This window comes from Bacillus sp. ISO11 (genome assembly GCF_003458115.1).
Lineage (GTDB): Bacteria > Bacillota > Bacilli > Bacillales > Bacillaceae_G > Bacillus_A > Bacillus_A cereus.
The window spans coordinates 1-56,143 of sequence record NZ_QXCO01000017.1 but is presented as its reverse complement, the minus strand read 5'-3'; the positions used below and the strand labels follow the sequence as shown (position 1 = coordinate 56,143).

Sequence of the window (56,143 nt, the reverse complement as noted above, 5' to 3'; positions counted from 1 at the left end):
AATCAAAACGTTTTAACATTTGCCCACCTATTAATGCAAAATAAAAGGTAGTACCCCACATCCAGAGTGAGTTGTATTTTGGAAAAAGGAAAATTTTCTTATTATGTTCATTAGGTGATCGTGCATAAAGAAACATACCAATTAGTAAGCTGGAAATAGTATAGAAGATAGGAACAAGTATTACTTTTGCAGAGTAGTAACTATGAAAAGTGGGTCCCCTTTGTATTACTTTTCCATGATCTTCATCTGATTGGACAGTAGGGTGGTAATTATAACTAATTGAAAAGTCTAATATAGCGCTTGAAATGTTGGTCTTTTTATTGAATTTATAAATGTTTTCGAAATTCGTATAACTTTTATTCCCCTGTATTGCCTCAGCGTGAGCTGTAAAGAAAAGGAGTAAGAGTGAAAAGATTCCCATTCCCATTATGCAAAAAGTAATGCTGAAGATGCTTTGTGAAATAATACTGCCAGTAAATGTACCTATACATAAAGAGACAGTATAGATAGCGATATATGTGAAAATTGCGTACAGGAAATATCGGTGAAATGGTTCGAAAGATTGATATTCAAAGTGAATCGTAGATTTATAAATAAAATACATAAGACCCCAATTGATTAGAAATGATAGTACAATGAAAAATCCACCGAAAACCCATTTCGATAAGAACATATCACGTCTTTTAAATGGAAATGTCATAAGTGAATCTCCATTTTGATTACTTCGCTCCCAGCCAATTAATATACAGGATAGGATAATTGTAATAATACCTAACCAAAAGCTATTAGAAGAATAAAAAGAATAATGATAGTAGAACTTTTCTTCACCTATTTTTTCTGGATGGAGAAAGAGAGACTGTTGAGTTTCTGCTTCTTGATAGTATTCGAAAGATAAAAAATAAAGTGAACTGAAGAGAAAAAGTAACGCAGCATATTTCCCACGCTTCCAATTCCACATCCACAACGCTTTATGAAACATACCCATCCTCCTCCAGTGTCGTAACGAAGACATCTTCAAGTGACATTGTTAATTCTTCAATAAGTATAGGTTGCTCTTTGTAAAACTTCTCCAGTGTTGTAGCCACATTTCCTTCAATTAAGATTGTATATACTTTTCCTGTTTGATTTAATATTTTAATATTGCTTAAGTTTTCTAGCTTTTGAGGTAATGAACGTTCGTAAGCTACTTGTATTTTTGCAAATCGTGATTTTGCATCGTCTAGTGATGTAATAGACGAGATAGTATGGCCTTTTAATATAATAATTGTATCTGCAATTTGTTCTACTTCATCTAAATGGTGAGTGGAGATGAAAATGGTAATCTCTTTTTCTGCAACTTCTCCAACGAGAAACTGTAAAATTTTCCTTTTCACGATAGGATCAAGTCCATTTGTCGGTTCATCTAAAATGATATATTCTGCCTTTGTAGAAACGGCTAAAATGATGGCGAGCAGTGCTTTCATTCCTTTTGAATAACTACGAATTCGTTTATTTGGTAAGTTAAAACGTTCTAACAGTTCATAGAAATGTGTTTCATCAAATGCGGTATAAACTTCTTTATAAAACTTTACGATTTCTTTTATCGTATAGCCGTTCAGTATATTAGTAGAATCAGGAACATATACAATTTTTTGCTTTATTTCAGGAAACTGATGAATGTTTGTATCTTCATATGTAACAGTTCCCTCGTCTGGGTCTAAAATACCGACCATCGTTCGCAATAAAGTTGTTTTCCCCGCACCGTTTCTTCCGAGTAATCCGATGATACTCCCTCTTTGCAATGTGAAAGAAACATCGTCTAAAATTGTTTGATTATCAATTGTTTTCTTCAAGTTTGTCACTTTCAACATCCGTATTCCCTCCAATCTCTTTATAGTATGAATCTATCCAATCATGAATTTTATCTTTCGTAATACCAAGATAAGAGGCTTCTAATAGTAATTGATGAAATTGCTTTTCAACCATAGCGATTTTCCTTTCGTCTAATGTTGGGGTAATCGATTGGGATACAAATGTTCCTTTTCCTCGTAACGTTTCAATAATTCCTTGTCGCTCTAACTCTTGATACGCTTTACTCACTGTATTTGGATTTATAACGAGTAAAGAAGCGAGTTCGCGTACAGAAGGAAGTTTATCACTTGGAGCCAACATGTTTTTCAATACGAGTTCTTTTATATTTTGAACAATTTGTTCCCATATCGGAGTGTTGCTTCTTGGGTCAAGTTGAATATGCAAGAGCAATGTCTCCTTCCTCATATGTATTAAGTGTACTACTGTGTGTAATACAATTAATACAATATAGGGGACGAATGTATTTGTCAACTGAAAATGTTAGAAAAATTTGGTATTAAAAAAGGGTAAATTGGAAAAAATAGGTCTGATATAGAATGGAGGGTTAGTCATGAAGCGAGTTTTTGGAATACTTGTTTGTTTCATGTTATTGCTTTCTGGAACTTCAGTGAGTTTCGCACAATCTGAGAAAACGAAGCAGGAGAAAACAGAAGAAACAACACCGAAGTTAGCGGAACAAGCGTCGTCAGCAATCGTAATTGAGCAAGATACAGGTAAAGTTTTATTTGATAAAAACCCAAATGAAAAATTACCACCTGCTAGTATGACAAAGATTATGACAATGCTTTTAATTATGGAACAAGTTGAAAAAGGAAAACTAAAACTGACCGATAAAGTTAGAGCGAGCGAACATGCAGCTTCAATGGGTGGATCGCAAATCTTTTTAGAACCTGGGGAAGAGATGACTGTAAACGAGATGTTAAAGGGTATTGCAATTGCATCTGGAAATGACGCATCTGTTGCAGTAGCCGAGCATATCGCAGGTTCAGAAGAAGGATTTGTAAATATGCTGAACAAAAAGGCGAAAGATCTAGGGCTGAAAAATACACATTTTCAAAACCCAACAGGTCTTCCGGCCAAAGACCATTATTCGACAGCAAATGATATGGCTATAATGGCGAGAGAATTGATGAAGTATCCACTTATTCGTAAATACACAGGTAAGTACGAAGATTATTTACGTGAAGATACGGATAAAAAGTTTTGGCTCGTTAATACGAATAAGCTAGTACGTTTTTATCCTGGCGTAGATGGAGTAAAAACAGGTTTTACGACAGAAGCGAAATATTGTTTAACAGCATCGGCTGAAAAAAATGGCATGCGTGTCATTTCAGTTGTCATGGGAGCACCAACATCAAAAGAACGGAACAACCAAGTGACGAAGCTTCTTGACTACGCATTTGGTCAATATATGACAAAGAAATTGTATACGCGCGGCGAAAAAATTAAGACAGTTCAAGTAGGGAAAGGGAAAAAAGAAAAAGTAGATTTAGTTGCATCAGATAATGTTTCTCTTCTTATGAAGAAGGGCGAGAATATGGACAAGGTAAAACAAGAAGTAATTGCTGAAAAGAAAGTAAAAGCACCGATTAAAAAAGGTGACGCGCTTGGTACACTTGTTATTAAAAAAGATAAAGATGTTTTATTAAAACAAACAATTGTAGCAAAAGAAGATGTTGCTGCAGCGAGCTGGTGGGAGTTATTTAAAAGAAGTTTTGGGATGTTTTCAACATCAAAATAGCGGCAAATATTTTGCCGCTTTTCTATTCGTATGTAAGTGAATAATGCTGAAAGGTTTCACTTTATGACGAAATAGTTCTTCTTTTGTCAGCAGGAAGGATTCTTATTTTGTATCACGAAAATCTTTATGTATGTGAATAAGTAAAGTTTGAGCATAAGGAGGAAATCGTGTGAGTCTTTCCATGCAATTAGAAGTAAAACGTGACGTCCTATGTGTGAGACTAGAGGGTGAATTAGATCATCATACGGCTGAAGAGTTGCGAACGAAAGTAACAGATATGATTGAGACACATGGTGTTCATCATATTGTTTTGAGCCTAGAGAACTTATCTTTTATGGATAGTTCTGGTCTAGGTGTTATATTAGGCCGATATAAACACGTAAAGGGATTAGGTGGAGAAATGGTTGTTTGTGCAATTTCACCGCCTGTTAAGCGTTTATTTGAAATGTCGGGCTTATTCAAAATCGTTCGCTTAGAAGAAAGTGAAGCGCACGCGCTCGCGACGTTGGGGGTGGCATAGATGAGAAATGAAATGAACCTTCAATTTTCAGCATTAAGTCAAAATGAATCGTTCGCTCGCGTTACAGTAGCGGCTTTCATTGCACAACTAGATCCAACGATGGAAGAATTAACGGAGATTAAAACAGTTGTGTCAGAAGCGGTTACAAATGCAATTATTCATGGATACGAAGGAAATGCAGAAGGTATTGTTTATATTTCTGTAATTTTGGAAGAAGCAATGGTGAAACTCACGATTCGAGATGAAGGGATTGGAATCTTTAACTTAGATGAAGCGAGACAACCCCTTTTTACTACTAAACCTGAATTAGAGCGTTCCGGAATGGGATTTACTATCATGGAAAATTTTATGGATGAAGTAGAAGTTATTTCAAACGAATCTTTCGGGACAACAATCCATTTGACAAAATACTTATCAAATAGTAACGCTCTATGCAATTAAGGAGAATAGCCTATGGACATAGAGGTCAAAAATGAGAAGAAGAAACCTCAGTTAAAGGACCACGAGCTAAAAGCGTTAATTCAAAAAAGTCAAGATGGAGATCAACAAGCGAGAGATACAATCGTTCAAAGTAATATGCGCCTCGTTTGGTCGGTTGTACAGCGGTTTCTTAATCGAGGATACGAACCAGACGACCTATTTCAAATTGGATGTATTGGGCTCTTGAAATCGGTAGATAAATTTGATTTATCTTTCGACGTGAAATTTTCAACATATGCAGTTCCAATGATTATTGGTGAAATACAACGTTTCTTACGTGATGATGGATCAGTGAAAGTTAGTAGGTCTTTAAAAGAAACAGGAAACAAAATTCGAAAGATGAGAGATGAGCTTTCGAAAGAATTCGGAAGGGCTCCAACGATTAATGAAGTGGCAGAGGCACTAGAACTAACGCCAGAGGAAGTTGTTCTAGCACAAGAAGCGAGCCGGGCCCCTTCGTCTATACATGAAACTGTATATGAAAACGATGGAGATCCAATCACTATTTTAGATCAAATTGCAGATCAATCTGAAACGAAATGGTTCGATAAAATTGCTTTAAAAGAAGCGATTAGAGAACTAGATGAACGAGAGCGCTTAATTGTATACTTGCGTTACTATAAAGATCAAACACAGTCAGAAGTAGCAGAGCGCATAGGCATTTCGCAAGTACAAGTTTCAAGACTTGAAAAGAAAATATTAAAACAGATGAAAGATCGAATAGACGAATAATTGTCTATTCGATTTTTTTATGCCGTTAATAGGAGAGAGATGTTAATTTTCGTAAAAAATAACAGAATTTATTTATAATTTAGTCAATTTAAAATATAATCCAAGTATGAACTTGTCATAAAGGGGGAAGGAAACATGGAAACGAGGCAACAATGGGGAACGAGAGCTGGATTTATTTTTGCAGCGGTCGGATCTGCCGTTGGATTAGGAAACATATGGCGTTTTCCTTATACAGCGTATGAAAATGGAGGAGGAGCATTCTTTTTACCGTACTTATTTGCATTATTAACGACTGGTATTTCATTGTTAGCGTTTGAGTTTGCCCTTGGTCATCGTCATCGTGGTTCAGCACCACTTACATTTTTCCGTATTAGCCCGCGTGCCGAATTTATTGGATGGTGGCAAATGTGCGTAACATTTATCGTTTCAACATATTATGCAGTGATTATTGCTTGGTCTATATCGTATACATACTTTGCAATTACTGGAGCATGGGGAAAAGACACGCAATCATTTTTATTTAAAGAGTACTTACATGTTGCAGATAAGCCAGGGCAATTTGGAGGACTTGTACCGGAAGTATTAATTCCATTAGCTCTCGTTTGGATTATTGTACTTGGCGTTGCATTTAAAGGAGTTAAAAAAGGAATAGAAGTTGTTAACCGTATATTTATTCCTTTATTAGTTGTTATGTTCCTTATTATCGTCGTTCGTGCAGTGACGATGGAAGGTGCTATGCAAGGACTAGATGCATTCTTTAAACCAGATTGGAGTCGTATTTTTGATGGGAAAGTATGGCTTGCTGCTTATGGTCAAATATTCTTTAGTTTATCTTTAGCATTTGGAATTATGATTACGTATTCTAGTTATTTACCGAAAAACTCGGATACAACAAATAATGCCTTTATTACTGGATTTGCAAACTCAGGATTTGAATTATTAGCAGGTATTGGGGTCTTTGCAGCTCTTGGATTTATGGCGAATAATATGGGAGTACCGGTTGATAAAGTAGCAAGTGCTGGCGTTGGGCTTGCGTTCGTAGTATTTCCGCAAATTATTAATGAATTGCCGATGTCACCGTTGTTTGGTGTATTATTTTTCTTATCGTTAACGGTTGCTGGAATCACATCACTTATTTCACTCGCGGAAGTATGTTTTGCCGCTGTATCTGAAAAATTCAGTTTAAGTCGGGAAAAAACCATTGGAATTATGGGAACCCTTCTCGTGTTAGTTTCTCTTGTATTTGCAACACGTGGTGGGCTTATGTTCTTAGATGTTGTCGACTATTTCGCTAATAATTTCGGATTAATTACAATTGCACTTGCGGAAGTAGTGACGATAGGGCTCATTTTACGTCGTTTACCAGTTTATCAAAATCATGCAAACTTTGTATCTGATATTAAATTAGGAACGTTTTGGAGAGTGAGTTTACTCGTTATTACTCCGCTTATGTTAGGGTATATGCTAATTGATGGTACAATCCAAAATATTAAAAAGAATTATGGAGATTATCCGACTGAGTTTGTTATAACGTATGGTTGGTCGATAGCAGCAGCCTTCCTTATCGTTGCGCTAATTATTAGTCTAAAGAAATGGAATGCACAAATACATTCGGATTCTGCCAAGCTTGAAAAAGAATGGAAAGATCGAGGTGTTTCATAATGAGTGGATCAGCAATTATGATGATGGTTATTGGAATAGTAGTCATTTGGGGAGGGCTTGCATTAAGTATTGCAAACTTATTTAAGAAAAAGGCATAAGTAAAAAACATCTGTACCGAAATGGTGCAGATGTTTTTTTATGAAAAAATTGTATTAGAAAAAAATTCAATAACCATACTACAACTACGAGGAAGAGTGAAGGGGTGAATGAAAGTTGGAACAAACGATTTATATTAAAATGCGCAATCGTTTAAAAGTTTCTCCTACTTATGAAGTAAAGCTGGGCGATGTTGCTCAACTTGCCGGAGATTCTTCCGTAGTTGAGTTGTTACAAAATGAGATAGTTTACAAAATAACAGCGCATGATAAGACGCATGTTGTAATTGATGTTATGAAAGTAATTGAGATTATTCAACAGAAAGCATCTCATCTACAAATTAATTTACTCGGTTCTGGACAAACTCTTGTTGAAATTATATACGAAAAAAAGAAGACACACCCAATTTTTTTCGGGCTTGTATGGCTGTTACTTTTCATTGGAGCGGCCCTTGCGATCATTTATTTCCATGAAGATGTAAGTATGCAACAAGTACATCAACGGTTATATTACATGATTACTGGAGAATTTAATGCGCAACCACTTTTATTTCAAATTCCTTATTCTTTAGGTCTTGGCTTAGGGATGGTTTTATTCTTTAATCATGTATTTCAAAAGCGAATTAATGAAGAGCCGAGTCCGCTAGAAGTTGAGATGTTTCAATACCAACAGTCACTTGATCAGTATGTAATCGTTAATGAAAACAAGGATAATATGAAACAACTTACCGATGATTGAGTCTGGATTTGTTATTTTAATTGGTTTAGCTGGAGGGATTGCGGTAGGTAGCGGATATGTCGCATTTTTAGCTGTACTTGGTATAATCCCCCGTTTAGCCCAATTAACGAGAAGTGGAAAGCATATTCAATATTTTGAGTGGGCAGTTATTGCAGGTACTTTAACAGGGGCTTGGTGCAGTTTGAAAAACATTACATTTCAAACGTCGCAATATTGGCTCGTTATATTAGGGATATTTTGTGGCACGTTCATTGGAATGCTTGCTGCGGCATTAACAGAGGTGTTAAATGTTCTGCCTATTTTAGCGAAACGAGTAGGGGTAGAGGGGAAGATTATTGTTTTGCTCGTTGCTCTTGTACTTGGGAAAGTAATAGGATCGTTGTTTCACTGGATTTATTTCGTAAAGTAGGAGGCAGTATATAAATGACAAGTCAGAAATTGAAGGATGATTACATAAATAAAGTGAAGGAGTATCATCCAAAGCCAAACTATTTACTAAATTGTATCAAAGCATTTCTTGTAGGTGGACTCATTTGCACAGTTGGAGAAGTATTGATGAAATTTTATATACATTATTTTCACTTCAGTGAACAAGAGGCAGGAAACCCAACTGTTGCAACCCTTGTTTTATTATCCGCGATTTTAACAGGGTGTGGTGTATATGATAAAATCGGTCAATTTGCTGGAGCAGGATCAGCGGTACCGGTAACAGGATTTGCAAATTCTATGGCGAGCGCTGCCTTAGAACATAAGAGCGAAGGGGTTGTTCTAGGGATTGCTACAAATATGTTTAAACTGGCAGGAAGTGTGATTGTATTTGGGGTTGTTGGTGCATATATCATTGGGTTAATAAGGTATACCTTTAAAATTTTTATGTCTTAAAGGAGGGGCTAGTATGAGGTTGACCGGAAAACAAACGTGGGTATTTCAAAATGATATATATGTGAATGCAACGGGTACTGCTGTCGGTCCGAAAGAAGCTGAGGGCCCTCTTGGGAAAAAATTTGATATTTCATATGATGACTTGCATTGTGGAGAAGAAAATTGGGAGCTCGCCGAACGAAGATTAATGTCAGACTCAATTCAACAAGCAGTGCAAAAAGGGAATATAAAAACATCGCAAATTGATTTCTTTTTAGCGGGAGATTTATTAAATCAAACAGTGACAGCAAATTATGTTGCGCGTAAGTGGGGCATTCCTTTTTTAGGAATGTTTAGCGCTTGTGCAACGTCTATGGAGACTTTAGCAGTTGGCTCAGCTTTTATAGACGGTGGATTTGCAAATCGTGTCTTAGCTACAGTAAGCAGTCATAATGCAACGGCTGAAAGACAATTTCGCTATCCAACAGAGTACGGTGGGCAAAAACCAGGGACAGCAAATTCAACTGTGACTGGTGCAGGATCTATATTAATTAGCAATGAAAAAAGTGCAATTAAAATTACGTCAGCTACAATCGGAAAAGTGCAAGATTTAGGAATTACAAATCCTTTGGATATGGGGGCAGCGATGGCTCCAGCAGCAGCTCATACAATTCAACAACATTTTGAAGATTTAAGAAGAAGTGCCGATGATTATGATTTGATTGTTACGGGTGATTTATCAGCTGTTGGGACGCCGATTGCGAAACAACTTTTACTTGAGGAAGGTTATGATCTTGGGCATATATACAATGATTGTGGATTGATGATTTATGAATCAAGTCAAGAAGAAGTGTTTGCAGGTGGTAGTGGTTGCGCTTGTTCAGCAGTTGTTACGTATGGCCATTTATTACACGAGATGCAAAAAGGGAATTTACAACGAATTTTTGTCGTTGCGACTGGTGCATTATTAAGCCCGATGATGATGCAACAGAAGGAAACGATTCCAACAATTGCACATGGTGTCGTATTTGAGAGAGTTAAAGGAGAGTGAATTGTGGATTTTATATATGCATTTCTTGTAGGTGGAGCTATTTGTTTAATTGGGCAACTATTGTTAGATTTCGTAAAGTTAACACCAGCTCATTTAATGGCAACTTTTGTAGTCATCGGAGCAATTTTAGATGGATTTGGATTGTACGATAAACTAATAAAATTTGCAGGTGCTGGAGCGACAGTCCCTATTACAAGTTTTGGACATTCACTATTGCACGGAGCAATGCATGCAGCAGAAAAACATGGATATTTAGGAATTGGTATTGGCATGTTTAGTTTAACGTCTGCGGGCATTTCCGCAGCGATATTGTTTTCATTTTTTATAGCACTTATATGTAAACCGAAAGGATAAATCAAATGAGACGAAGGGTTGTTTTGGTCACAGATGGAGATGAATATGCAAAGCGGACAATTGAGCTTTTAACGAAGGAATTTGGGGGAAGGTGTATTTCAGCATCACAAAGTAATCCAACCAAATTGACAGGGAAAAAAGTTGTTGAGCTTATTATGCAAACGCCATATGACCCTGTATTTGTCATGTTTGATGACAGTGGATTTATTGGAGAAGGATCTGGTGAAAAGGCATTAAAATATGTGGCTACCCATAAACAAATTGATGTGCTCGGTATTTTAGCAGTAGCGTCTAATACGCATCATTGGGAATGGGCACGTGTAGATGTAAGTGTAGATCGGAACGGGAATTTAACCGAATACGGTGTTGATAAATTTGGACTTCCAGATGGTGAAATTGGCAGGATTAGCGGAGATACAATATATTGTTTAGACGATTTAAATGTTCCTGTCATTGTTGGAGTCGGTGACATTGGTAAGATGTGTGGAAATGATGAATGGGAGAGGGGATCACCTATTACGAAGAAAGCAATTCAATTAATTTTGGAAAGGAGTGGTTTTTATGACGAAGCCTAAAAAAGTGGATATCCCTATATCAACTTTCATAAGTGACAATGAAAATTATTTAAAGCAGACAGTTGGACTAGGCGTTACATACGATGTCGGCATTCGTAAATTTCAAATTTTGAATAAAGAAATTGGTGTGTTATTTGTAAACGGACTTTGTGATACAAATTATATTATCCCTATTTTAGAAGAAGCGGTGGATACAAATGAGATAAGGGATGTAGAAGAAGATACAGTGAAGCTTTTAGAGAATCGCTTAATCCATCAACAAGTAAGTAAAGTGAAAACGATGGATGAGGTAATGCTCCAAGTATTATCAGGACTGATCGTGATATTTGTGGAAGGTGAAACGGAAGCGTTCGCGATCGATGTTCGTAGTTATCCAGGGCGAACACCGACAGAACCGGATACCGAAAAGGTAGTACGAGGTGCGAGGGATGGATTTGTTGAAAATATCGTTGTAAATACAGCGTTAATTCGTAGGAGAATTCGAGATCCACGTCTTCGAAATGAAATGGTTCGAGTAGGAGATAGATCGCAAACGGATATTTGTATTACATACGTTCAAGATGTTGCAAATCCAGATTTAGTAAAGATTATAAAACAAGAATTAAATAACATCGATGTAGATGGAATTACGATGGCGGATAAAACAGTAGAAGAATTTGTTGTAAAGCAAAGCTATAACCCATTCCCACTTATTCGATATACAGAAAGGCCAGATGTAGCAGCAAATCATCTACTAGAAGGACATGTGTTAGTACTTGTTGACACATCGCCAAGTGCTATGATTACACCGACAACATATTTTCATCATTTACAGCACGCGGAAGAGTTTAGACAAAATCCAGCTGTCGGTACATTTTTACGCTGGGTGCGCTTTTTAGGTGTTATATTCTCGTTATTTTTATTACCATTTTGGTTAGTGTTTGTATTTGATCCAACTCTTTTGCCAGCAAATCTTGCTTTTATTGGACCGACTAAGATGACGCATTTACCAATTTTATTACAGGTGTTAATGGCAGAGGTCGGACTTGAGTTTTTAAGGATGGCAGCCATTCATACTCCAACGCCGTTATCGTCTGCAGCAGGGTTGATTTCCGCTATATTAATTGGTCAAATTGCAATTGATGTAGGTTTGTTTGTGCCAGAAGTAATTTTGTATGTAGCAGTTTCGATGGTTGGTGCATATGCAACACCGAGTTATGAACTAGGATTAGGGAATAAGGTTGGGAAATTGTTTGTTATTATTTTAACAGGTCTCTTCCATGAGATGGGATTTGTAATTGGTATGACGATATTAATTTTATTTTTAACGTCTATAAAAAGTTTACAAACACCTTATTTATGGCCGTTTTTACCATTTGATTGGGGCGCGTTAACAAAAATTTTACTCCGTCCAACGATGTCTAGTTTAAAAGTACGACCAAGTATTGTAAGACCTCAAAATGTAAAAAGACAAAAATAAACGGGATTATACACCCGTTTATTTTTTTTAGCAAAAATTTATTATTTTTTAACAAAAATCAAACATTTTTTGTGTACACTTAGAGTAGATATTGTGTATGAAAGGGGAAGAGGACATGATTAAATTATTTGTAAGTGATTTAGATGACACGCTCGTTTACGATGTGAATCATATGCAAAAAGAAGATGAACGTGCGCTGTGTTGGTTAGCTGAGAAAGGGACAAATATTTGTTTTGCCTCTGGCCGCTTTACACACAGAATTGATGAAGTTGTAAAAAGGTTTGCATTCCCATATTACACAACTGGCTTAAATGGAGCGACAATGTTACTTCCAGATGGAAATTTATTTCATGAATCGAGTTTTGAAAATGTGGTTGCCCAGGAAATATATCGATATATACATAAAAAAGGACTAGCGGATATTGTTTGTGCAAATGAGCAGCGATATACAAAAAGGAAGAATGAACATCACCATAATTTTGAAGCATATATGGGCGTGCATATCGCTGAAATTGAAGCGTTAGAAGAAGAGTTTGGTAAGACTGTACACCCTGCAAAATTGTTTGTTTTTGGAGAAGAAGAGAAAATTGTGACGTTAGATCAAGAGCTACGAGATACGTTTCAAGGCGAAGCGGAAGTTTTTATATCAGGTAAACGCTATGTTGATATTATGCCAAGAGGCGTGAGTAAGGGGAGTGCTCTAAAGCGACTAATGGATTATTTGCAAATTGAAGCAAATGAAGTTGCTTGTATTGGAGATTCTTTCAATGATATTTCTATGTTTGAAGTAACCCCGCATTCATTTACTCTTCATCATGCCCATCCATATGTAAAGGAGAAAGCAAATCATATAGTGCGTTCGGTTGAAGAGGCTGTTATGAAATTACCGTTACTTGTATAAAAAAGAAGCCCGTCATTGGCGGGCTTCTTTTTTACTTGAATAAAGATTTAACAAAATCAATGATACTTGAGAAGAAATCTTTCACTTTATCTAGAAAACTTTGCCCTTCTTCAGATCCTAAAAAGGCAGAAACATGTTCTTTTGCTTTGTTTAATTGACTACCAACTTGATTCCAATCGATATTAAGATTCTTCATTTTATCAAATAACGATACTAAGTTATCTAACTGTTCATCTGTTAATGTAATGCCGAGTTGGTCAGCAATTTTTTTAATTAATGAACGTAAATCTTCTGTTGTTTTTGGCTGTTCTTTTGCAATTTCTTCTTTAATTTTTGCAACAAGTTGAACTGCTTTTTCTTCACCAATTTTATCACCAAGCTGGGCTGTTTGTACCATTTCTTCATTCGCTACTTTTTTAACTTCTTCAGGAATTTGTTTATTGGACGCAGTTTCGTATGCTTTCATTAATCCAGTTAAAGCTGCAGTTCCTGAAACTTTAAAAGGTGCAGTAATTTGAATTTCTGCATCTTTTACACCTGCTGTAATCAAAGCGTTAGTGTACATTGCATCTGTTACCCAGTTAATGTTCTTTGATCGTACAATAAGACCAGATCCTGGTTTTGTGTATGTAATCATAGAAGAAGAAATTGCTCTCGTACCAATTTGTGCTTTTGGAACAATGCCTTCTAGAAATTTATGTTCTTCCGCATTAGATACAGTGATAATTGTAGCATCTTTTGGTGCTTTCATTTCTTTTAACAGATCTTGTTTTTGTTGTTCGGATAAGTTCTCTCCTAATGTAACAATTGATTCTCCCTCGATGATGTCTGCAAATGAAGCTGTTGGCATCATAAATACCGTTACAGCTAATAGCAGAGCTAATAATTTCGTTTTCACGAAAAATCGCTCCCTTTCTCTTTCTAAAATTTTCGGGCAACAAAGTTATTATAGTATATATTTCTTATTTGTCACCTAGCTTTTTCCACATTTCAAAAAAGAAGTATCTAGATTGTCGGATTCTTTTTGTTTCTAGTCATGAATGTGGTAATATAGTGCTGAGATAATTGAAAGGAGACATATACGCATGAAAACTTTAGGATACATATTAATGGAAAACGGTGAAAAAATCGACTTGGAATTTTTCCCAGAAGAAGCACCGAAAACAGTAGAAAACTTTAAAAAATTAGCAGAGCAAGGATTTTATGATGGTGTGACATTCCACCGTGTTATTCCTGGCTTCGTAAGCCAAGGTGGAGACCCAACAGGTACAGGTGCAGGTGGCCCAGGTTACTCTATTCCATGTGAAACTGATGGAAACCCTCATAGACACCTTGTAGGATCACTTTCTATGGCTCACGCTGGCCGTAACACAGGCGGTAGCCAATTCTTTATCGTTCATGAGCCACAACCGCATTTAGATGGTGTTCATACTGTATTTGGTAAAGCAACAAGCGGTATTGAAACAGTATTAAAAATGCGTCAAGGCGATGTAATGAAAGAAGTTAAAGTTTGGGAAGAATAAGGTAAGGAAAAAGAGAGCTTTTGCTCTCTTTTTTATTTTTAATGAGATTGAGTACTTCTTCTACAGCTCATCATACAAGTAGTATTGTTGCTAAAATATATTGCTTGTGAGAACAAACCTTTAACCAATTACATAGAATACATTACATTATATATTTCAATAAATATTTTTTGTTATATTAATTTTGCTAGAATTGTGCTGCTTTAGGGTAACTATAAATGAAGTGCTGTTGAATGATATGTTTCTTTCCATTCCATATAAAATTTTCTTTTTTTAACTCTATTTATTAAAGGAATAGTGCTGAAACATAGATTTGACTTTCTTCTTTTCGCTTTGTATGATTATCAAGTTGTTTTAGACTCTTCTCACTCTGTTGAAAATATTGTAAAATGAATGTGATATGAAAAGAGTGATTGAGGGGATTACTAGTTTGTAACTTTTGTAAGAAGGGATAAGGGTTATGTTAATTCGTTTTAAAAAAAGTTATGAAAAAATTGCAATGGGGCTTCTTTCGTTTATGCCAACTGAAAAAGATGTGAAAACATTACAATTGACAATGAAAGAATATGAAGCAAAAGATGATTGGCAATTGTATTTGTGGAAAGAAAATGAAGATTTTGTTGGAATAATGGGGATTGTAAAAAAAGAGAATCAAGTATTAGAAATTCAGCATTTGAGTGTGAACCCGTCTCACCGTCATGTGGGGATTGGGACGAAGATGGTTCAAGAGTTAAAGAGTAAATTTCTTGAGTTTACAATTTGCGGAAATGAGCAAACGGCAAGTTTTTGCGAAAAATGTAAAGGGCTAGAACAAAATATACATTCGTGAAAGCAGAGATAAGTAGTTTATTATCTCTGCTTTCTTTTTTGTAATTGTTCGTTTCGTTCAGTAATGACCTCTGTGCGATCACGCATAGTGTGCTTGTTTATAATATATTCACCTGGGATAGCATTCAAGTCTTTCCAAGAGAGGTTTTGTTTTTGACATAACTCTATGCACTGCTTCTCTAACGATGGATCTGATAAGGGTAAAAATAAAGGTAAAAAACGTTCTTTTTTATGGATAGATTGCAATCTTTCATTGAGCAAGGAAAGAAGTTGTACTTGATTAATTCCTAAACGTTGTAAAGGCACACCGCTTTTTTCTAAAATTGTGATTGCGCTTTTCATCATTTTTGTGGAACCATTCCAATTAGCACGTCTTTGGTGGTATAAAGAAACTGCGATTTGAATGAGACCAACTAAGTAATAATCACGATTACCTCTTGGTTTTGTTTTCCAATACTCTTCTAGTATTTCGTGGCATTCAAAATAGTCATAATCTCCATGGAAATGAATTAAAAATTGTATGTATTCGGTAGGATACATGTTTTCTCGCTCCTATCTAACGGTTATACATATAAGTGTATCATAGAAATATGAACAATAAACGACTAGGAGGTTTCCCCCTAGCCGTTATTGTTCATATTAGCAGAAGCAAGCTGCTCCTACAATAATTAGTAAAATAAACAGTACAACAAGTAATGCGAACCCACCGCTAAAACCACAATCAACGTGACCCATAGTTTTTTGACCTCCTACATTGTTCTTACTACACTGTTATCATATGAAGTGGTGGGCATGATGACATAGGCATCGGTCTATTTTTAATTAAATTTCTTAAAAAGGTTGGATAGAACATGAGTATGCTCTATACTTATGTTGTTATAGAAAAAATGTGGTGGGATGCTTTGTGCAATATAATTTTAAAGTAGAGGCTTTTGAAGGGCCGTTAGATCTATTGTTACATTTAATACATCGTTATGAAATTGATATATATAATATTCCTGTAGCAGATATTACAGAGCAATATTTATCTTATGTGCATACGATGAAAGAACTTCAATTAGATGTTGCAAGTGAGTATTTAGTAATGGCTGCAACGTTATTACAAATTAAAAGTAAGATGTTGTTGCCGAAACACGAAGAAGATGTACTTGATAACGGTGATGATTTTATAGATGATCCTCGTCAAGAATTGATGGAGAGGTTAATTGAATATAAGAAATATAAGCAAGTTGCTACTGAGTTAAAAGAAAGAGAACAAGAAAGAGCACAGCTATATACACGTCCACCAATTGACTTTACATCGTTGCAACAAGAAGAGGAGACAAGCTTACCTCTTGATGTTACGTTATATGATATGCTAGCAGCATTTCAAAAATTAATGCGCCGTAAAAAGGCAAAAAAACCTGTAACAACACGTATTACTCGTCAAGAAATACCAATTGAACAGCGAATGACTGATATTTTAAAGCAGTTAAAAATAAAGGGTGGTCGCCAAAGCTTTTACGATTTGTTTGTTGATGATGAACGTGAAATAATGGTTGTAACATTTTTAGCAGTTCTGGAACTTATGAAAAATCAACAAATCATAATTGAGCAAGAACATAATTTTGATGAAATTTTCGTATCAAGCTCTAATAAATCTGCATAGAGCAAGTATGTGAAAATGGGATACAAACATTTTATCTCATGCTATGTTTTAATGTATCGTTTGGAACAAGAGAAAAAATATTGAACCGAACGCATTAATTGTGATTCGGTTTTTTGATGTGTATTTTTATGGGAAAATAGAAGGAAGGAGCTCGTGAAATGGATAGGAAAGAACAAAAGTCAATTATTGAAGGCCTTTTATTTGTTTCTGGTGATGAAGGGATTTATCCAGAACAAATAGCAAAAGTTCTTGAAATTGAAATGAATGAAGTAATTAATATTTTAGAAGAAATGCAACAAGAATGTGAAGGTGCAAACCGTGGTTTGCAAATTGTACAGTATGCAAAAGTATATCGTTTTGCTACAAAGAAAGAACATGCTTCATATTATCAAAAATTAATAGATACACCAACAGCTGCTTCACTCTCACAAGCTGCCCTCGAAACTTTAGCGATTGTTGCATATCGCCAACCAATCACAAGGACTGAAATGGAAGAGATTAGAGGAGTTAAAACCGATAAGGCGTTACAAACGTTGGTTTCACATTTACTTATAAAAGAAATGGGAAGAGCAGAAGGACCAGGGCGTCCTATTTTATACGGAACAACAAAAGAATTTTTGGACACATTTGGATTGAAAACATTAGATGATTTACCACTGCTTTCTGAAGAGAATGAACAAATGAATGAAGCAGATTTATTCTTCGGTTCCTTACAAGAGATATCGAAATAAAAGCTTAGCATTTTGCTAAGCTTTTTTTGTATATCAATTATTTACAGTGCCATACTAAATGAAAAAAGGAGACGAGTTATGAGAGGTATGCGGATTATTTTATTATTAGTTTCTGTTTTATTATGTTTTTCTTTAAATAGCGCATCAGCTAAAAGGTATATGATGTCCATTCATACTACGTCTCCTTTACATATGCATCGGCAACATCTTAGTAAAATGAAAGTGAGCTTTTTAAAAGTGGGGCAAGGTGACGCAACACTTATTATAATGCCAAATGGACAAACAATGTTAATTGATGGAGGACCTTATGAAGCAGGAGAGGTTATTATTCAGAAATTAATTGAGAAAGGGATTAATCATTTAGATGTAATTGTCAGTACGCATCCCGATATGGATCACATAGGGGGGTTAATTCCAATTGTAGAGCAAATGCCGGTATCGCTTATATTAGATAGCGGAAAAACATATAGTTCTCTTACTTATCATACGTATCGGAATAATATTAAAAAAAGAGGGATACCTTTCGTTTCAGTAAAGGAAGGACAATATATACCGCTGGATCCACATGTTTCTATACAAGTATTAAACAACGGGAAATCAAAAGATGAAAATAATGAATCCTCAATTGTTTTAAAGGTGCGATATGGAAAAGCGGATTTTTTATTAATGGGTGACGCGGATGTACGGACAGAACATGAAATATTAAAACAATTTGATGTCCATGCAGATGTGTTAAAAGTGGGGCATCACGGCTCATATACTTCAACAAGTGAAACGTTTATAAAAAAAGTGGAACCGCAGTTTGCTATTTTGTCGTACGGGAGTAGTAATCCGTATGGACATCCTCACCAAAGTGTAGTGAAACGCTTAAAAAGGCACGGTATAATGGTATATAGAACGAATAAACGTACAGTAGAAATGGAAACAGATGGTGAACATATTATGTTAGAGTCTAGCGGGTTAATGCCATTATTGAAGTGATTTCTAGATTAGGGGGCGATACTGTCCCTTTTTGGAAAAATGAATAATATATATTATAATTATAAGAGACGTAAGAAATTTCCTTTTCTGTTGAATAAAAAGGAAATTTCATTAGAATGTATAGACAACTACTCGTGCGTATATTAAGATGGAACTAGGCGAATAAGGTAATAATAACAAGTAGGTAATTCATGGGAAAGGATCGATGAAAATGAAAACGCAAATTGTCATCAATGCCAAAATTTACACAGGTCAAGAAATAGTGGAAAACGGATTTATTCGTTACGCAGAAACCATTAAAGAAATTGGTTTGATGGCTCAATATGTACCACAAGAAAATGAAACTGTTTTTGATGCTACAGGGAAGATTGTAATTCCAGGTATGATCGATGTTCATATTCATGGTGGATACGATATTGATGCGATGGATGCAAATAGCGATGGGTTAGTAACTCTAGGTAAAGAAATGTTAAAAGAAGGGGTTACAACTTACTTCCCAACAACAATGACACAAGCTCCAGAGGCAATTGAAGCAGCGTTAACTGCTGCAAAAGAAGCAAAAGAAAAAGGAGCGCATTTCGAATATATTCACTTAGAAGGACCTTATGTTTCAAAGAAACGTGCAGGTGCACAACCACTTGAACATATCGTTCCTGCAAATATTGAGCAATTTAAACAATGGCAAGAAGCAAGTGGGAATTTAATTAAATTAGTAACATATGCACCAGAAGAAGAGGGAGCGTTAGAGTTTGAACAATATCTTGCTGAAACTGGTGTAGTTGGCACAATGGGGCATACAGATGCAATTGATGCGCAACTAAAAAATAGAAAGATTACACATGCGACACATTTATACAATCAAATGCGTGGATTACATCACCGTGAACCAGGAGTTGTTGGTCATGTGTTATTAAATCCAGATGTAATGGTTGAAGTAATTACAGATGGCATTCATATTCACCCTGATATGGTGAAATTAGCATATAAGTTAAAAGGACCAAAAAAAGTAAGTGTTATCACTGACGCAATGCGTGCAAAGGGTCTTGAAGATGGATTATATGAGCTTGGCGGACAGCCAGTACATGTAAAAGATGGTAGTGCTCGATTAGAAGATGGAACGTTAGCTGGTAGTATTTTAAAAATGGATCAAGCTTTCCGAAATGTAATTGAATTTACAGGTTGTTCAATCGAAGATGCAGTACTGATGACATCAGTTAACCAAGCAGAAGAGTTTGGATTAAATAATAAAGGTGCATTAGCGGTAGGAAAAGATGCAGACTTTGTTGTGATGAATGAAGATTTACATGTATATGATACGGTTCGTTTAGGAATTCATATGAAGGAAGGGAAGTAATTAAATGAATATTCTTGTTGTAAAAACTCCAGAAGAACTAGCAGAAGCAGGTTATAAATTAATTGAAGAAGTTGTAAAAACAAAAGAAAATCCAACATTAGGAATGGCTACAGGAAGCTCTCCATTAGGTATTTATGCAGAAATGCGAAAAAATAAACTTGATACAAGCCGTGTAACCACTGTAAACTTAGATGAGTACGTAAATTTACCACATGAAGATAAAAACAGCTATCACTATTTCATGCAAGAACAGTTGTTTGATCATCTTCCATTTAAACAAACTTATGTACCAAACGGGATGGCAAGTGATTTAGAGGAAGAGTGCAAACGTTACGAGAGCATTCTAGCTGCTAACCCAGTTGACCTACAGATTCTTGGAATCGGTGAAAACGGTCACATCGGATTTAATGAGCCAGGAACACCGTTTAATTCTCCAACAAATATTGTTGAATTAACAGAATCTACACGCCAAGCAAACCTTCGCTTCTTCGAAAAAGAAGAAGATGTGCCAACTCATGCGATTACAATGGGAATTGGAAGCATTATGAAAGCGAAACAAGTTCTACTAGTTGCTATGGGTTCTAAAAAGGCAGAAGCTGTTAAAGAATTATTGCAAGGTGAATATAGTGAAGAGTGTCCGGCTACAGTTTTACAACGTCATCCGAATGTAACCGTAATCGCTGATCAAGAAGCTCTATCTTTATGCAGTGAGGCGATTGCTGATGAACATCGACAAGTATTCACCATTTCCGATCTATTATCAGATTCAAGAGTGGGTGAAACAGCTAATTGAGGACGGCGAATGGAAGCCGGGAGATAAAATCCCATCTGAGAATGAACTTTGTGATAAGTTCGAAGTGAGTCGAATGACAATCAGACAGGCGATTAATAATTTAGTGGAACAAGGCTATTTATATCGGAAGCGTGGAATTGGAACATTTGTCCAACTTCCGAAAGTGGAACAAAAATTGCAAGGAATGACGGGATTCACAGAAGACATGATTTCTCGTGGGATGAACCCAAGTAGTCAATTACTTAGTTTCCGCCTAGTTCCAGCTACTGCGAAAATAGCAGACCGGTTGAGAATACAGGAGGGGGAATCGGTTTATGAAGTGAGGCGTATTCGCTTAGCTGATGATGAACCGATTGCTTTTGAGACGACATATTTGTCGCCAGCTCTTGTAAAAGATATTAACGAAGAGATATTGCAACAATCTTTATATGAACATTTAGAGAAAAAACTGGGCTTTAAACTTGTTAGCGCTACTCAGTCAATTGAAGCTTCCGTTGCGACGGAAAATGAAGCTGAACATCTGCATATTCCTAAAAAGGCGCCTGTACTTGTAATGCGTCAATGGTCATATTCAGAAGGTGAGGTACCGCTAGAGTACGTGAAATGTATTTATCGTGGAGATCGTTATAAATTTATTACGAATATCGCACGTAACAAATAGTATATTTCAGTTTGTGAAGTACAGTGGAATTGAAAATGGTTAACATGTAAAGAAATAAAAATACGACTCATCCTTATAAGGAATGAGTCGTATTTTTATTATGAGCAATTACGTGGTTAACAGCATCTTTGACGTGATTTACTACATAGTGAGCGTGATTTTTTACTGCATCATCTGCTTGTGACATAGCAAAACTGTGAGGAGTTAAAGAAAACATAGGAATATCATTGTAAGAATCCCCTATACAAGCAATTTCCTCAGGTTTTATTTGAAACTCATTTAATAAAACAGAAATGGCAGAGCCTTTACTAACATTCGGTGGCATTACATCTAAACATTGTTCTGCTGAGATGAAAGTACTAACTTTCCCGTGGAATTTTTCATCAATTTTTTTCTGAAGGAGTTGTAAGCTCTCCTTTGTTCCACCGACAGAAATTTTATTTGGGAAAATCGTATCATCAATCTTCTGTAGTAAGTTTGGTTCTTCAACAGAAGTCATAGTTACTTGTTGTTCAAGTTCTTGAATAAAAGGTGTTTTCTCTTCAATGTAATAATTATGCTCATCACTTACATAACGGAAATAAGGATCTTCATTCGTCATAGCTAACAAATCGGGAAGTATGCTGGAATCAAAAGTTGCAGATAATAGTTGTTTATTTTCATGTGTATATACAAAAACACCATTTACACTAATGCGATGAAAATTTGTATTTACAGCTTTCATTAAGTCTGCAATTTCATTATCAAGTCTTCCGGAAGCGAAGCAAAGAATAACATTTTGTTCGGCAAGGCTGCGTAGTGCCGCAACATCTTGTTCATCAATAAGACCTCCGTGTTGCATCATTGTACCATCGATATCACTTACAAACATTTTAATCATGCTGTTATCTCCTTTCTATGTACAGTTGCTCTTACATTATACGCATCATATATAAACATGTCTAAAAAATGAATTTTTATTAAATGGCAGATGTTTTACATTGACGACAAAGAAGAATATTCTGTAACATGAAAGTAGGCTATTTAAGTACGAGGGTGGTGTTATATGAATAATTATCTAGAAATTAAAAAAGTTTTAAATAATAATGTCATCATTGCTAGCCATCCTGAACACGAGGAAGTAGTAGTGATTGGAAAAGGAATTGGATTTGGGAAAAAAGCAAAAGATGTATTGGAGCAAGAACAAATCGAAAAAATGTTTGTCTTAAAAAATGAACGTGATCGTGAACAATATAAATTATTAGTGCCGCATATTAGTGAAAAATTAATTGAATTGATGAACGATATTATGCTGTACATTCAAGAAAAAGCGAAATCTCCACTAAATGAACATATTCATATTGCGTTAACGGATCATATTTCATTTGCGATTAAAAGGTTAAAACAAGGACTTACAATTGATAACCCTTTTTTAGTTGAAACAAAAATGCTCTATCCAGAGGAATATGAAATTGCGGAAGGTGTTGTACAACTTTTAAATTCTCGTTTGCAAATTACATTGCCAGAAGGAGAAATTGGTTTTATTGCACTTCACATTTACAGTTCGCTTACAAATTCTGATTTATCTTCAGTTAATCAAAACTCCCGTCTCATTGCACAACTTGTATCTTTAATTGAGACAAACTTACAAATTACATTAGACCAAGAGAGCATTCATTATTTACGCCTTATTCGTCATCTTCAATATGCTATTGAGAGGGTGAAAAAAGGAGAAAAAGTAGAAGAATCGCAAAGTTTTGCTGATTTATTAAAGGCGGAGTATCCAGTTTGCTATAACTTGGCTTGGAAGCTAGTTAAGGTCATGCAAAAAGAGTTGCAACTACCTGTATATGAAGCTGAAAGTATTTATTTAACGATGCACTTGCAACGCTTAGTGAAGGCAGAGCATGTGTAAAAAGTCATATATTTTTGTCTAAAATGAAAACGTTAAAAAAAATGATTGAATCGCTTACAATAGTTATGTATAATAACTATTGCAAAGTTATACAAATTTCGACAAACACATTAAGGTGAGTAACGAAAACGTTTGCCTTAATTATAGTGAACTTATACGTAAACCTATTTTTGACACGTGTTACTGATTCGATCAGGCATGAGTGGAGAAAAGTAAGGAATGTAAGCTAGAGAAAGGGATATACTACCCTTTGTATAGCTATCGTTCTATCTTTTTTTCCTCATGTCTTTTTGGCGTTTGTCGGAAGGTATCAATATAGATAAGAGAGGAAGGGTTTCCATGTTTAAGAAGATCTTTGGTGTTCTTCAAAAAGTCGGAAAAGCGTTAATGCTTCCAGTAGCGATTTTACCGGCGGCAGGTATTTTACTTGGATTTGGTAATGCATTTCAAAATCCACAGTTAACAAATGTTATTCCTGCTTTAAAAGCAGATTGGTTCGTAATGGTTGCAAAAATTATGGAACAATCTGGTGATATTATTTTCGCTAACCTTGCATTATTATTCGCAGTTGGGGTAGCAATTGGTTTAGCTGGTGGAGACGGAGTAGCTGGTTTAGCAGCATTCGTCGGCTACTTAATTATGAACAAAACGATGAGTGTGTTCTTAGAAGTAGATAAGCTAGTGAAAGTAACAAGTTCTGGAGCAGACCCAGTAAAAATTGGATTTGCAGATCCAGCGTATGCAAACGTATTAGGTATTCCAACGCTACAAACAGGAGTATTTGGTGGTATTATCGTCGGTATAGTAGCGGCATATTGCTATAATAAATACTTCAACATTGAATTACCATCATACTTAGGTTTCTTTGCAGGTAAGCGCTTCGTACCGATCGCAACTGCAACATTTTCTTTAATAGTAGGTATTATCATGTGCTTCATTTGGCCATACATTCAAGGTGGCTTAAACACGTTCTCACATCAAATGATTGATGCAAATAGAACAATCGCAGCATTTATATTCGGTTTAATTGAACGTTCATTAATTCCATTTGGATTACATCACATTTTCTATTCACCGTTCTGGTTCGAATTCGGTCAGTATACAAATGCAGCTGGCGAATTAATCCGTGGTGACCAAAAAATCTTTATGGCACAGTTAAAAGACGGTGTAGAATTAACAGCAGGTACATTTACAACTGGTAAGTATCCGTTCATGATGTTTGGTCTTCCAGCAGCAGCTTTAGCAATGTACCATGAAGCACGTCCAGAAAATAAAAAATTAGCAGCAGGTATTTTAGGTTCTGCAGCATTAACATCTTTCTTAACAGGTATTACAGAGCCACTTGAATTTTCATTCTTATTCGTAGCGCCAGTATTATTCGGAATTCACGCTGTATTTGCTGGTCTATCATTTATGACAATGCAAATTTTAGGTGTTAAAATTGGTATGACATTCTCTGGTGGTTTAATTGACTTCCTATTATTCGGTGTATTACCAGGCCGTACAGCATGGTGGTGGGTAATTATTGTTGGTCTTGTACTAGCAGTTATTTACTACTTCGGATTCCGCTTTGCAATTCGCAAATGGAATCTAAAAACACCTGGTCGTGAAGTGGCAAATGCAAATGACGGCGCAGGAAAAGCAGAAGCAGGCGAACTTCCTCGTGAAGTATTAGTAGCACTTGGTGGTAAAGAAAACATTGCTTCTTTAGATGCTTGTATTACTCGTTTACGTGTTCAAGTTAACGAACAAAAGAATGTAAACAAAGACCGCTTAAAAGAACTTGGAGCAGCTGGTGTACTTGAAGTTGGAAATAATATTCAAGCTATTTTCGGGCCGAAATCTGACACATTAAAATCACAAATTCATGATATTATGTCAGGTCGTACACCTCATGTTGAAAAAGAAGAACCTGTAAAAGTGGAAGAAACTCCTCAAAAAGTTGATGAAAATGAAACAATTGTATCACCAATCGAAGGAAAAATCTTACCAATTACAGAAGTACCTGACCAAGTATTCTCAGGAAAAATGATGGGAGACGGATTTGCAATTGAACCAACTGAAGGAACAGTAGTTTCTCCAGTGAACGGTGAGATTGTCAATGTATTCCCTACAAAACATGCGATTGGCATTCAATCTGAAGGCGGAAAAGAAATTTTAATCCACTTCGGTATTGATACTGTAAAATTAAATGGTGAAGGTTTTGAAGCGCTTGTAGCACAAGGCGACAAGGTGAAACAAGGCCAACCATTATTAAAAGTAGATCTTGCATTTGTAAAAGAAAATGCACCATCTATCATTACACCAATTGTCTTTACAAACTTACAACAAGGGCAACAAGTCGAATTGAAAAAAGATGGAAATGTTAAGAAGGGCGAAACCGCTATTATTGACATTCAGTAGGAATTTGACGCAAAATGTTTATAATTATAATAGGCGATGTGGTTGACCGAACATCGCCTATTATATACAATAGATGGTGTAGTACTCACGTCTATACAACTAAAAAATACTGTAATTTAAAGGAGATAAATTATCATGGAAAAAATCTTTAAAGTAACTAGCGACTCAGGAATTCATGCTCGTCCAGCAACTCTACTTGTAAACACTGCAAGCAAATTCGGTTCTGACATTAACTTAGAGTATAACGGAAAGAACGTTAACTTAAAATCAATCATGGGCGTTATGTCTTTAGGCATTCAACAAAACGCAGAAATTAAAATCACTGCAAATGGTGATGATGCAGCTCAAGCACTAGCAGCTATCGAAGAAACTATGAAAAACGAAGGATTAGGAGAATAATGACTCTTAACATTCAAGGGATCGCTGCATCAAGTGGGATTGCTATTGCAAAGGCTTTCAGACTTGAAAATCCTGAATTTAACATCGAAAAGAAATCAATTACAAACGAAGCTGCAGAAATTGCACGCTTAGACGCTGCGCTTGAGAAAGCAAAAACTGAATTAGAAGCTATTAAGGACCACGCATTTGCTGAACTAGGTGCTGACAAAGCTGCGATCTTTGAAGCACATTTATTAGTGTTAAATGATCCAGAACTAGTAAACCCAGTAAAAGATAAAGTAAATAGCGAAAAAGTAAATGCTGAATTTGCAATGGATGAAGTTGCATCAATGTTTATTTCTATGTTTGAAAACATGGATAACGAATATATGAAAGAACGTGCTGCGGACATTCGTGACGTAACAAAACGCGTTCTTGCACATTTACTAGGAATTAACTTCTCAAATCCTGGTACAATTTCTGAAGAGGTAATCATCATTGCTGAAGATTTAACACCATCTGATACAGCTCAGTTAAACCGTAAGTATGCAAAAGGTTTCACTACTGATATCGGTGGACGTACATCACACTCTGCAATTATGGCTCGTTCTATGGAAATTCCAGCTGTTGTTGGTACGAAAGTTGTTATGGAGAAAATCCAAAACGGCGATATCGTTATCATTGACGGTTTAGATGGAGAAGTAATTGTAAACCCATCAGAAGAAACTCTTCGTTCGTTTGAAGAAAAGAAAGCGAAATTTGAAGAGCAAAAAGCTGAATGGGCTAAATTAAAAGACCAAGCTACTGTAACAAGTGACGGACATCACGTTGAGCTTGTTGCAAATATCGGAACACCAAATGATGTACAAGGTATTATCGATAATGGCGGAGAAGGCGTTGGCTTATACCGTACAGAATTCTTATACATGGGCCGTGACAATCTTCCAACAGAAGAAGAGCAGTTCGAAGCGTATAAAGCAGTTCTTGAAGGTGTAAAAGAAGGTCAACCAGTCGTTGTTCGTACACTTGACATCGGTGGAGATAAAGAGCTTCCATACTTACATTTACCAAAAGAAATGAACCCATTCTTAGGATACCGTGCAATTCGCTTATGTCTTGATGAGCAAGATGTGTTCCGTACACAACTTCGTGCATTACTTCGTGCTAGCGTATACGGTAACTTAAAAATTATGTTCCCAATGATTGCAACTCTTGATGAGTTCCGTCAAGCGAAAGCGATTTTATTAGAAGAGAAAGTGAAACTTGTAGAAGCGGGTACAACTGTTTCTGATTCTATTGAAGTTGGTATGATGGTTGAAATCCCAGCTTCAGCAGTATTAGCAGATCAATTCGCGAAAGAAGTTGACTTCTTCTCTATCGGAACAAATGATTTAATCCAATACACAATGGCTGCAGACCGTATGAACGAACAAGTATCTTACTTATACCAACCATATAACCCATCTATTTTACGTCTTGTAAAAATGGTTATCGATGCTGCTCATAAAGAAGGCAAATGGGCTGGTATGTGTGGTGAGATGGCGGGCGATTCACTTGCTATCCCATTATTATTAGGATTAGGTTTAGATGAGTTCAGTATGAGTGCAACATCTATTCTTCCTGCAAGAACACAGCTAAGCAAGTTGTCAAAAGCAGAAATGGAAACATTAGCAGAAAAAGCATTAATGATGTCAACTGCTGAAGAAGTTGTTGAACTAGTTAAAAGCATATAATCAATAAAAAAACCTGAGCCGATTTGAAATCGGTCTCAGGTTTTTTCTATGAGAAAAGTAAATCTTATTTGCTTACTATCGAGGATAAGAGACAGAATTAGATAGCGATTGCAACGATATCAGTTGGGCATACACGTAAAATACCAGTAAAAGTATTTCGATTTTGATTGTTCTTATCGTCTTTATTGTTATCTTTGTTATCTTTGTTATTACGAGCTAAAGCAGAGAAAAGAGCAACACCGTTAGCGAAACCTTCAAAAATTACATTATTGAAAGTGCCATTACCTCTAATGCTTAAAAGAGAAAGCTCTGTTCCAACTGAAATGCTAGCAAGTACGTTACATACAGCTGGTTGTTGTGGTCTAACTACTTCTCTCTCTTTCTCGCGATGTTCGCGATGGTCACACTCTCTTTCACGATGATGACAGTCTCTAAAGTTATCACAGCATCCAAATGATCCAAACATAATCCTCATCACCCCCTTCACACTTATAATCTATGTAAGTTCGGTAGTTAGTGACTGGACAGAGAGTGGAATTTTTTCTAGGGGATTTTCTCATTTTAAATGACTAGCTGGGTGTTTAGTATGGAATGATGTTTAAAATAGGGGGAATATAACAAAAAAATGTAAAAACCACCGAAATAAATGAAATGGGTAGCCTTTACACTTTTTTACTTTTATATAAAACGATGATATATACAGGAAGAGCTAGGAGTAGTGGCACAATGGATCGTGCAGTATGTTTTTCTGATTCTAATTGGAATGCTTCTTCTTTTGGAAATTGTAAAATGGAGATGTTTGCGGCATCACCAATAAAATATAGAAGCAGTACAGTTACTATGTAACATAAAAGTGCGATAAAGCTTCCGTATGAACTCAATGAAAATCCCTCTCTTGTTATCTATTTGTTATCATTGTATCACAATTGTAACAAAAATACACGGGTATATTTCAACACCTTAACAAAATTCGACACGAAACGTCACGTTTATTTATGAGGAGGGAATAGAATATACTTTTCCATAAGTATAAATGTCGAATGATTTGTAGTAATATTACAAAAGTATGACAGGAAATAAAAAACGAAGGCAACGTAGTTACCTTCGTTTTTTTATTATTTTGCCCACTCACTCACTTGCTCTACGCTCATGCGAGGTGCAGGGTGGCCTTTTAAAGTTGATTCACCAATTGTAATAAGCATAATTGGAACGTAACGAGATGAAACGTTAAATTCGTCTGTCAGTGCTTGTGGATTGAAGCCACCAATAGCACAAGTATCCCAACCAGTTGCTTTAGCTGCAAGCATAAGTTGCATTGCTGCTAAAGATGCATTTGAAAAGGCAGCATCTCTTGGGAATTGTTCACGAGCATATGCAGATTCAATATTTTTAGCTAAGCGTTCTTTTGCTTCTTCTTTCATAAATCCTTGTTCTACAATTGGACCATATACTGGCTCAACATTTTTATAAGCTTCTAAATCACCTAAAATAGCGACTACTGCAGAAGCATCAAGAATTTGTTGTTGGTTATAAGCTATTGGGTGTAATCGTTTTTGTACATCTTCGCCTTGAAAAACAAGGAATTTCCAGTGTTGTAAGTTCCAAGCGGAAGGTGCTTGTGCTGCGGCTTTTAAAATCTCATGTAATTCTGTAGATGAGATTTCTTTATTTGGGTTGAATGCACGTGTAGATGTGCGTTCATATAGAACGTCAAAAAAGTTGTCGTTTGTCATTGTATATCCTCCAAATTGTATATCGAATTATTTTCAAAAAAATAATATACACTACTTACATTTTGTAAGTTATCGAATTTAAGAATATAATATCTTTATTTTAATTGTCAAGTTTTAAAAATTAGCTAGGGCATTCATACAAACGATACAATTCCTACAATCATACACTAAAAAAGGAATTTATAGAGTGAAAAGCGAAGATAACATTCTCAATTAGCTTGTTAATATGTATCTCTCACAAATTAAAGTTTATTGGAGACCAGTCTTTTAAAAAAGTTTGTGAGGAATTCAGTAGAACAAGATATATGAAGTGAGTGAAGACTAGTGATGAACATACTACATTTTTTATTAGAGAATACGGTTTTCCAAAATGTGTTACAAGATCTGCAGTTAAATGTCCTTTATATAGAAAATGGATGTAAGCATCAACAAACGGTAGAAAATATCCATCCAAAATGTATGTTTATAGCAAATAGTTTTGAAGAGGGCGAACTATTATTTCAAAGAACGAAACCACACATTATCATTACGTATGTAACAGATTATTCTCAAATAAAATATATAAAGAATATGTATACTCCGCACAGTACATTCATTGTCATTTGGGATCAACAAATAACAAAAGAATTCACAGATGTACTTGCATTAGGAATACGTAATATTGTAATAGCTCCTGTAACTCCGCAAGCAGTGTTAGAGGAAGTGAATAAGAGTTTGTATCAACTTTCTTTAGTAAGGCAAGTTAGTTTGCAGCAGGAATTGCTTCAAACGATGTTTGATTTTCAAAATGATCTATTATTTATAGTAGAGGATGATGAAATAGTTGATTGTAATACAAATTTTTTAGCTTTTTTCGGATATGAAAATTTGTTTGCCTATCGTGAGCAACATTTAGTATTTGCTGAACATTTTATTAGAGAAAATGGATACTACTCGACGACGCATGATATAACATGGCTAGACGATACTTTATCTAGTGGTAGAAGAATTAAGATGTTAAATTATGAAGGGGCAGTATCTACTTTTCTATTACGTGCGACACCATTGCCAGAAGATTTATCAAGATTTATTGTAAAGTGCACGGAAATTACAGAATTAGATGAAATCTATCAAGAACAAGAAAGACTTGCTATGATAGATTCATTGACAGAGATTTATAATCGTTTAAAGTTTCAACAAATACTAGAGGTAGAATGGGAAAAGGTAATACGTAGTGATGAGAAAATAGCAATCATTTTATTTGATATAGATAATTTTAAAACAGTTAATGACACATATGGTCATGATTTTGGCGATTTAGCATTAATACAACTTGCAGAGCTTATGAAATCTAAAGTGGAGCAGCAACATGTATTTGCAAGATGGGGAGGAGAAGAATTCATTATATTAGTGACAAATACAGTAGAAAAGGAAGCATTTCAAGTTGCGGAGTCATTACGATTCTTCATTGAAACAAAGCAATTTACTGGAATTTCGAAGTTAACAGCTAGCTTTGGAGTTGCGTTATATGAACAAGGAACTACAAGAGAAGAATTAATGCAACGAGCGGACATTGCATTATATGAAGCGAAAAAAAATGGAAAGAATCAAGTATGTGTGTATAGAAAAGAAAAAATGTAATTTTTCGCAACAAATTGTTGCGATTTTTTTTTATTGTTTGATAATAGAATAGGGGGACAATTTTTAGCGAAGGAATTATGGAGGATCAATATGATAAAAAAAGTAATGGTGGTGGCTTCACTGTCTGCTATAGTTGGCGGCGGAGTATACTATTTTCTTGTTAGCCCCAATATAAAGGAAAACACTGTATTAACAACGAAAGTGAATCCTACTATTGAATCGGAAGTACAAGGGAATATAGAAGAAAAAGAAGAGCAACAAATTGATTATGCTAGCATATCTCAAAAATTAGATCAATATTTAGTCGGAAAGCAATTCAATGGAACAGTTTTGGTAACAGATAAAGAGCATGTTATATTGAATAAAGGATATGGGTATGCTGATGTTCAAAATAAAATAGAAAATACGCCTCAAACAAAATATCGTATCGGTTCTATTACGAAAACAGTCGTTGCCACATCTATTTTACAGCTGCAAGAACAAGGGAAATTGAATATTCAAGATAATGTAAATAAATATATTCCTTCATTTCCGGAGAATAAAAATATTACGCTATATCATTTATTAACGCATACCTCTGGTTTACCTGAACATGCGAAAGGAAATGTGAATGCGGCTTCCCGCTTACAATTAATTAATTGGATTGGACGTCAAAATTTAGAATTTCCTGCAGGAACAGGTTGGAGATATACAGATTATAATTATATGGTGCTTGCTTATATAATAGAACATATATCGAAAAAACCTTTAGGAGATTACATAAAAGAAAACATATTTGTAAAAGCAGATATGCATGAATCCGGTATGGGAAATATGGTACCTGGAGATAAAAATTTTACAAAGGGTTATGTGAAAAAAGATAAAGAGCTTGTACCAGCGCAGAAGTTAGGCATGGATTGGCTATATGGTTGTGGTGAGATGTATACGACAGTTGGAGATATGAAGAAGTTAGACGAAGCAATTATAAATGGAAAACTTCTTTCTGAACAAAGTATACAAGCAATGTTTTCACCTTCAGCAGAACGGAAATATGCATTTAGTTTTTATATATATCCAGATTATTTTCATAATCATGGTGTATTATCTGGTTGGAACACTTTCAATAATTTTAATAAAGAAAAAGGAATTTTTGTTATGTTATTTTCAAATGTGAAAAATAGTATGGATGATGACTTTAATAAAGAGTTCCGAAAGATGGTAAATGATTTATTAGAACAAAGGGGATGAGAAAATGGAACATAAAACTGTATCAATAGGTTTCATTGGTATTGGCGTAATGGGAAAAAGTATGGTTTATCACTTAATGCAAGATGGTCATAAAGTATATGTATATAATAGAACGAAAGCAAAAACAGATTCTTTAGTGCAAGCTGGTGCAAATTGGTGTAATACGCCAAAAGAGTTAGTGAAGCAAGTTGATATTGTAATGACAATGGTTGGATATCCACATGATGTAGAAGAAGTGTATTTTGGTATAGAAGGAATTATAGAACATGCAAAAGAAGGTACGATAGCAATTGACTTTACGACATCTACACCTACTTTAGCAAAACGTATTAATGAAGTTGCAAAAAGCAAAAAAATATATACGTTAGATGCACCTGTCTCAGGAGGAGATGTTGGCGCGAAAGAAGCAAAACTCGCAATTATGGTAGGTGGAGAGAAAGAAATATATGATAGATGCTTACCTTTACTTGAAAAGTTAGGAACAAACATTCAATTACAAGGACCAGCTGGGAGTGGACAACATACAAAAATGTGCAATCAAATTGCCATTGCTTCCAATATGATTGGAGTATGTGAAGCTGTTGCTTACGCGAAGAAGGCTGGACTGAATCCAGATAAAGTGTTAGAGAGTATTTCAACAGGAGCAGCAGGTAGCTGGTCATTAAGTAATTTAGCTCCTCGAATGTTAAAAGGAGACTTTGAGCCAGGATTTTATGTAAAGCATTTTATGAAAGATATGAAAATTGCTTTAGAGGAAGCAGAAAAATTACAATTACCAGTCCCAGGCTTAAGTTTGGCGAAAGAATTGTATGAAGAGTTAATTAAGGATGGCGAAGAAAATAGTGGAACACAAGTATTATATAAAAAATATATAAGGGGGTAAACGAGGTGGACCTTCAAAAGTTTGATGAGATGATTGATACTGTACAGCGAGCTACTTGTATGCAAATTAATGAAAGACAAAAAGAAGCTTTTAAACAAAAATATGATTTTGAACCAGAATTTGAATATGGAAGAGATGAGAAGGGGCATTATGTAATTCGAACCTCAAAAAAGATGTTAGAAGAAATGGAGTTTTATTTAGCATTGAAATATGATCGTGATGGAGTGGATCTTTATATGCAAGCTGAGATTGACGGCATATTTTATGTATCTATTAGCTATGGTGAAGATGCCCTACATCTACAAGAATTGTTTCAATTTCTAGAAGAAAATAAATAAAAGTCCTCAAATGAGGACTTTTATTTATTTAGTCATCTTTAATTTTTATAATTATAAGTTAGAAGCCCGGCGGCATCGTTCAACCGGGAACGGGATAATTTGTGCGATGTGATTAGGGCCAAATTGTTTTGTACGAGCATGGCGTATTATATAAAAAGCACACAGAATTGAAACAGGAATAGCGCCGAATAAACTAAATAATAAAGCGCTTACACAAGATGCGACAAATCCTAAAACACCAATTTCTAACTCTTCCATAATAGCTCCTAAAATAACAGGAAATGCTCCACATGTAACTCCAAGTATAAGTGCGATAAGTAAGCTCATGATTATCCCCCTCTGTTTGCGATATTATTTTCCTTCTTAGTTAATTGTAGTATATCACATATAAAACAGAATTTTCAGAAAAAATTCAATAAATGTTCAAAAAATGTTCGAAAAATGCACTTGAAAAATCAAGGTGTTAAATTTGTGATGAAATAGTACTTTCAAGTAAATAAAAAATCAGGCTTATTTCAAAATGAAATAAGCCTGTTCCATAGGAGGATGTATATATGTAGAGTGAATAAAAGTTTGGAAAAGGGGGTCCAAGTCCTTTTATTCAACTAACTACCTTAATAGATTGGAACCCAGCCTTCAGTTGTCACAAAAATACGAATAGCTACAACTTGGCGATCATCTTGCAAGGTAAAATAATGTCTTGCATTTTCAGGAACAGATATTAAATCGCCTGGCTCAAGTTCAACATCAAAGAATTTCCCATCTTTACCTTCAATAGCGAAAATGCCATGACCACTGACGATAAAGCGAACTTCGTCATCTGTATGATGGTGTTCCTTTTGGAAATTAATTAATAATTCGTCAAGGTTAGGGGTGCTATTTGAAAGTGAAATTACATCATGTGCTTTATAACCACGGCGTGCTGAAACATCAGCGATTTCTTTTGAAAACACAGCTAATATTTCAGCTTTGTTTTCATCTGTTAACGAATAATTTTCATTTAAATGAGTAGGAAGTTTAGAAATATTCCATTTCTCATATAAAACGCCTTCCTCTTGTAGAAATTTAGATACTTCCACTTCATTTTCAATACGAGTATTTACTTCATGAATACGAATTTGCGCCATTAGAAACGCCTCCTTGAATTGATAATAGTTTTATATGAAATTGGAATAAAAACTCATAAGCTTCTAATCTCTTCTTTGCATCAAAGCTATCTCGGCCCCATACAGTAATACCGTGGTTACGGATTAATACTGCACCCGAATCTCCTTGTATATGCTTTCGGAAGTTTTCTCCAAGCGTTGGGATATGGGCATGGTTTTCAATAATAGGAATTTGAATTGTTGCACCTTCTTCCCAAATATCGAGTGCTTTAATAATTTCTTGATTTTGAAGGGTGACTGCATCACTATATAAATTTGTGATGACATTATTATCAGTTGTATGAACATGAAGTACGCACCCGGCATTCGTATTGTTATAAATGTGTGTATGCAATATTGTTTCTGCTGAAGGGCGTAATTCAGTCTCTAAAACGGGAACTCCTACATGATCTACTAATAGAAAATCATCTGGAGTGGTTTTTGTTTTATCTTTACCGCTTGCTGTAATAAGAAAAGTAAGTGGTTCATGGCTAACCTTTATAGAAATATTACCACTTGTTGCTGGAAACCAATTTCGTGTTGTTAACTCTTTTTTTAACTCGCTTAAGTCATACCATTGACGAAAAAGTTGTTTCATGCCTTCACCTCCAACAAAAGTTTTAATTCAGCTTGCACATCTTGAAATGTTTCAAACGGTGTATAAGCAATATGATTTTCTTCACACTTTGTAATAAGAAAATCGCGAGCGAATACTTTATCAGCTTGTTTCGCGGCTTGTAAATCAGTAATAGAATCTCCAATTACAATATGAAAGTCATTTGTATCACTTAATTTACGGATTAATGATGATTTACATAATCCGCAATGATTTTGACAATGATCATCACAAGAATGAGGCCATTTAACTGTAATAAACTCTGCTGAAAAGTCTGTTTCATTACAATAAATTTGCTCTTTTGGAATGATTCCTTGTAAGAGTGGATAGACGAAGAAATCCATTCCACCTGATATCACGTAAAAAGAAATGTTATTTTCCTTTACGAATTGTATAAACTCATGAAAACCACTACGGATTTCAGCAGTTTCTATTAAAAATTGAATAATATCATCGTGCAGATTAGTAGGTATTAATTGAAATAATCGAGAAACACCTTCTTGAATGGATAGTTCTTGTGATAAAATTTTATTCTTTACTTCTTCGGCTTCTGGTGGTGCGAATTTTTCCATAATGGACATAATGTTATCATTATTTGTAATCGTGCCATCGAAATCACAAAATACTTGAATACTCATAATTTCACCTCATAAGAGGGATTTCCCCATATTTGTAGTGCACTATGCAAATTTATGTCGTCTACTTCATGGAGTGGTTTATTTTGCAAAGTAGCATCAATTGCAGTACGGAAAGCTTTACCGCCGCCTTGCGCTCCATTTGGATGTCCGTGTATCCCGCCGCCAGCATTAATAACAACATCTTTACCGAAATCTCGTACAATAAAGGGAACGAAACCAGGATGAATACCAGCAGACGGAACAGAAAAGCTCTTCTTGAAAAATGCATCGTCTTCAGTTAAATATTTTGAGATAGCAAGAGCCTCCTCTTTTTCTAGCGCAACACTTCCGTATGGAGATGGGAATAATGAAAAGTCAGCCCCAGCATAACGTAGTAGCTTTCCAAGTAATAATGGTGATGAAACTCCATATAACTTGGATGCTGAATAAGCACCACTTACAGCAGGATGTGCCATAATAGGAACTGGGATTTCATCATCTTCTGCAAGTGATTGTAGTACATCTAGTCCGTAAGCAAATACGTTAAATAATAGAATATCAGCTCCAGCTTGCACTGCACGTTTAGCATTTTCTTTTAAATCAAAAGTTCGTCCTGTTAAATTTAAGGCATATAACGTTTTATGACCGTATGTTTCGTAGACAGATTGTAAAACTTCTTTTCCAGATACAATGCGTTTCGTAAGTGGTGTTAATGCATTTTCAAATAATATTTCATCATCTTTTACTATATCTACACCACCAATTGCTTGATCGCGTAATTGCGTTTTTAAATACCCAATGTTTCGTCCAATCATTCCTTTAAAAATACTCATTAAAAGGGGACGATCATGCACTTGTAAAAGATTTCGAATACCATCTATCCCGAATTTTGGACCAGGAAAATGTTTTTTTAACTCGTCTGAAAAAGTTAAGTCAATTAGTTTTACTTCGCCATCAAGTGATAGCTTTCCAAATGTAGTCGTTAAAATCGCTGGTAAATCTGGACTGAAGTTTAATAGCGGATATTCGATTTTAATAATTCCGCGTTTTACTTTTTTACGTAAATACGAATTGGTATATTCATGTTCAGCTAATTCCTCAACATGAATGACGTTGCCTTTATGCTGCTTTAATTGTTCTTGCAATAAGTGTGGCAAATGAGTCCAAGAGCCAATTGTTAAACCGAGTGCAATTTGCTCAGCTTTTTTTTCTAAGTTATGTGAATCATCATGGATTAAATACGTCGCTATAATTCCGCTCATTGTTATAACCTCCTAGTTAAATAAAAAAACCTCTCAGCTAAGGAGAGGTTTTTTTACAACCAGCTCCTTATCTGTCAGCGTAATGCTGCGAGAATTAGCACCGTGTCTACAATTGTAGATCGGTTGCCGGGTTTCGTCGGGCTCGTCCCTCCACCTGCTCTTGATAAGAAGTATTTAGAAATGTTTAAATTTTTAAGATAACTGAATTTTGTCAGATATTTTTCGTGTTGTCAATTACTTTTTGAAAAAATTTAATTTATCAATTCGATTAATGGCTTCCCGTAATCTATCTTCTGCATGCAAGAGACCAACACGGACATACCCTTCCCCATGCTTACCAAATCCAACACCAGGAGCAACTGCGACATGTGCTTTTTCTAGTAAAATATCAGAAAATTGCTCAGAGGTATATCCTTTTGGAACGGGAAGCCATGCAAAGAATGATCCTTTTGGAATGTCTACATTCCAACCAATTGAGTGACAGGCTGAAATAAGAGCGTTTCTTCGAGATTCGTAACTATTTACAAGGTCTATTACGCAAGACTGTGAACTTAATAGCGCTTCTCGAGCAGCATCTTGAACTGCACCGAATATACTAACATACATATGATCTTGTAATAGGTTAATTGTTTCAATCACACTTTCATTCCCTACAGCAAAAGCGATGCGCCAGCCAGCCATATTGAAAGTTTTTGATAATGTGTAAATTTCAATTCCTATATCTTTCGCACCATCTGCTTGCAAGAAACTAACAGGTTTTTGACCATCAAATCCGATAGCGCCATAAGCAAAATCGTGAACAACTAATATATTATGTTTATTAGCAAAGTGAATGGTTGCATCAAAAAAATCTTTTGATGCAGTAGCACCGGTAGGATTATTTGGATAGTTTAAAAACATTAATTTTGCACGCTCTGCAATAGAGTCATCAATGTTTGTATAATCTGGTAAAAAGTTATTTTCTGCAATAAGCGGCATTGTTTCAAAGTGTGCTTTTGCTAAAGCAACCCCGGATAAATAATCTGGATAACCTGGATCCGGAACGAGAATCGTATCACCAGGATTTGTAAAACAAATCGGTAATTCTACTAGTCCAGCCTTCCCGCCAAACAAAATAGCAACTTCAGTTTTTGGGTTTAATTCGACGCCGTATTCACGTTTATAGAATGTAGCCACGGCTTCCTTTAAGCTTTCATGTCCGCGAAATGGCGGATATTTATGATGAATGGTCTTTTCGGCAGCATCTTGTAAAGCTTTTACGATATGCTGCGGTGTTGGTTGATCTGGATTACCTTGACCTAGATTAATAACATCGTGACCAGCTGCAACGACTTTGTTAACTTTTGCAACAAGTGAAGCGAAAAATTGTGTTGGCAATGATGTTACTATCTCAGAAGGTTGAAATAATTTCATACTTTCCACCTCTTTTGAAAGTTGTTACAATTCTAGTGACAAATGATATAATCTTTCCAGTATTTTGTAAAGAAAAAAATAAGAATGGGGCTGAAAAAATGAAAGTCGCATGTATTCAAATGGATATTGTTTTTGGAGATGTAGAAAAAAATATTGAGAATGCTAAAAATAAAATAAGCGAAGCTATGAAGGAAAGGCCAGATGTTATCGTCTTACCAGAACTATGGACAACAGGATATGATTTAACGAGACTTTCTGAAATTGCAGATAGGGATGGAGTGGAAACGAAAGAAAAGTTAATAGAATGGGCGAAGCAATATGATATACATATTGTTGGTGGTTCTATAGCAAAGCAAACAGAGCAAGGTGTTACAAATACGATGTATGTTGTAAATAATGAAGGACAGCTAGTCAACGAATATAGTAAAGTACATTTATTTCAGCTTATGGATGAACATAAATATTTAATAGCCGGTAATGGTACGGGCGAATTTAAGCTAGATGATGTCGAATGCGCTGGAACAATTTGTTATGATATTCGTTTTCCAGAGTGGATGCGTGTCCATACTGCTAAAGGGGCAAAAGTATTATTTGTTGTAGCAGAATGGCCATTAGTTCGTTTAGCACATTGGCGTTTGCTATTGCAAGCAAGAGCAGTTGAAAATCAATGTTATATTGTTGCGTGTAATAGAGCAGGAAAGGATCCAAATAATGTATTTGCGGGTCATTCTTTAATTGTGGACCCTTGGGGTGAAGTTGTAGTAGAGGCGAATGAAGAGGAATCAATTTTATTTGGAGAGCTTGAATTCGAGAAAATTAAAGAAGTACGTAAAGGAATTCCGGTTTTTGCGGATCGCCGTCCAGAATTATACAAATAAAATGTTGACAAGTGATTTTTATTCTTGGTATAGTCTTCAACATAAAGTTAAAAATTCAAAAAATTATACAACTCTTATCAAGAGCAGGTGGAGGGATTTGGCCCGATGAAGCCCAGCAACCGACCGTAATACCATTGTGAAATGGGGCGTTTATTACGCCAAAAGGCACGGTGCTAATTCCAGCAGAAAGTAAAACTTTCTGGCAGATAAGAGGGGAGAAGATAAACTTCAAACCTCTTTCTTAGTGGAAAGAGGTTTTTCTATGTTAGAAAAACCTCTGAATTTAAAAAGGGGGAGAAGACGATGGGATATTATTCATTAACAGAAATAACAGCTGTACAATATGCGAAAGATCATGGCTATTTTGAAGCGAAGGCAAATGTCGTTTGTCATGAAATTGGAGACGGAAACTTAAATTACGTGTTCAAATTAGATGATGGAGAGAAATCAATTATAATAAAACAAGCACTGCCTTATGCGAAAGTAGTTGGTGAAAGCTGGCCATTGTCTATAAAAAGAGCAACGATTGAAAGCAAGGCATTACAAATTTTTGCGCAGTATGTACCGGATTATGTTCCAGTAGTGTACAGTCATGATGAAGAGTTAGCGATAACGGTAATAGAAGACTTATCAAGACTAACAATTACAAGAAAAGGATTAATAGACGGAGAAGAATATCCGCTTTTATCCCAGCATATCGGCCGTTTTCTAGCACATGTTTTATTTTATACTTCAGATTTTGGTTTACAGTCAGAAGAGAAGAGGGTACTAGAAGGTACCTTTGTAAATCCGGACCTTTGTAAAATTACAGAGGATTTAGTGTTTACAGATCCGTTTGGACATTATGATACAAATGATTATGAGCCAGATTTACAGCTCGTGGTTGATGAACTTTGGAGTGATAAAACTTTAAAACTAAAAGTAGCACAATATAAATATAAGTTCTTAACAAGAAAAGAAACTCTTATTCATGGTGATTTACATACTGGTAGTATTTTTTCGTCACCTTCTGAAACGAAAGTGATTGATCCAGAATTTGCAACATATGGCCCATTTGGATTTGACATAGGTCAATTTATTGCAAATCTATTATTAAATGCTTTATCTAGAGAAGAAGAAAAAAGAAGTGTACTATTTTTCCATATAGAAAAGACGTGGAGTTATTTTGTAGAAACTTTTACAAAGTTATGGATTGGAGAAGGTGTAGAAGCATATACGAAAGAAAAACAATGGTTACCAATTATTTTGCAAAATATCTTTACTGATGCAGTTGGATTTGCCGGATGTGAACTGATTCGTAGAACAATTGGTTTAGCTCATGTAGCAGATTTAGATGAAATAGAAAATAAAGAAACAAGAATTCAAGCTAAGAAACAAGCGCTATCCTTAGGTAAAGAACTAATAAAATATGAATCTAAAAGTGCTGATATTCAACTGTTTCGAACATTATTTCAACAGACAGTTTCAGGGGGCGTAAAAGCGTGAGTACAATTGTTACTGTTCCGAGATCTGTAAGCTGGAAAGGTGATGCAATTGCGGTATTAAATCAAACGAAATTGCCGCATAGCACAGAATACAAAACATTGACGACTATTGAAGAGGTTTGGAAAAGCATCGTAATGTTAGAAGTACGAGGAGCGCCTGCAATTGGAATTGTAGCTGCATTTGGCTTGGCGCTTGCATCAAAAAAATATAACACTGTACATATTGAAGAATTTCAAAAGAAGTTTAATAGAGATTGTAATTATTTAGGAACGTCACGCCCGACAGCAGTAAATTTATTTTGGGCAATTGATCGTATGAGAGAATCTATTCGAGAGATTACTACAATAAAAGAAGCACAAAAAACATTAGAAGAAGAAGCGCTTCGCATTCAGCAGGAAGATGAAGAGGTGTGCCGAAATATTGGGGAATATGCGTTAACATGTTTTAAAGATGGCGATAATATTTTAACAATCTGTAACGCTGGAAGTATCGCAACTGCCAGATATGGAACTGCATTAGCTCCCTTTTATATTGGAAAAGAGAAAGGTGTGCGTTTACATGCATATGCGTGTGAAACGAGACCAGTTTTACAAGGTGGTCGCTTAACGACCTGGGAATTGAAGCAAGCAAATATTGATGTGACCCTTATTACAGATAATACTGCAGCTCATGCTATTCAAACGAAAGAAATAAATGCAATTATTGTAGGGGCGGATCGAATTGTCGCAAATGGAGATACGGCAAATAAAATAGGGACAATGAATTTAGCTATTTTAGCAAAGCACTTTAATATCCCATTTTACGTTGCTGCTCCACTGTCAACATTTGATGTTACGAAAGAAACTGGAGCTGAAATTATTATTGAAGAAAGAGATGAAACAGAAGTTACGAAAATCTTTGGAAAACAAGTAGCACCAATTGGAACGGATGTTTATAATCCAGCATTTGACATAACGCCGAATGAATTAATTACAGGAATTATTACTGAGAAAGGTATTATACGCGGGGACTATAAACGAGAAATTGCATCATTATTTGAAAAACAAGCTAATACATAATAGCTTGTTTTTTTATGCCTAAATGCAGTGTTTTCTCTTACTTATATAATGAAAGGAGGGGAAGAGGATGGAAGAGTGGATCAAGATGATAGGTAATGTAGGGTTTCCGATTGTTGTAACATTATATTTACTCCACCGTATTGAAAGTAAACTAGAGGGGGTAATTGTTGCAATTGAGAAGCTCCCGCGGCAATTACTAAAGTACGAAGATCCTCGGGAATAAAAATAAAGTTTGCTCTTCTTGAGCAAACTTTATTTTTATTGAGCGGTATAACCACCATCTATAACAACAGCTTGTCCCGTTATACCTTTAGCTTTTTCACTCGCTAAAAACATCGCATAATCAGCGATTTCTTGTACTTGTAATAAGCGCTTTTGTGGGACGAGTGGATAAATAACATCTTCTAAAACATTTTCAAGTGGTACATTTCGTGTAGTAGCTAAGTTTTGTAGTTGATTACGTACAAGAGGGGTATCGACATAACCAGGGCAAAGGGCATTAACAGTAATACCATGCGTAGCACCTTCTAAAGCAGCAACTTTTGTTAATCCAATTACGCCATGTTTTGCACTATTGTAGGCAGCTTTTCCAGCAAATCCGACAAGGCCGTTAATAGAAGCGACATTAATAATACGACCATATTTTTGTTGTTTCATAATCGGAAAGGCATGCTTAATTGCGATAAACGGAGCAATTTGCATAATTTGAATTAGTAGCTCGAACTTTTCAGTTGGAAAGTCTTCAATGGGTGAAACGTGTTGCATTCCTGCGTTGTTAATTAATATATGTAATGAACCGAAATGATCAACTGTTTGAGAAATTGCTGCTGTAATTTCCTCTTCAGATGTAACGTCACATTTTAAACCGATAGCTTGAAAACCTTCATTTTGTAATTGTTCAGCAGCTTCTTTTGCACGTTCTTCAAGTCGATCGGTAATCACAACTTTTGCACCTTCTTTTGCAAAAGCCTTTCCCATTTCATAACCAATACCACTTGCAGCACCTGTTAAAAAGACAACTCGATTTGTAACCATGATGAAAAACATCCCTTCATAATAAAGTTTTCATAGTGCTCTATTTAGAGAAGCTATAATGAAATTCCTGCAAACATTTGGAAAAAAATATCATTAGCTATCTTGTTTTGCAAAATAGTCTTTGCTATACTATTTTGTAAAGCAAGATACTTACGCTTATCTATCTTGTAAAACAAGATAGTAGGAGGATTTAAATTATGTCGACAAGTCAAATGCTGAAAGGGATTTTAGAAGGATGCTTACTTGCTATTATTTCTGAAGGCGAAATATACGGTTATGAAATGAGTGAAAAGCTAGCGAAGTATGGTTTTACAATGGCGAGTGAGGGAAGTATTTATCCGTTATTAATACGAATGCAAAAAGAAGGACTAATAACAAGCGTAATGAAGGAATCTCCATCTGGTCCAAAGAGAAAATATTATACATTAACAGAAAAAGGCGAGGAAGCACTTGGTGAATTTATGGATCGCTGGGAAGCGATGCAAAGTAGTGTAGAGCGTCTACTTGAAGGGAAGGGGAGAAAAAAATAATGCTATCAAGTGAAGCGCGAAAGTTTTTGTTAGATATGAGATTATTTTTGACGGCAAAGAGTGTAAAAGAAAGTGATATTGAAAACTTTTTAGAAGATGCAGAGTTGCATTTAATAGAAGCTGAGAGTGAGGGGAAGAGTGTAGAAGATATTTTCGGAAGCTCACCGAAAGAATATGCAGATGAACTTGTAAAAGTGATGGAAAGGGATAGACAGGAAACGTGGAAGCAAATTGGTTTTACAGTAATGAATATCGTATCGTTTTGGATTATTGCTTCTATCTTAATGGTGAATCATGGAATGTTACAGATTTCACTTATTCAGTGTATCGGTTACAGTTTTTCATTGATTTTAGTTGTTATGGGTCCTAATTTTCTACTTCGCAAAATGACCTTCGTCACAAGCTTTACAAAAACATGGTTTTCCATGTGGTCTTTAGTTATGATTGCTCCATTGTTTTTAATGGGAGTTATTACGGTACTAGATGTGATATATCCTACAAAAATGTTTATATTCACTCAAATGCAAAGTTATTTATTGGCTGGTGGTATTTTTATCATCACAGTAGTGATAAATATGTATTTTGAAGGATGGTTTAAAAACTTATATTTAATCATTCCGCTTTCTATTATGTTACTATTTAAAACATTTACATCAGAAGATCTCGTGCCAATGTTATTTCAAATTATATGTTTATATGGAAGTTTATTTATTTTAATTTTTGTTGAAATTATGATGAAGACAAATAGAAGAGAAATGGTTAAATAAGGGAGGGGTTATAATGAAGATTTCTAAAGAAGGTGAAAAGTTTTTAATCGATACGAAAGTATATTTAATAACAAAAGGGATTAAAGAAGAAGATGTGGACGCTTTTCTAGAAGATGCAGAGCTTCATTTAATAGAAGGTGAAAAAAAGGGAAAGACAGTAAGTGACATATTTGGTGACTCACCAAAAGAGTATGCGGAAGAATTAGCGAAAGAGATGGAGAAGGATAAAAGCGGGAGCATAAAAAGTATTTTAGGGATGATTATTGGTATTGGTGGATATTGGTTACTGACAAATATTTTATTTGGAAGCCCCGATCAACAATTTACGTTAACAAATGTACAGTTAATTGGTTATCCTATCGTTTTAATCATTACGATTATTGGAACGATTGTTGCATTTAGAATGTCTTCTTTTAAAAGTAAATTAGTAGAATTTGGAATGATTTATGTAATAGTAATGGTTCCTATTTTATTATTGGTGTTATTGATGTTTATGAATAAATGGTATGGGACACCTGTATTGCAATTGGCGACAATGCAAACATATATATTAGCAGCAATTATCTTTTTATTACTTCTTATTGGTGAAGTATATGTTCTTGGCTGGATGGGTGTTTTTGTACTAATTGTTCCTCTTATGATTATGTTCTTATTTAAAGACTTAGAAGAAAGTAATGTATTTTGGGGAATTGCAAAGGTCTTACTTATGTATGGAAGTATATATGGATTAATGAAATGGTCTTTAAAAATTGAAGAAAGAAAAAGTATGAACTAGAAATTCAATAAAAAGCGGCTGCTCTGGATATACCAAAAATTATTTCCAAAGAAATATTATATAGGGATTTTTAGAGGGATTACATTTACATTTAGTTGTCTATTTTTATTTCTAGCAGCCGGGATTTGTTTTGTTGATTGGAATAAGTTGTTTTAAACAGTAACATGAGGGTTACTGTTTTTTTCTTTGTAATAAAGAGCTTTGTAAAGAGAGCGCTTTTTGTTCTGCTGTTAATAAGGAATGAATATGAACGTTTTCTGGACGAGGGACTATCGGATACATAAGATTTGTTGGAGAAGGGTGGTGCTCCGAGCCGGTTGGAGAATGAGGATCTGCATGAGTAAGTTTTCCATGAATACGTCTTGTAAATAAAATATGACCGATTTCGTGAGCGAGCGTATATATATTTTTCATAGGGGCAGCCGAATTTGTTAAAACGATATAGCCAGTAAGTTGCTGTTGTTTTGCTAAAGAATAAGCGCAGGCAATTACTGCTGTTTCTTTGAAATAATCACTGCCAATATAACAAATATAAAGGTCGCATTCAGGAGCTTCATTTACACATGTTTGGAAAAAGGATGCCAGCTTTTCTTGACTTTGAATGGAATTTTTATAACTGATTTCACGGTCAAAAAAACGGAAAAGTTCATTTAATACAATTACTTCTTGAATTTGAAATGTAATGGGGTGCCAAATTGATTCTGCAACAGCTAAATCTTTTGCGATGCGGTCATCAGAAATATCGGCGCCGGGAGTAATGCAAATACATATATTGACGTATGGATCCATAAGGAACACCTCAAATGAAAAAAAGTTCTTCCTATAATATATGTGGGGAAAAGATGTCATGTATGGATAAACGCCTTCTTTATTGAATATATAGATGACAAGTCGAAAAAATTTCATAGTTCTATAACATGGTATGGTCGTCTTTTTGATATAGTAAAGGAAAGGGGGAGAATATATGTATACATTAAAAATCGTTTCAGACAGAGAAGCACTTTATCAATTTGCGAGTTATGTAAGAGTTGTACAAGGGGTTGAAGATGTATATGTAGAGGTGGGAGAACCTTTATATGAACATCCTTTAATGAAGTTTTATGTACATATTAAGCTGAAAGAAACATATGAGCAGCATAAAGCGTTACAGGAAATAGCAAGATTAGTAGAATTGGGTCGTTTTACATATGTCCATTATCGTAATGATGAAATTGAGGAAGCTTTTGAAGCTGTAAAATATGAAAGTTTTAAGAAATAAAGATGAAAAAACGGAGGCGAAAGCTTCCTTTTTTTCTTTAAAATTACATGAACAAAAAGAGAGAAATTTTGTTATGATAAGGGAGGTTAGGGAAAGGGGAATTTACATATGGGGTATATTGAAGAGTTACGAAAAGTCGTTGGTACAAGACCGCTTATTCTCGTAGGATCAGCAATCATTATATTAAATGATAAACAAGAAGTATTGCTTCAATATCGTTCAGATACATATGATTGGGGTGTACCTGGCGGGGCGATGGAACTGGGTGAAACGACAGAAGAAACGGCACGTAGAGAGTTATTTGAGGAAACGGGGTTAACTGCAAAAATAATGCAATTTCTTGGTGTTCTATCAGGAAAAGAAGTATATTTCCGTTATCCGAATGGCGATGAAATTTTCAATGTCATTCATCTGTATCAGGCACATCATGTGAGCGGGGAATTAAAGCTCGATCATGAAGGGTTGAAACTTCAATATTTTCCAGTAGATAAGTTGCCAAAATTGAATGAAACGACAGAGAAAATTTTGCAAAAGTTTTTATATGCACTGACAGAATAGAAGGTTAATTCCTTCTATTTTTATTATATTAAATATTTTGATTTTTTAGTATGTTTATAGTATGATAGTTATAGATATACATCTTATGGAATTTCACCTAAAAACTTACTAGGGTACATAAGAGAGGGGCAAGTACAAAATGCATAATGTTGTTATTACAGCTGCAGTTCGTTCGCCAATTGGAACTTTTGGAGGAGCGCTAAAAAATGTAACGCCAGTAGAATTAGCTGTTCCTGTACTTCAGGAAGCTGTAAAACGAGGCGGGGTAGAACCACATGAAGTTGATGAAGTAATTTTAGGTCATTGTATTCAAAGAACTGATGAAGCAAATACAGCGAGAACAGCTGCATTAGCGGCAGGATTTCCTGACACAGTTACGGGATATACAATCCAACGTCAATGTTCTTCAGGTATGCAAGCAATTATGTCAGCTGCAATGCAAATCCAATTAGGTGTAAGTGATGTTGTTGTTGCAGGTGGAGTAGAAGCGATGAGTTCGAGCCCTTATGCATTGAAACAGCACCGCTGGGGACAACGTCTACAGCACGGAGAAATTCGTGATACGGTGTGGGAAGTGTTAGAAGATCCGATTCACCATATTATGATGGGTGAAACAGCGGAAAATTTAGTTGAACAATATGAAATTACAAGAGAGGAACAAGATGAAGTTGCTCTTCGCAGTCATACATTGGCACTGAAGGCAATCGAGTCTGGACACTTTGACGATCAAATTGTTCCTATTACAATAAAAGAACGTAGAAAAGAAGTAGTATTTTCGAAGGATGAGCATCCACGTGCAGATATTACAGCGGAAAAATTAGCAGGGTTAAAACCAGCATTCCGTAAAGATGGGTCTGTAACTGCAGGTAATGCATCTGGCCTGAATGACGGAAGTGCAGTTCTAGTATTAATGAGCGAAGAAAAAGCGAAAGAAAAAGGCTTACAACCGTTAGCTAGAATTGTTGGATATTCAGTAGCTGGAGTAGACCCGAAAATTATGGGTATTGGACCAGCACCAGCAATTCGTAAAGGTTTAGAAAAAGTAGATTGGTCATTGGAAGATGCAGATTTACTTGAAATTAATGAAGCTTTCGCGGCTCAATATTTAGCTGTAGAGAAAGAGTTAGGCTTAGACCGTGAAAAAGTGAACGTAAACGGTAGTGGCGTAGGACTTGGGCATCCAATTGGTTGTACAGGGGCTCGTATTACAGTAAGTTTAATTCACGAATTAAAAAGACGTGGGTTAGAAAAAGGAATTGCCTCTTTATGCGTCGGTGGCGGTATCGGGGTTGCCTTATTTATAGAAGCACTATAAAAAAGAAGCAGCTATTGCTGCTTCTTTTTTTACGACTCAAATAGATGATGGAATAATCGATCGCGATTTTCAAAGAAAAGTTTCGTCGTTTGGTAATGCTCAGTTTCTTCTAATGTGGATTCGTGAATCCCTTCTTGTGTTAAAGAATATATAGTGGATTCAGGGTAGGCCATTAAAATAGGAGAATGCGTCGCAATAACAAATTGTGAACCTTGTTCCGCTAGCTCATGCATTCGAATAAGCATGGAAAGTTGTCTCATTGGTGATAGAGCGGCCTCAGGCTCATCTAAAATGTATAAACCTTGTCCTGAAAAACGGTTCATAAATAAGGAAAAGAATGATTCGCCGTGAGATTGTTCGTGTAGTGAAACGCCGCCGTAAGATTTTATAGCATCTATTTCATCAATATAAGAAGCAACGTTATAAAATGATTCAGCGCGAAGAAAGAAACCGTCGTTTGGTGTATTGAAACTTTTGGAAATTCGAAGGTATTCATGTAAAGATGAATGTGAATCGTTAGTGCTAAAGCGGAAATTCTTCGTTCCACCTTCTGCATTAAAGCCTAACGCAATTGCAATTCCTTCAAGTAATGTTGATTTACCCGTTCCATTTTCTCCAATAATGAATGTTACATTTGGATGAAAAACTAGTGATTGTAATGTTCGGATAGCAGGTAAGCAGTAAGGATATGCGGAAAAACTAGGGATATTTTCTTTTTTTAATGTAACATTTTGTAAAAAGGGTACGTCAATCAATATATAAACCTCAATTCATAACGGATTTTGATTCTAAAAAGGCGGCAAATACAAGTGTTAATGACACCTGAATTCCTTCCTTATTTTCTGAATATTTTATGTGGATTATATCATTTAAACTATCATATTCCAATGTGAAAATAAATATTGCATGAAGATCCATTCTCTCGTTATGATATATGGTATTCTATTGAAAATGTGAGAAGGAGTTAAAGTATGCCGTTTACATTTGCACATCCAGCAGCAGTTCTTCCTTTTGCGAAAAAGCATTCTAAACATATTTCAGTAACGGCTCTTATATTAGGTAGTATGGCGCCTGACTTTGAATATTTTTTACACTTTAGACCGTATGGTGTTATTGGCCATAAATGGCTCGGGTTCTTATATTTAAATTTACCGCTTGTATTTCTACTCGCATACATATATCACTACATTTTAAAAAAGCCGTTTATAACGCATTTACCTAAACCGTTTGCTGGTTATTATTCATATGCAATAGATGAGAGGTGGGGGCTACATACCTGGAAAGAATTCTTTGTATTTTGCTGTTCTGCATTATTCGGTATGCTCACGCATGTTGTTTGGGATGCATTCACTCATAAGACAGGCTATTTTGTTATGAAAATACCATTATTACAAAGAGAATGGTACGGTATCTCTGTTTATAAATATATGCAACATGGAAGTACATGTATTGGTGTTCTATTATTAGTATACGTTTTATGGAAGTATAGAAATGAAATGGGTAAAGATCTTATTTTAGCTTCGGAAAAAAGAAAGTATTGGGTTTCAGTAATTGTTGTAGCAACTATTATATTTATCGTGCACGCGTTCCTAGATCCCTATTTTCATATTTTCCAAATTGGAGGTATAATAGTATCTGGACTGACAAGTTCATTTTGTGGACTTGTCATTGTTTCTATAGTTTACAAAGCCAGGGACTAATTTTATATTCATGAATGATAGCGTTAGGAGAAATGAAATGATGAAAGCATGGAAAAGTATTTTTGTTTTATGTAGTTTTCTTCTTATGTTAAGTGGTTGCTTCCATCAAGAAGAAAAGAAAGCTGAACCGAAGAAGAAAGAATCTATTCCTGAAACAAAAGAATATGGTGGGCGTGAGCTGAAAAAAGTAGGACAAAAAGTGAAAGAAACAGGATGGGGTACTTTTAAGTTAGAGCAGATGCATTCTGTGAATCAAACATTTGAAGTAGCGCCAATGAAAATTCACGTACAAGATGTGAAAGTAATTTCTTTATCACAGATGAGTGAAAAGGCAAAAAAAACATTGAAAGTATACACGGCACTAACCCCTGAAGAAGTAAAACGGAGATTAGGGGATAAAGTAAGCCAAGAAGATGCAGAATTATATGCATCGCTAAGTGGAACAGAGATTAGTAATACAATTCGTTACGTTGAGATTACATATAAAGTGGAGAATACCGGAAATAAAAATATGCAATTTTTCTCTATGAATGATGTTATGATTAATGGTAAGCAACATTTTAAAGTAGCCACTCAAAACTTTTTATATGACGAAGATACGTTAGTTGGTACAAAAAATGTATCAAGAGAAGACTATAAGCCTGGTGAAACAAGAGATGGTATTATTGGTTTAATACTTGACGATGGAAAAGACAAGGTAAAGGATATTCAGTTTACAACTGATGATTTACTTGCAGGAGATTCAGAAACACAAGATGTTGTAAAAGAGCCACAAACGTTTAACATCTCACTAAAATAATGTAAGGCAAAACAGTCAGCATTCAAATATTATGCTGACTGTTTTTTTATTTCTTTTATGTATGAATCTACATTTTGAAAAGGCACCTTAATTTTAAACGCATCTTTTTGTTCATTAAATTGCTTTTCATTGTAGGGACCGAAACGTTTATTGTGCTTTACGTCAATAATCCAATAATGTTCACTTTTTTTATTTGCAATTGCTGCGTCAGGGTTATTCGGATCTGATTTTTCCTCGGTTTGTTTTGCAATAATGTATTTATCATCCCAAGCAATGTCTGTAATTTTTGCAGGGATGTATTGTGTGGCATATACAGCATCTTGCGAGGGGAAAAGTTCAAATGCATTTCCAGAAGTACGTATGAGTTCGTATTCATCGTTAACCGTATAAGTTAAGTGACCTGTGTTTCCTGCACAACCAGTTAATAGGAAGGCGACGAATAGGATTATCCATTTTTTCAATATGGGAACCTCCTTTATAATGCTATTGTAACAAATTGTACAAGAAAAGTAAGAGAAAGGCTAGTTTACAATGTTTTTTAGAAGTGGTACGATGAGACGGGTAAAGAAGGATATGAAGGAGTCGACATAAAATGAAGTTAAAGATGCATCGTCCAGCGCTTGTAATGAATCGCATAGGTGCTTCCCTAATTGACATGTTTTTAATCTCGGTTATGTATGGTGTAGTAGTAGCTATTATGACCGGAAACTATAGTGCTATGTTTAAGCGCTTTAATATAAGCTTAGGTGATTTTAGATATGATTTCGCAGTAGTTTTTATATTAATGGCGATATATTTTATTGTGTTACCCTTTATTTGGAACGGTGTTACACTTGGAAAAAAGGTAACGAGAATAAAATTAATTTCATTGAAGAGTGAAAAGCTAACGTTGCAAACATTAATTATAAGATTTTTTGTAGTGTTATTACCGAACGTATTGCTATTAGGAATTCCATTAATATGTAATATATATATGATGTTGTTCCGCAAAGATAATTGTGGTTTTCATGATTTAATTACAAAAACGAAAGTAATAAGTCTTGTATAATGAAAAAAAGACCTTTTTATATATAAAAGGGTCTTTTTGATTTTATAAGTATATGGGGAATGTTTACAGTAAGGAAAAGCTAAAATGTGTTAATTCTATTTATAATAGATTGAAAATTAAGAAAATGATATAATGATTAAAAATAATATCTTTATTCCGCCATATTGGGGCTGATTAAAATTTCACTTTATATAATAAGGGGGAGATTAAAATGACTGGAGGTAGTGTAATCTTTTGGGGGATTTTAATTTTCATCGGTTTAGTTTTCGATCAGCGTAATAATAAGAAAAAAGAAGGATAAAAAGTAAACGTTTACAAGTAAAATAGCAATTTTTCTTGCTTGCAGATTAATCTTATAAAGGAGTATACTGAATGACGGTAAGACTTATAGAAGGGGTAATGAAAATGAAGCTTGCAGGAAAAGTTGCTATCGTAACTGGCGGTGGCATCGGTATTGGACGTAATACAGCTCTTTTGTTGGCTAAACAAGGCGCAAAAGTTATTGTGACGGACATTGATCAAGAGAGTGGACAAGCAACAGTGGAGGAAATTATGAATCTAGGCGGAGAGGCACTTTTTGTATCCTATGATATGGGAAAGCAAGGAGATTGGCAACGCGTTATTAGCATTACTTTGAATGCATTCAGTCGCATTGATATGCTTTTTCAAAATGCAGGTTTATATAAAATAGATTCTATTTTTTCTCGCCAACAAGAGAACGATTCCAATGTACTTTGTATTAATGACGTTTGGATAGAGATAAAACAATTAACGTCATCTTTTATGAAACAGCAAGAAGAAGTGGTGCTTAGTGATTTACCGATTTTCGGTATTATTAGCACAAAAGGACAATCATTTCATACAGTAGAAGCCCTAGTATAATAATAAAAACCGCCCTCAATATATGTGGACGGTTTTTTTGTATGTGTATAGTAAAGATAAATTTTTTAGCGAATACGTTGTTCAGTTTGGTTATCAAAGAAATGTGCTTTATTCATATCAAATGCTAATTTAATTTGATCACCAGGTGAAAATGTATGTCTTGCATCTACACGTGCTGCAAAATCTTGATTTCCAAGTTTCATATATAAAATGGATTCAGCACCTAATAATTCAGCGACTTCAATTTTTGTTGTGAAGGCAGTAGATTGCGAAGCTTCTAAAAATAGTAGTTCATCATGAATGTCCTCTGGGCGAATACCTAAAACAATTTCCTTATTTACATAGCCTTGTTCACGTAGCATCTTCATTTTTCCTTCAGATACTTTAATTTTTATAGTATTGTCTATAACGAAATCGGTTTCAGTCAATTTACCACGGAAGAAATTCATCGCTGGTGAGCCGATAAATCCACCCACGAAAATGTTTTCTGGCGTTTCGTATACTTCTTTTGGAGTTCCAATTTGTTGGATTTTTCCATCCTTCATAACGACAAGACGCGAAGCCATAGTCATTGCTTCTGTTTGGTCATGTGTTACATAAATTGTTGTTGTTCCAAGGCGATGATGTAGCTTAGAAATTTCTGAGCGCATTGCAACACGGAGTTTAGCATCTAAGTTTGATAATGGTTCATCCATTAAGAAAACTTTTGCATCTCGAACGATTGCTCTACCTAACGCAACACGTTGGCGCTGTCCACCTGATAATGCTTTCGGTTTTCTATCTAAATATTGTTCAAGTCCTAAAATTTTTGCTGCATCTTTCACACGACGATCGATTTCATCTTTTGGTATTTTTCGAAGTTTTAATCCAAATGCCATATTATCATATACACTCATATGTGGATAAAGAGCGTAGTTTTGGAATACCATAGCGATATCTCGATCTTTTGGAGGAACATCATTCATTAGTTTACCATCAATTGAAAACTCGCCTTTTGAAATATCTTCAAGTCCAGCTACCATTCGTAATGTTGTAGATTTTCCGCATCCAGAAGGACCGACAAATACAATAAATTCTTTATCTTGAATGTGTAAATTAAAATCAGTTACAGCTGTTACGTTATTATCATATATTTTATAAATGTTTTCTAATTTAAGTTCTGCCATGGTATTTCCCCCTAGAAATAATTATGCAAACGTTTTCTTTGAGTTCATTATAAACGAATAGATTCAAAAAATAAATAAAAAAATAAAACGTTTTCATTTATTGGAGATTTATTAGTGGTTTTCATATGTTTTCTTAGAAAAAGAACAATAAAAATTGTAAGCGCTATTTTAAATTGAGATAGAATCTGTTATCATTCATTAATGAAAACGTTTGCGCCTTAAAAAAGAGAAAAATGAATGATGAATGAAATGGGGTAGCATAATGGAAAAACAATGGTGGAAAGAAAGTGTAGTATATCAAATTTATCCTCGTAGCTTTATGGATAGTAATGGTGATGGTATAGGAGATCTTCAAGGGATTATTTCAAAGCTAGATTACTTAAAAGAGTTAGGGATTGATGTGATTTGGTTATCACCAGTCTATGAATCTCCAAATGATGATAATGGTTATGATATAAGCGATTATTGTAAAATTATGAACGAGTTCGGAACAATGGAAGATTGGGATGAGCTATTACATGAAATGCATGAACGTAATATGAAACTTATGATGGACTTAGTTGTTAATCATACTTCGGATGAACATAATTGGTTTATTGAATCACGTAAATCAAAAGATAATAAATATAGAGATTACTATATATGGCGCCCTGGAAAAGAAGGGAAAGAACCGAACAACTGGGGAGCTGCTTTTAGTGGATCTGCATGGCAGTATGATGAAATGACGGATGAATATTATTTACATCTGTTTTCTAAAAAACAGCCAGATTTAAATTGGGATAATGAAAAGGTAAGACAAGATGTTTATGAAATGATGAAGTTTTGGTTAGAAAAAGGAATTGATGGCTTCCGTATGGATGTTATTAATTTTATTTCTAAAGAAGAGGGATTACCAGCTGTTGAAACAGAAGAAGAGGGGTATGTTTCAGGTCATAAGCATTTTATGAACGGTCCAAACATTCATAAATATTTACATGAAATGAATGAGGAAGTATTATCGCATTATGATATTATAACGGTTGGTGAAATGCCTGGTGTAACGACAGAAGAAGCGAAATTGTATACTGGAGAAGAACGAAAAGAGTTGCAAATGGTATTCCAATTTGAACATATGGATTTAGATTCAGGAGAAGGTGGAAAGTGGGATGTAAAACCATGCTCACTTCTTACTTTAAAAGAGAATTTAACAAAGTGGCAAAAAGCATTAGAGCATACCGGATGGAATAGCCTTTATTGGAATAATCATGATCAGCCTCGCGTTGTATCTCGTTTTGGTAATGATGGAATGTATCGCATTGAATCAGCAAAAATGTTAGCGACAGTTCTTCATATGATGAAAGGAACGCCATATATTTATCAAGGAGAGGAAATTGGAATGACGAACGTTCGATTCCAATCAATTGATGAATATCGAGATATTGAAACGTTAAATATGTATAAAGAAAAAGTGATAGACCATGGTGAAGATATAGAAAAAGTAATGGAATCTATTTATATAAAGGGTCGTGATAATGCTAGAACTCCGATGCAGTGGAATGATCAGAATCACGCTGGATTTACAAAAGGTGAACCTTGGATTACTGTAAATCCTAACTATAAAGAGATTAATGTGAAACAAGCAATCCAAGATGAAGGTTCAATTTTTTATTACTATAAGAAATTAATTGAACTACGCAAAAATAATGAAATAGTTGTGTATGGATCATATGATTTAATATTAGATAATGACCCTTCTATTTTTGCTTATGTAAGAACATATGGAGATGAAAAACTACTTGTCATTGCAAACTTTACTGCGGATGAAAGTGTATTTGAAATGCCTAAGGATATTAGTTATAGTGAATCAGAGTTATTTATACACAATTACGATGTAGAAATCGGATCAATAGATAACATTCCATTACGTCCGTATGAAGCGATAGTGTTCAAATTGAAATAAGAAAAAGCCTTATGCCATTTCTGAAGTGCACCCCAATTGTTAGACACAGTCTAACAATTGGAGGTGCATTTTTTATGGCTAAATTTTCTTCAAAAGAAAAAATCCAAGCGGTGAAACGATATTTAGATGGTACAGAAAGTGGAAAAAC

Annotated in this window: 67 protein-coding genes, 1 pseudogene and 2 riboswitches (1 of these 70 cut by a window edge); of the genes and pseudogenes, 47 read left to right on the top strand and 21 right to left on the bottom strand. The window is 35.1% G+C overall.

Annotated features, from left to right (window positions below):
* The 3 genes in view from D1166_RS18255 to D1166_RS18245 are tightly spaced (each overlapping or abutting the next) and all read right to left on the bottom strand, a layout consistent with a single transcriptional unit that may run on beyond the window.
* Positions 1–979 carry the 5' portion of an ABC transporter permease gene (locus D1166_RS18255; protein ID WP_000468528.1) on the bottom strand. 89 nt of this gene lie to the left of the window's left edge, so 979 of the gene's 1,068 nt are visible here — the first part of the coding sequence; the start codon lies at positions 977–979; its stop codon lies off the left edge, out of view.
* The gene (locus D1166_RS18250) at positions 969–1,850 is read right to left on the bottom strand and encodes an ABC transporter ATP-binding protein (protein ID WP_000922109.1); all 882 of its coding nucleotides are present in this window, start codon (positions 1,848–1,850) and stop codon (positions 969–971) included. Before D1166_RS18250 ends, D1166_RS18255 begins: the two co-directional genes overlap by 11 nt.
* A complete protein-coding gene (locus tag D1166_RS18245) occupies positions 1,816–2,235 on the bottom strand; it encodes a GntR family transcriptional regulator (RefSeq protein WP_000548027.1) in 420 nt (139 codons plus the stop codon). Before D1166_RS18245 ends, D1166_RS18250 begins: the two co-directional genes overlap by 35 nt.
* Before the next feature lie 166 nt (positions 2,236–2,401).
* On the opposite strand from D1166_RS18245, the gene dacF reads away from it, so the two are divergent.
* The 14 genes from dacF (at position 2,402) to D1166_RS18170 (ending at position 13,021) form a co-directional block, all read left to right on the top strand.
* Positions 2,402–3,592, top strand: coding sequence for a serine-type D-Ala-D-Ala carboxypeptidase DacF (gene dacF / locus D1166_RS18235; protein ID WP_118043369.1), 1,191 nt, complete (start codon positions 2,402–2,404; stop codon positions 3,590–3,592).
* 169 nt (positions 3,593–3,761) lie between these two features.
* Positions 3,762–4,112: an anti-sigma F factor antagonist gene (gene spoIIAA, locus D1166_RS18230; RefSeq protein WP_000059135.1), complete on the top strand. Its 351-nt coding sequence runs from the start codon at positions 3,762–3,764 to the stop codon at positions 4,110–4,112.
* Positions 4,113–4,553: an anti-sigma F factor gene (gene spoIIAB, locus D1166_RS18225; protein ID WP_001243398.1), complete on the top strand. Its 441-nt coding sequence runs from the start codon at positions 4,113–4,115 to the stop codon at positions 4,551–4,553. It begins immediately after the preceding gene.
* A gap of 12 nt (positions 4,554–4,565) precedes the next feature.
* Positions 4,566–5,324: an RNA polymerase sporulation sigma factor SigF gene (sigF, locus tag D1166_RS18220; RefSeq protein WP_000350729.1), complete on the top strand. Its 759-nt coding sequence runs from the start codon at positions 4,566–4,568 to the stop codon at positions 5,322–5,324.
* A 135-nt stretch (positions 5,325–5,459) separates the two neighbouring features.
* Positions 5,460–6,986 (top strand): sodium-dependent transporter, encoded by a 1,527-nt coding sequence (locus D1166_RS18215; RefSeq protein ID WP_000450087.1) that lies wholly within the window; start codon positions 5,460–5,462, stop codon positions 6,984–6,986.
* Complete coding sequence (locus D1166_RS18210) at positions 6,986–7,084, top strand: methionine/alanine import family NSS transporter small subunit (protein WP_000016826.1); 99 nt, start codon at positions 6,986–6,988, stop codon at positions 7,082–7,084. The genes D1166_RS18215 and D1166_RS18210 overlap by 1 nt, the downstream gene beginning before the upstream one ends.
* A 115-nt stretch (positions 7,085–7,199) precedes the next feature.
* Entirely contained in the window at positions 7,200–7,820 is a 621-nt protein-coding gene (locus D1166_RS18205) for a stage V sporulation protein AA (protein WP_000438366.1), read from the top strand.
* Complete coding sequence (gene spoVAB / locus D1166_RS18200; protein ID WP_000572936.1) at positions 7,813–8,229, top strand: stage V sporulation protein SpoVAB; 417 nt, start codon at positions 7,813–7,815, stop codon at positions 8,227–8,229. The genes D1166_RS18205 and spoVAB overlap by 8 nt, the downstream gene beginning before the upstream one ends.
* Positions 8,230–8,243: 14 nt before the next feature.
* Complete coding sequence (gene spoVAC / locus D1166_RS18195) at positions 8,244–8,702, top strand: stage V sporulation protein AC (protein WP_000203810.1); 459 nt, start codon at positions 8,244–8,246, stop codon at positions 8,700–8,702.
* A gap of 13 nt (positions 8,703–8,715) precedes the next feature.
* On the top strand, positions 8,716–9,732 hold the full coding sequence (gene spoVAD / locus D1166_RS18190) for a stage V sporulation protein AD (protein WP_001241163.1): 1,017 nt from the start codon (positions 8,716–8,718) through the stop codon (positions 9,730–9,732).
* A 3-nt stretch (positions 9,733–9,735) separates the two neighbouring features.
* The gene (gene spoVAE / locus D1166_RS18185) at positions 9,736–10,086 is read left to right on the top strand and encodes a stage V sporulation protein AE (RefSeq protein WP_000345904.1); all 351 of its coding nucleotides are present in this window, start codon (positions 9,736–9,738) and stop codon (positions 10,084–10,086) included.
* A 5-nt stretch (positions 10,087–10,091) separates the two neighbouring features.
* Positions 10,092–10,661 (top strand): stage V sporulation protein SpoVABEA, encoded by a 570-nt coding sequence (gene spoVAEA, locus D1166_RS18180; protein WP_001254415.1) that lies wholly within the window; start codon positions 10,092–10,094, stop codon positions 10,659–10,661.
* Positions 10,648–12,120, top strand: coding sequence for a spore germination protein SpoVAF (gene spoVAF / locus D1166_RS18175; RefSeq protein WP_000165596.1), 1,473 nt, complete (start codon positions 10,648–10,650; stop codon positions 12,118–12,120). Before spoVAEA ends, spoVAF begins: the two co-directional genes overlap by 14 nt.
* Positions 12,121–12,217: 97 nt before the next feature.
* Positions 12,218–13,021, top strand: coding sequence for a Cof-type HAD-IIB family hydrolase (locus D1166_RS18170; protein ID WP_002062280.1), 804 nt, complete (start codon positions 12,218–12,220; stop codon positions 13,019–13,021).
* 31 nt (positions 13,022–13,052) lie between these two features.
* On the opposite strand, the gene D1166_RS18165 is transcribed toward D1166_RS18170, so the two are convergent.
* Positions 13,053–13,919 (bottom strand): DUF1002 domain-containing protein, encoded by an 867-nt coding sequence (locus D1166_RS18165; protein ID WP_000850515.1) that lies wholly within the window; start codon positions 13,917–13,919, stop codon positions 13,053–13,055.
* A gap of 187 nt (positions 13,920–14,106) precedes the next feature.
* Between D1166_RS18165 and D1166_RS18160 the strand changes: the two genes are divergently transcribed.
* Both D1166_RS18160 and ribT read left to right on the top strand, forming a co-directional pair.
* Positions 14,107–14,544, top strand: a complete 438-nt coding sequence (locus tag D1166_RS18160) for a peptidylprolyl isomerase (protein ID WP_000853782.1) — start codon at positions 14,107–14,109, stop codon at positions 14,542–14,544.
* Positions 14,545–15,004: 460 nt separating this feature from the next.
* On the top strand, positions 15,005–15,373 hold the full coding sequence (gene ribT, locus D1166_RS18155) for a GNAT family N-acetyltransferase RibT (RefSeq protein ID WP_000908401.1): 369 nt from the start codon (positions 15,005–15,007) through the stop codon (positions 15,371–15,373).
* A gap of 20 nt (positions 15,374–15,393) precedes the next feature.
* On the opposite strand, the gene D1166_RS18150 is transcribed toward ribT, so the two are convergent.
* Positions 15,394–15,912, bottom strand: coding sequence for a DUF309 domain-containing protein (locus D1166_RS18150; RefSeq protein ID WP_000283606.1), 519 nt, complete (start codon positions 15,910–15,912; stop codon positions 15,394–15,396).
* 99 nt (positions 15,913–16,011) lie between these two features.
* Complete coding sequence (locus D1166_RS18145) at positions 16,012–16,107, bottom strand: YjcZ family sporulation protein (RefSeq protein WP_000510194.1); 96 nt, start codon at positions 16,105–16,107, stop codon at positions 16,012–16,014.
* Between the two features lie 169 nt (positions 16,108–16,276).
* Between D1166_RS18145 and scpA the strand changes: the two genes are divergently transcribed.
* The 6 genes from scpA to phnF all read left to right on the top strand — a co-directional run bounded on the left by scpA (position 16,277) and on the right by phnF (position 21,540).
* Entirely contained in the window at positions 16,277–17,020 is a 744-nt protein-coding gene (gene scpA / locus D1166_RS18140) for a segregation/condensation protein A (RefSeq protein ID WP_001199753.1), read from the top strand.
* A 158-nt stretch (positions 17,021–17,178) separates the two neighbouring features.
* Positions 17,179–17,751 carry a segregation/condensation protein ScpB gene (gene scpB, locus D1166_RS18130; protein WP_000375170.1) on the top strand — a complete coding sequence of 191 codons (573 nt, stop codon included), beginning with the start codon at positions 17,179–17,181 and terminating at the stop codon, positions 17,749–17,751.
* 78 nt (positions 17,752–17,829) lie between these two features.
* Positions 17,830–18,732 carry a ComEC/Rec2 family competence protein gene (locus D1166_RS18125; protein ID WP_001214829.1) on the top strand — a complete coding sequence of 301 codons (903 nt, stop codon included), beginning with the start codon at positions 17,830–17,832 and terminating at the stop codon, positions 18,730–18,732.
* A gap of 211 nt (positions 18,733–18,943) precedes the next feature.
* The gene (gene nagA, locus D1166_RS18120; protein ID WP_001987227.1) at positions 18,944–20,086 is read left to right on the top strand and encodes an N-acetylglucosamine-6-phosphate deacetylase; all 1,143 of its coding nucleotides are present in this window, start codon (positions 18,944–18,946) and stop codon (positions 20,084–20,086) included.
* A 4-nt stretch (positions 20,087–20,090) separates the two neighbouring features.
* Positions 20,091–20,879, top strand: a complete 789-nt coding sequence (gene nagB / locus D1166_RS18115; RefSeq protein ID WP_001024210.1) for a glucosamine-6-phosphate deaminase — start codon at positions 20,091–20,093, stop codon at positions 20,877–20,879.
* Positions 20,809–21,540 carry a phosphonate metabolism transcriptional regulator PhnF gene (gene phnF / locus D1166_RS18110; RefSeq protein ID WP_021727649.1) on the top strand — a complete coding sequence of 244 codons (732 nt, stop codon included), beginning with the start codon at positions 20,809–20,811 and terminating at the stop codon, positions 21,538–21,540. Before nagB ends, phnF begins: the two co-directional genes overlap by 71 nt.
* Positions 21,541–21,613: 73 nt before the next feature.
* Here the strand turns inward: phnF and D1166_RS18105 are convergent, their stop codons facing one another.
* A complete protein-coding gene (locus D1166_RS18105; protein ID WP_000594244.1) occupies positions 21,614–22,420 on the bottom strand; it encodes a Cof-type HAD-IIB family hydrolase in 807 nt (268 codons plus the stop codon).
* A 165-nt stretch (positions 22,421–22,585) separates the two neighbouring features.
* On the opposite strand from D1166_RS18105, the gene glcT reads away from it, so the two are divergent.
* From glcT to ptsP, 4 genes are all read left to right on the top strand, one after another.
* Positions 22,586–23,434 (top strand): glucose PTS transporter transcription antiterminator GlcT, encoded by an 849-nt coding sequence (glcT, locus tag D1166_RS18100; RefSeq protein WP_001067318.1) that lies wholly within the window; start codon positions 22,586–22,588, stop codon positions 23,432–23,434.
* A gap of 339 nt (positions 23,435–23,773) precedes the next feature.
* Complete coding sequence (ptsG, locus tag D1166_RS18095; RefSeq protein ID WP_000473174.1) at positions 23,774–25,837, top strand: PTS glucose transporter subunit IIABC; 2,064 nt, start codon at positions 23,774–23,776, stop codon at positions 25,835–25,837.
* Positions 25,838–25,972: 135 nt separating this feature from the next.
* Positions 25,973–26,236, top strand: a complete 264-nt coding sequence (gene ptsH / locus D1166_RS18090; protein WP_000411080.1) for a phosphocarrier protein HPr — start codon at positions 25,973–25,975, stop codon at positions 26,234–26,236.
* Positions 26,236–27,948, top strand: a complete 1,713-nt coding sequence (gene ptsP / locus D1166_RS18085; RefSeq protein ID WP_118043368.1) for a phosphoenolpyruvate--protein phosphotransferase — start codon at positions 26,236–26,238, stop codon at positions 27,946–27,948. The genes ptsH and ptsP overlap by 1 nt, the downstream gene beginning before the upstream one ends.
* A 97-nt stretch (positions 27,949–28,045) precedes the next feature.
* On the opposite strand, the gene D1166_RS18080 is transcribed toward ptsP, so the two are convergent.
* From D1166_RS18080 to D1166_RS18070, 3 genes are all read right to left on the bottom strand, one after another.
* Positions 28,046–28,414 carry a DUF3915 domain-containing protein gene (locus D1166_RS18080; protein WP_000468039.1) on the bottom strand — a complete coding sequence of 123 codons (369 nt, stop codon included), beginning with the start codon at positions 28,412–28,414 and terminating at the stop codon, positions 28,046–28,048.
* A 196-nt stretch (positions 28,415–28,610) separates the two neighbouring features.
* Entirely contained in the window at positions 28,611–28,829 is a 219-nt protein-coding gene (locus tag D1166_RS18075; protein WP_000100485.1) for a hypothetical protein, read from the bottom strand.
* 234 nt (positions 28,830–29,063) lie between these two features.
* Positions 29,064–29,681 carry a nitroreductase family protein gene (locus D1166_RS18070; RefSeq protein ID WP_000180372.1) on the bottom strand — a complete coding sequence of 206 codons (618 nt, stop codon included), beginning with the start codon at positions 29,679–29,681 and terminating at the stop codon, positions 29,064–29,066.
* Positions 29,682–30,008: 327 nt separating this feature from the next.
* Here D1166_RS18070 and D1166_RS18065 point away from each other — a divergent pair, with 327 nt between their 5' ends.
* The 4 genes from D1166_RS18065 (at position 30,009) to D1166_RS18050 (ending at position 33,749) form a co-directional block, all read left to right on the top strand.
* Positions 30,009–31,301: a GGDEF domain-containing protein gene (locus D1166_RS18065; RefSeq protein WP_001023189.1), complete on the top strand. Its 1,293-nt coding sequence runs from the start codon at positions 30,009–30,011 to the stop codon at positions 31,299–31,301.
* Positions 31,302–31,391: 90 nt separating this feature from the next.
* A complete protein-coding gene (locus D1166_RS18060) occupies positions 31,392–32,528 on the top strand; it encodes a serine hydrolase (protein ID WP_118043367.1) in 1,137 nt (378 codons plus the stop codon).
* Positions 32,529–32,532: 4 nt separating this feature from the next.
* Positions 32,533–33,411 (top strand): NAD(P)-dependent oxidoreductase, encoded by an 879-nt coding sequence (locus D1166_RS18055; protein WP_000400473.1) that lies wholly within the window; start codon positions 32,533–32,535, stop codon positions 33,409–33,411.
* Positions 33,412–33,416: 5 nt separating this feature from the next.
* Positions 33,417–33,749, top strand: a complete 333-nt coding sequence (locus D1166_RS18050) for a DUF3909 family protein (protein ID WP_000365624.1) — start codon at positions 33,417–33,419, stop codon at positions 33,747–33,749.
* A 51-nt stretch (positions 33,750–33,800) separates the two neighbouring features.
* Here the strand turns inward: D1166_RS18050 and D1166_RS18045 are convergent, their stop codons facing one another.
* The 6 genes from D1166_RS18045 to D1166_RS18020 form a co-directional block, all read right to left on the bottom strand.
* A complete protein-coding gene (locus D1166_RS18045) occupies positions 33,801–34,076 on the bottom strand; it encodes a hypothetical protein (protein WP_097855713.1) in 276 nt (91 codons plus the stop codon).
* Between the two features lie 287 nt (positions 34,077–34,363).
* Positions 34,364–34,876 carry a 1,2-dihydroxy-3-keto-5-methylthiopentene dioxygenase gene (locus D1166_RS18040; protein WP_000057317.1) on the bottom strand — a complete coding sequence of 171 codons (513 nt, stop codon included), beginning with the start codon at positions 34,874–34,876 and terminating at the stop codon, positions 34,364–34,366.
* Positions 34,854–35,492, bottom strand: coding sequence for a methylthioribulose 1-phosphate dehydratase (locus D1166_RS18035; RefSeq protein WP_000811347.1), 639 nt, complete (start codon positions 35,490–35,492; stop codon positions 34,854–34,856). The genes D1166_RS18040 and D1166_RS18035 overlap by 23 nt, the downstream gene beginning before the upstream one ends.
* Positions 35,489–36,148, bottom strand: a complete 660-nt coding sequence (locus D1166_RS18030) for a 2-hydroxy-3-keto-5-methylthiopentenyl-1-phosphate phosphatase (RefSeq protein ID WP_000027467.1) — start codon at positions 36,146–36,148, stop codon at positions 35,489–35,491. Before D1166_RS18030 ends, D1166_RS18035 begins: the two co-directional genes overlap by 4 nt.
* Positions 36,145–37,389, bottom strand: coding sequence for a 2,3-diketo-5-methylthiopentyl-1-phosphate enolase (gene mtnW / locus D1166_RS18025; protein WP_000014192.1), 1,245 nt, complete (start codon positions 37,387–37,389; stop codon positions 36,145–36,147). Before mtnW ends, D1166_RS18030 begins: the two co-directional genes overlap by 4 nt.
* Positions 37,390–37,453: 64 nt before the next feature.
* A riboswitch (SAM riboswitch) is annotated at positions 37,454–37,559 on the bottom strand.
* 64 nt (positions 37,560–37,623) lie between these two features.
* Positions 37,624–38,802 (bottom strand): pyridoxal phosphate-dependent aminotransferase, encoded by a 1,179-nt coding sequence (locus tag D1166_RS18020; RefSeq protein ID WP_000765513.1) that lies wholly within the window; start codon positions 38,800–38,802, stop codon positions 37,624–37,626.
* Positions 38,803–38,816: 14 nt separating this feature from the next.
* On the opposite strand from D1166_RS18020, the gene D1166_RS18015 reads away from it, so the two are divergent.
* The 4 genes from D1166_RS18015 to D1166_RS18000 all read left to right on the top strand — a co-directional run bounded on the left by D1166_RS18015 (position 38,817) and on the right by D1166_RS18000 (position 42,446).
* Positions 38,817–39,680 carry a carbon-nitrogen family hydrolase gene (locus tag D1166_RS18015; RefSeq protein ID WP_118043372.1) on the top strand — a complete coding sequence of 288 codons (864 nt, stop codon included), beginning with the start codon at positions 38,817–38,819 and terminating at the stop codon, positions 39,678–39,680.
* A 71-nt stretch (positions 39,681–39,751) separates the two neighbouring features.
* Positions 39,752–39,893: riboswitch (SAM riboswitch) on the top strand.
* A 90-nt stretch (positions 39,894–39,983) separates the two neighbouring features.
* Positions 39,984–41,165 carry an S-methyl-5-thioribose kinase gene (mtnK, locus tag D1166_RS18010; protein ID WP_000542674.1) on the top strand — a complete coding sequence of 394 codons (1,182 nt, stop codon included), beginning with the start codon at positions 39,984–39,986 and terminating at the stop codon, positions 41,163–41,165.
* On the top strand, positions 41,162–42,223 hold the full coding sequence (mtnA, locus tag D1166_RS18005) for an S-methyl-5-thioribose-1-phosphate isomerase (RefSeq protein ID WP_000104612.1): 1,062 nt from the start codon (positions 41,162–41,164) through the stop codon (positions 42,221–42,223). The genes mtnK and mtnA overlap by 4 nt, the downstream gene beginning before the upstream one ends.
* A 67-nt stretch (positions 42,224–42,290) precedes the next feature.
* Positions 42,291–42,446 carry a YvrJ family protein gene (locus tag D1166_RS18000; protein ID WP_000393337.1) on the top strand — a complete coding sequence of 52 codons (156 nt, stop codon included), beginning with the start codon at positions 42,291–42,293 and terminating at the stop codon, positions 42,444–42,446.
* A gap of 35 nt (positions 42,447–42,481) precedes the next feature.
* Here the strand turns inward: D1166_RS18000 and D1166_RS17995 are convergent, their stop codons facing one another.
* A complete protein-coding gene (locus D1166_RS17995; RefSeq protein WP_097855712.1) occupies positions 42,482–43,258 on the bottom strand; it encodes a 3-hydroxybutyrate dehydrogenase in 777 nt (258 codons plus the stop codon).
* Between the two features lie 197 nt (positions 43,259–43,455).
* Here D1166_RS17995 and D1166_RS17990 point away from each other — a divergent pair, with 197 nt between their 5' ends.
* From D1166_RS17990 to D1166_RS31830, 4 genes and pseudogenes are all read left to right on the top strand, one after another.
* Positions 43,456–43,788 (top strand): PadR family transcriptional regulator, encoded by a 333-nt coding sequence (locus D1166_RS17990; RefSeq protein ID WP_000107984.1) that lies wholly within the window; start codon positions 43,456–43,458, stop codon positions 43,786–43,788.
* Positions 43,788–44,555 carry a DUF1129 domain-containing protein gene (locus D1166_RS17985; RefSeq protein WP_097855711.1) on the top strand — a complete coding sequence of 256 codons (768 nt, stop codon included), beginning with the start codon at positions 43,788–43,790 and terminating at the stop codon, positions 44,553–44,555. Before D1166_RS17990 ends, D1166_RS17985 begins: the two co-directional genes overlap by 1 nt.
* A 13-nt stretch (positions 44,556–44,568) precedes the next feature.
* Entirely contained in the window at positions 44,569–45,330 is a 762-nt protein-coding gene (locus D1166_RS17980; protein WP_000703262.1) for a DUF1129 domain-containing protein, read from the top strand.
* A 12-nt stretch (positions 45,331–45,342) separates the two neighbouring features.
* A pseudogene (locus tag D1166_RS31830) lies at positions 45,343–45,486 on the top strand (DNA-binding protein); the annotation flags it as partial.
* A gap of 15 nt (positions 45,487–45,501) precedes the next feature.
* Here the strand turns inward: D1166_RS31830 and D1166_RS17970 are convergent.
* Entirely contained in the window at positions 45,502–46,119 is a 618-nt protein-coding gene (locus tag D1166_RS17970) for an ImmA/IrrE family metallo-endopeptidase (RefSeq protein WP_000371605.1), read from the bottom strand.
* Between the two features lie 175 nt (positions 46,120–46,294).
* Between D1166_RS17970 and D1166_RS17965 the strand changes: the two genes are divergently transcribed.
* From D1166_RS17965 to D1166_RS17955, 3 genes are all read left to right on the top strand, one after another.
* The gene (locus D1166_RS17965; protein WP_000288330.1) at positions 46,295–46,588 is read left to right on the top strand and encodes a DUF3928 family protein; all 294 of its coding nucleotides are present in this window, start codon (positions 46,295–46,297) and stop codon (positions 46,586–46,588) included.
* 108 nt (positions 46,589–46,696) lie between these two features.
* Positions 46,697–47,146: an NUDIX hydrolase gene (locus D1166_RS17960; RefSeq protein WP_002005651.1), complete on the top strand. Its 450-nt coding sequence runs from the start codon at positions 46,697–46,699 to the stop codon at positions 47,144–47,146.
* Between the two features lie 139 nt (positions 47,147–47,285).
* Positions 47,286–48,461, top strand: a complete 1,176-nt coding sequence (locus D1166_RS17955; protein WP_000552075.1) for an acetyl-CoA C-acetyltransferase — start codon at positions 47,286–47,288, stop codon at positions 48,459–48,461.
* 29 nt (positions 48,462–48,490) lie between these two features.
* Here D1166_RS17955 and D1166_RS17950 read toward each other — a convergent pair whose 3' ends face one another.
* The gene (locus D1166_RS17950; protein ID WP_000568009.1) at positions 48,491–49,216 is read right to left on the bottom strand and encodes an AAA family ATPase; all 726 of its coding nucleotides are present in this window, start codon (positions 49,214–49,216) and stop codon (positions 48,491–48,493) included.
* A 216-nt stretch (positions 49,217–49,432) separates the two neighbouring features.
* Between D1166_RS17950 and D1166_RS17945 the strand changes: the two genes are divergently transcribed.
* Together D1166_RS17945 and D1166_RS17940 are read left to right on the top strand one after the other, a co-directional pair.
* Complete coding sequence (locus D1166_RS17945) at positions 49,433–50,161, top strand: DUF4184 family protein (protein WP_097855710.1); 729 nt, start codon at positions 49,433–49,435, stop codon at positions 50,159–50,161.
* Between the two features lie 37 nt (positions 50,162–50,198).
* Positions 50,199–50,960: a hypothetical protein gene (locus D1166_RS17940; protein ID WP_000973895.1), complete on the top strand. Its 762-nt coding sequence runs from the start codon at positions 50,199–50,201 to the stop codon at positions 50,958–50,960.
* 29 nt (positions 50,961–50,989) lie between these two features.
* On the opposite strand, the gene D1166_RS17935 is transcribed toward D1166_RS17940, so the two are convergent.
* The gene (locus D1166_RS17935; RefSeq protein WP_000758785.1) at positions 50,990–51,421 is read right to left on the bottom strand and encodes a DUF3997 domain-containing protein; all 432 of its coding nucleotides are present in this window, start codon (positions 51,419–51,421) and stop codon (positions 50,990–50,992) included.
* A gap of 131 nt (positions 51,422–51,552) precedes the next feature.
* Here D1166_RS17935 and D1166_RS17930 point away from each other — a divergent pair, with 131 nt between their 5' ends.
* From D1166_RS17930 to D1166_RS17920, 3 genes are all read left to right on the top strand, one after another.
* Positions 51,553–52,008, top strand: a complete 456-nt coding sequence (locus D1166_RS17930; protein ID WP_097855709.1) for an RDD family protein — start codon at positions 51,553–51,555, stop codon at positions 52,006–52,008.
* Between the two features lie 211 nt (positions 52,009–52,219).
* A complete protein-coding gene (locus D1166_RS17925) occupies positions 52,220–52,309 on the top strand; it encodes a hypothetical protein (RefSeq protein WP_000145650.1) in 90 nt (29 codons plus the stop codon).
* A 71-nt stretch (positions 52,310–52,380) separates the two neighbouring features.
* On the top strand, positions 52,381–52,890 hold the full coding sequence (locus tag D1166_RS17920) for an SDR family NAD(P)-dependent oxidoreductase (protein ID WP_000218410.1): 510 nt from the start codon (positions 52,381–52,383) through the stop codon (positions 52,888–52,890).
* A 65-nt stretch (positions 52,891–52,955) separates the two neighbouring features.
* Here the strand turns inward: D1166_RS17920 and D1166_RS17915 are convergent, their stop codons facing one another.
* The gene (locus D1166_RS17915; RefSeq protein ID WP_000818931.1) at positions 52,956–54,056 is read right to left on the bottom strand and encodes an ABC transporter ATP-binding protein; all 1,101 of its coding nucleotides are present in this window, start codon (positions 54,054–54,056) and stop codon (positions 52,956–52,958) included.
* A 262-nt stretch (positions 54,057–54,318) separates the two neighbouring features.
* Here D1166_RS17915 and malL point away from each other — a divergent pair, with 262 nt between their 5' ends.
* Positions 54,319–55,995, top strand: coding sequence for an oligo-1,6-glucosidase (gene malL, locus D1166_RS17910; protein ID WP_097855708.1), 1,677 nt, complete (start codon positions 54,319–54,321; stop codon positions 55,993–55,995).
* The last annotated feature ends 148 nt before the right edge of the window (positions 55,996–56,143 follow it).

What these genes read in the sequence shown, in the direction of transcription:
- D1166_RS18250 (WP_000922109.1), bottom strand. Translation starts at nt 1,850, where the DNA reads ATGTTGAAAGTGACAAACTTGAAGAAAACAATTGATAATCAAACAATT.
- dacF (WP_118043369.1), top strand. Translation starts at nt 2,402, where the DNA reads ATGAAGCGAGTTTTTGGAATACTTGTTTGTTTCATGTTATTGCTTTCT.
- spoIIAB (WP_001243398.1), top strand. Translation starts at nt 4,113, where the DNA reads ATGAGAAATGAAATGAACCTTCAATTTTCAGCATTAAGTCAAAATGAA.
- sigF (WP_000350729.1), top strand. Translation starts at nt 4,566, where the DNA reads ATGGACATAGAGGTCAAAAATGAGAAGAAGAAACCTCAGTTAAAGGAC.
- D1166_RS18215 (WP_000450087.1), top strand. Translation starts at nt 5,460, where the DNA reads ATGGAAACGAGGCAACAATGGGGAACGAGAGCTGGATTTATTTTTGCA.
- D1166_RS18210 (WP_000016826.1), top strand. Translation starts at nt 6,986, where the DNA reads ATGAGTGGATCAGCAATTATGATGATGGTTATTGGAATAGTAGTCATT.
- spoVAB (WP_000572936.1), top strand. Translation starts at nt 7,813, where the DNA reads ATGATTGAGTCTGGATTTGTTATTTTAATTGGTTTAGCTGGAGGGATT.
- spoVAC (WP_000203810.1), top strand. Translation starts at nt 8,244, where the DNA reads ATGACAAGTCAGAAATTGAAGGATGATTACATAAATAAAGTGAAGGAG.
- spoVAD (WP_001241163.1), top strand. Translation starts at nt 8,716, where the DNA reads ATGAGGTTGACCGGAAAACAAACGTGGGTATTTCAAAATGATATATAT.
- spoVAEA (WP_001254415.1), top strand. Translation starts at nt 10,092, where the DNA reads ATGAGACGAAGGGTTGTTTTGGTCACAGATGGAGATGAATATGCAAAG.
- spoVAF (WP_000165596.1), top strand. Translation starts at nt 10,648, where the DNA reads ATGACGAAGCCTAAAAAAGTGGATATCCCTATATCAACTTTCATAAGT.
- D1166_RS18170 (WP_002062280.1), top strand. Translation starts at nt 12,218, where the DNA reads ATGAAAGGGGAAGAGGACATGATTAAATTATTTGTAAGTGATTTAGAT.
- D1166_RS18160 (WP_000853782.1), top strand. Translation starts at nt 14,107, where the DNA reads ATGAAAACTTTAGGATACATATTAATGGAAAACGGTGAAAAAATCGAC.
- ribT (WP_000908401.1), top strand. Translation starts at nt 15,005, where the DNA reads ATGTTAATTCGTTTTAAAAAAAGTTATGAAAAAATTGCAATGGGGCTT.
- D1166_RS18150 (WP_000283606.1), bottom strand. Translation starts at nt 15,912, where the DNA reads ATGTATCCTACCGAATACATACAATTTTTAATTCATTTCCATGGAGAT.
- D1166_RS18145 (WP_000510194.1), bottom strand. Translation starts at nt 16,107, where the DNA reads ATGGGTCACGTTGATTGTGGTTTTAGCGGTGGGTTCGCATTACTTGTT.
- scpB (WP_000375170.1), top strand. Translation starts at nt 17,179, where the DNA reads ATGGATAGGAAAGAACAAAAGTCAATTATTGAAGGCCTTTTATTTGTT.
- D1166_RS18125 (WP_001214829.1), top strand. Translation starts at nt 17,830, where the DNA reads ATGAGAGGTATGCGGATTATTTTATTATTAGTTTCTGTTTTATTATGT.
- nagA (WP_001987227.1), top strand. Translation starts at nt 18,944, where the DNA reads ATGAAAACGCAAATTGTCATCAATGCCAAAATTTACACAGGTCAAGAA.
- nagB (WP_001024210.1), top strand. Translation starts at nt 20,091, where the DNA reads ATGAATATTCTTGTTGTAAAAACTCCAGAAGAACTAGCAGAAGCAGGT.
- phnF (WP_021727649.1), top strand. Translation starts at nt 20,809, where the DNA reads ATGAACATCGACAAGTATTCACCATTTCCGATCTATTATCAGATTCAA.
- D1166_RS18105 (WP_000594244.1), bottom strand. Translation starts at nt 22,420, where the DNA reads ATGATTAAAATGTTTGTAAGTGATATCGATGGTACAATGATGCAACAC.
- glcT (WP_001067318.1), top strand. Translation starts at nt 22,586, where the DNA reads ATGAATAATTATCTAGAAATTAAAAAAGTTTTAAATAATAATGTCATC.
- ptsG (WP_000473174.1), top strand. Translation starts at nt 23,774, where the DNA reads ATGTTTAAGAAGATCTTTGGTGTTCTTCAAAAAGTCGGAAAAGCGTTA.
- ptsH (WP_000411080.1), top strand. Translation starts at nt 25,973, where the DNA reads ATGGAAAAAATCTTTAAAGTAACTAGCGACTCAGGAATTCATGCTCGT.
- ptsP (WP_118043368.1), top strand. Translation starts at nt 26,236, where the DNA reads ATGACTCTTAACATTCAAGGGATCGCTGCATCAAGTGGGATTGCTATT.
- D1166_RS18080 (WP_000468039.1), bottom strand. Translation starts at nt 28,414, where the DNA reads ATGTTTGGATCATTTGGATGCTGTGATAACTTTAGAGACTGTCATCAT.
- D1166_RS18070 (WP_000180372.1), bottom strand. Translation starts at nt 29,681, where the DNA reads ATGACAAACGACAACTTTTTTGACGTTCTATATGAACGCACATCTACA.
- D1166_RS18065 (WP_001023189.1), top strand. Translation starts at nt 30,009, where the DNA reads ATGAACATACTACATTTTTTATTAGAGAATACGGTTTTCCAAAATGTG.
- D1166_RS18060 (WP_118043367.1), top strand. Translation starts at nt 31,392, where the DNA reads ATGATAAAAAAAGTAATGGTGGTGGCTTCACTGTCTGCTATAGTTGGC.
- D1166_RS18055 (WP_000400473.1), top strand. Translation starts at nt 32,533, where the DNA reads ATGGAACATAAAACTGTATCAATAGGTTTCATTGGTATTGGCGTAATG.
- D1166_RS18045 (WP_097855713.1), bottom strand. Translation starts at nt 34,076, where the DNA reads ATGAGCTTACTTATCGCACTTATACTTGGAGTTACATGTGGAGCATTT.
- D1166_RS18040 (WP_000057317.1), bottom strand. Translation starts at nt 34,876, where the DNA reads ATGGCGCAAATTCGTATTCATGAAGTAAATACTCGTATTGAAAATGAA.
- D1166_RS18035 (WP_000811347.1), bottom strand. Translation starts at nt 35,492, where the DNA reads ATGAAACAACTTTTTCGTCAATGGTATGACTTAAGCGAGTTAAAAAAA.
- D1166_RS18030 (WP_000027467.1), bottom strand. Translation starts at nt 36,148, where the DNA reads ATGAGTATTCAAGTATTTTGTGATTTCGATGGCACGATTACAAATAAT.
- mtnW (WP_000014192.1), bottom strand. Translation starts at nt 37,389, where the DNA reads ATGAGCGGAATTATAGCGACGTATTTAATCCATGATGATTCACATAAC.
- D1166_RS18020 (WP_000765513.1), bottom strand. Translation starts at nt 38,802, where the DNA reads ATGAAATTATTTCAACCTTCTGAGATAGTAACATCATTGCCAACACAA.
- mtnK (WP_000542674.1), top strand. Translation starts at nt 39,984, where the DNA reads ATGGGATATTATTCATTAACAGAAATAACAGCTGTACAATATGCGAAA.
- D1166_RS18000 (WP_000393337.1), top strand. Translation starts at nt 42,291, where the DNA reads ATGGAAGAGTGGATCAAGATGATAGGTAATGTAGGGTTTCCGATTGTT.
- D1166_RS17995 (WP_097855712.1), bottom strand. Translation starts at nt 43,258, where the DNA reads ATGGTTACAAATCGAGTTGTCTTTTTAACAGGTGCTGCAAGTGGTATT.
- D1166_RS17990 (WP_000107984.1), top strand. Translation starts at nt 43,456, where the DNA reads ATGTCGACAAGTCAAATGCTGAAAGGGATTTTAGAAGGATGCTTACTT.
- D1166_RS17985 (WP_097855711.1), top strand. Translation starts at nt 43,788, where the DNA reads ATGCTATCAAGTGAAGCGCGAAAGTTTTTGTTAGATATGAGATTATTT.
- D1166_RS17980 (WP_000703262.1), top strand. Translation starts at nt 44,569, where the DNA reads ATGAAGATTTCTAAAGAAGGTGAAAAGTTTTTAATCGATACGAAAGTA.
- D1166_RS17970 (WP_000371605.1), bottom strand. Translation starts at nt 46,119, where the DNA reads ATGGATCCATACGTCAATATATGTATTTGCATTACTCCCGGCGCCGAT.
- D1166_RS17965 (WP_000288330.1), top strand. Translation starts at nt 46,295, where the DNA reads ATGTATACATTAAAAATCGTTTCAGACAGAGAAGCACTTTATCAATTT.
- D1166_RS17960 (WP_002005651.1), top strand. Translation starts at nt 46,697, where the DNA reads ATGGGGTATATTGAAGAGTTACGAAAAGTCGTTGGTACAAGACCGCTT.
- D1166_RS17955 (WP_000552075.1), top strand. Translation starts at nt 47,286, where the DNA reads ATGCATAATGTTGTTATTACAGCTGCAGTTCGTTCGCCAATTGGAACT.
- D1166_RS17945 (WP_097855710.1), top strand. Translation starts at nt 49,433, where the DNA reads ATGCCGTTTACATTTGCACATCCAGCAGCAGTTCTTCCTTTTGCGAAA.
- D1166_RS17940 (WP_000973895.1), top strand. Translation starts at nt 50,199, where the DNA reads ATGATGAAAGCATGGAAAAGTATTTTTGTTTTATGTAGTTTTCTTCTT.
- D1166_RS17930 (WP_097855709.1), top strand. Translation starts at nt 51,553, where the DNA reads ATGAAGTTAAAGATGCATCGTCCAGCGCTTGTAATGAATCGCATAGGT.
- D1166_RS17925 (WP_000145650.1), top strand. Translation starts at nt 52,220, where the DNA reads ATGACTGGAGGTAGTGTAATCTTTTGGGGGATTTTAATTTTCATCGGT.
- D1166_RS17920 (WP_000218410.1), top strand. Translation starts at nt 52,381, where the DNA reads ATGACGGTAAGACTTATAGAAGGGGTAATGAAAATGAAGCTTGCAGGA.
- D1166_RS17915 (WP_000818931.1), bottom strand. Translation starts at nt 54,056, where the DNA reads ATGGCAGAACTTAAATTAGAAAACATTTATAAAATATATGATAATAAC.
- malL (WP_097855708.1), top strand. Translation starts at nt 54,319, where the DNA reads ATGGAAAAACAATGGTGGAAAGAAAGTGTAGTATATCAAATTTATCCT.